58 protein-coding genes and 1 tRNA gene (2 of these 59 only partly in view) are annotated in these 57,671 nt (G+C 45.1%); 44 read left to right on the top strand and 15 right to left on the bottom strand.

All coding sequences use genetic code 11. From position 1 onward, the window contains the following. Both ilvD and ilvB read left to right on the top strand, forming a co-directional pair. A protein-coding gene (gene ilvD / locus ACODJP_RS02080) for a dihydroxy-acid dehydratase (RefSeq protein WP_422477962.1) crosses the window boundary here: on the top strand, positions 1-925 show its 3' portion. The gene continues 746 nt to the left of window position 1, outside the view; 925 of the gene's 1,671 nt are visible here — the last part of the coding sequence; the start codon falls outside the window, past its left edge; it ends in the stop codon at positions 923-925. A 61-nt stretch (positions 926-986) separates the two neighbouring features. Then, positions 987-2,660 carry a biosynthetic-type acetolactate synthase large subunit gene (gene ilvB, locus ACODJP_RS02075; RefSeq protein ID WP_422477960.1) on the top strand — a complete coding sequence of 558 codons (1,674 nt, stop codon included), beginning with the start codon at positions 987-989 and terminating at the stop codon, positions 2,658-2,660. Positions 2,661-2,896: 236 nt separating this feature from the next. Here ilvB and ACODJP_RS02070 read toward each other — a convergent pair whose 3' ends face one another. The 3 genes from ACODJP_RS02070 to ACODJP_RS02060 all read right to left on the bottom strand — a co-directional run bounded on the left by ACODJP_RS02070 (position 2,897) and on the right by ACODJP_RS02060 (position 5,718). Further along, positions 2,897-3,115 carry a helix-turn-helix transcriptional regulator gene (locus ACODJP_RS02070; RefSeq protein ID WP_422477958.1) on the bottom strand — a complete coding sequence of 73 codons (219 nt, stop codon included), beginning with the start codon at positions 3,113-3,115 and terminating at the stop codon, positions 2,897-2,899. Between the two features lie 167 nt (positions 3,116-3,282). Beyond that, entirely contained in the window at positions 3,283-4,554 is a 1,272-nt protein-coding gene (locus ACODJP_RS02065; protein ID WP_422477956.1) for an MFS transporter, read from the bottom strand. Between the two features lie 66 nt (positions 4,555-4,620). Continuing rightward, the gene (locus ACODJP_RS02060; RefSeq protein WP_422477954.1) at positions 4,621-5,718 is read right to left on the bottom strand and encodes a DUF362 domain-containing protein; all 1,098 of its coding nucleotides are present in this window, start codon (positions 5,716-5,718) and stop codon (positions 4,621-4,623) included. Positions 5,719-5,855: 137 nt separating this feature from the next. On the opposite strand from ACODJP_RS02060, the gene dctP reads away from it, so the two are divergent. Both dctP and ACODJP_RS02050 read left to right on the top strand, forming a co-directional pair. Continuing rightward, positions 5,856-6,917 (top strand): TRAP transporter substrate-binding protein DctP, encoded by a 1,062-nt coding sequence (gene dctP / locus ACODJP_RS02055; RefSeq protein WP_422477952.1) that lies wholly within the window; start codon positions 5,856-5,858, stop codon positions 6,915-6,917. Beyond that, entirely contained in the window at positions 6,910-8,433 is a 1,524-nt protein-coding gene (locus ACODJP_RS02050; RefSeq protein ID WP_422477950.1) for a sensor domain-containing diguanylate cyclase, read from the top strand. The genes dctP and ACODJP_RS02050 overlap by 8 nt, the downstream gene beginning before the upstream one ends. Here the strand turns inward: ACODJP_RS02050 and ACODJP_RS02045 are convergent. From ACODJP_RS02045 to ACODJP_RS02035, 3 genes are read right to left on the bottom strand one after another with little or no spacing between them, the layout of a single operon-like run. Further along, positions 8,426-8,998 (bottom strand): chromate transporter, encoded by a 573-nt coding sequence (locus tag ACODJP_RS02045; RefSeq protein ID WP_422477948.1) that lies wholly within the window; start codon positions 8,996-8,998, stop codon positions 8,426-8,428. The genes ACODJP_RS02050 and ACODJP_RS02045 overlap by 8 nt on opposite strands. After that, positions 8,995-9,579, bottom strand: coding sequence for a chromate transporter (locus ACODJP_RS02040; protein ID WP_422477946.1), 585 nt, complete (start codon positions 9,577-9,579; stop codon positions 8,995-8,997). The genes ACODJP_RS02045 and ACODJP_RS02040 overlap by 4 nt, the downstream gene beginning before the upstream one ends. Further along, positions 9,576-10,559 carry an aldo/keto reductase gene (locus tag ACODJP_RS02035; RefSeq protein ID WP_422477944.1) on the bottom strand — a complete coding sequence of 328 codons (984 nt, stop codon included), beginning with the start codon at positions 10,557-10,559 and terminating at the stop codon, positions 9,576-9,578. Before ACODJP_RS02035 ends, ACODJP_RS02040 begins: the two co-directional genes overlap by 4 nt. Before the next feature lie 169 nt (positions 10,560-10,728). Here ACODJP_RS02035 and ACODJP_RS02030 point away from each other — a divergent pair, with 169 nt between their 5' ends. From ACODJP_RS02030 to ACODJP_RS02010, 5 genes are all read left to right on the top strand, one after another. Beyond that, positions 10,729-10,917 carry a hypothetical protein gene (locus tag ACODJP_RS02030; protein ID WP_422477942.1) on the top strand — a complete coding sequence of 63 codons (189 nt, stop codon included), beginning with the start codon at positions 10,729-10,731 and terminating at the stop codon, positions 10,915-10,917. A gap of 14 nt (positions 10,918-10,931) precedes the next feature. Continuing rightward, positions 10,932-11,204, top strand: a complete 273-nt coding sequence (locus ACODJP_RS02025) for an SHOCT domain-containing protein (RefSeq protein ID WP_422477940.1) — start codon at positions 10,932-10,934, stop codon at positions 11,202-11,204. Positions 11,205-11,285: 81 nt separating this feature from the next. Next, positions 11,286-12,203 (top strand): nucleoside hydrolase, encoded by a 918-nt coding sequence (locus tag ACODJP_RS02020; protein ID WP_422477938.1) that lies wholly within the window; start codon positions 11,286-11,288, stop codon positions 12,201-12,203. Positions 12,204-12,359: 156 nt separating this feature from the next. Then, positions 12,360-13,025, top strand: coding sequence for a DUF47 domain-containing protein (locus ACODJP_RS02015; protein ID WP_422477936.1), 666 nt, complete (start codon positions 12,360-12,362; stop codon positions 13,023-13,025). An 8-nt stretch (positions 13,026-13,033) separates the two neighbouring features. Next, positions 13,034-14,077, top strand: coding sequence for an inorganic phosphate transporter (locus tag ACODJP_RS02010; protein ID WP_422477934.1), 1,044 nt, complete (start codon positions 13,034-13,036; stop codon positions 14,075-14,077). A gap of 4 nt (positions 14,078-14,081) precedes the next feature. Here ACODJP_RS02010 and ACODJP_RS02005 read toward each other — a convergent pair whose 3' ends face one another. Genes ACODJP_RS02005 through ACODJP_RS01995 form a run of 3 tightly spaced genes read right to left on the bottom strand, consistent with a single transcriptional unit; the run spans position 14,082 to position 18,565 of the window. Beyond that, the gene (locus tag ACODJP_RS02005; protein ID WP_422477932.1) at positions 14,082-15,494 is read right to left on the bottom strand and encodes an LPP20 family lipoprotein; all 1,413 of its coding nucleotides are present in this window, start codon (positions 15,492-15,494) and stop codon (positions 14,082-14,084) included. Between the two features lie 19 nt (positions 15,495-15,513). Next, a complete protein-coding gene (locus tag ACODJP_RS02000; RefSeq protein WP_422477930.1) occupies positions 15,514-16,839 on the bottom strand; it encodes a DUF6175 family protein in 1,326 nt (441 codons plus the stop codon). 19 nt (positions 16,840-16,858) lie between these two features. After that, entirely contained in the window at positions 16,859-18,565 is a 1,707-nt protein-coding gene (locus ACODJP_RS01995; protein WP_422477928.1) for a hypothetical protein, read from the bottom strand. A gap of 260 nt (positions 18,566-18,825) precedes the next feature. On the opposite strand from ACODJP_RS01995, the gene ACODJP_RS01990 reads away from it, so the two are divergent. The 10 genes from ACODJP_RS01990 to ACODJP_RS01945 all read left to right on the top strand — a co-directional run bounded on the left by ACODJP_RS01990 (position 18,826) and on the right by ACODJP_RS01945 (position 31,733). Next, positions 18,826-19,896, top strand: a complete 1,071-nt coding sequence (locus ACODJP_RS01990) for a DUF1611 domain-containing protein (RefSeq protein ID WP_422477926.1) — start codon at positions 18,826-18,828, stop codon at positions 19,894-19,896. Between the two features lie 5 nt (positions 19,897-19,901). Then, on the top strand, positions 19,902-20,969 hold the full coding sequence (locus ACODJP_RS01985; protein WP_422477924.1) for a mandelate racemase/muconate lactonizing enzyme family protein: 1,068 nt from the start codon (positions 19,902-19,904) through the stop codon (positions 20,967-20,969). Positions 20,970-21,079: 110 nt separating this feature from the next. Beyond that, positions 21,080-22,666 carry a Na+/H+ antiporter NhaC family protein gene (locus ACODJP_RS01980; protein ID WP_422477922.1) on the top strand — a complete coding sequence of 529 codons (1,587 nt, stop codon included), beginning with the start codon at positions 21,080-21,082 and terminating at the stop codon, positions 22,664-22,666. 183 nt (positions 22,667-22,849) lie between these two features. Then, the gene (locus tag ACODJP_RS01975; RefSeq protein ID WP_422477920.1) at positions 22,850-23,854 is read left to right on the top strand and encodes an ABC transporter substrate-binding protein; all 1,005 of its coding nucleotides are present in this window, start codon (positions 22,850-22,852) and stop codon (positions 23,852-23,854) included. Positions 23,855-23,858: 4 nt separating this feature from the next. After that, positions 23,859-25,331: a sensor histidine kinase gene (locus ACODJP_RS01970; protein ID WP_422477918.1), complete on the top strand. Its 1,473-nt coding sequence runs from the start codon at positions 23,859-23,861 to the stop codon at positions 25,329-25,331. Beyond that, positions 25,324-26,616: a response regulator gene (locus ACODJP_RS01965; RefSeq protein WP_422477916.1), complete on the top strand. Its 1,293-nt coding sequence runs from the start codon at positions 25,324-25,326 to the stop codon at positions 26,614-26,616. Before ACODJP_RS01970 ends, ACODJP_RS01965 begins: the two co-directional genes overlap by 8 nt. A gap of 324 nt (positions 26,617-26,940) precedes the next feature. Then, a complete protein-coding gene (locus ACODJP_RS01960; RefSeq protein WP_422477914.1) occupies positions 26,941-27,927 on the top strand; it encodes a substrate-binding domain-containing protein in 987 nt (328 codons plus the stop codon). 117 nt (positions 27,928-28,044) lie between these two features. Next, entirely contained in the window at positions 28,045-29,556 is a 1,512-nt protein-coding gene (locus ACODJP_RS01955; protein WP_422477912.1) for a sugar ABC transporter ATP-binding protein, read from the top strand. Beyond that, positions 29,549-30,634 carry an ABC transporter permease gene (locus ACODJP_RS01950; protein WP_422477910.1) on the top strand — a complete coding sequence of 362 codons (1,086 nt, stop codon included), beginning with the start codon at positions 29,549-29,551 and terminating at the stop codon, positions 30,632-30,634. Before ACODJP_RS01955 ends, ACODJP_RS01950 begins: the two co-directional genes overlap by 8 nt. A 1-nt stretch (position 30,635) precedes the next feature. Beyond that, a complete protein-coding gene (locus tag ACODJP_RS01945) occupies positions 30,636-31,733 on the top strand; it encodes an ABC transporter permease (RefSeq protein ID WP_422477908.1) in 1,098 nt (365 codons plus the stop codon). Between the two features lie 163 nt (positions 31,734-31,896). On the opposite strand, the gene ACODJP_RS01940 is transcribed toward ACODJP_RS01945, so the two are convergent. Next, a tRNA-Val gene (locus ACODJP_RS01940) sits at positions 31,897-31,968 on the bottom strand. A gap of 110 nt (positions 31,969-32,078) precedes the next feature. Between ACODJP_RS01940 and ACODJP_RS01935 the strand changes: the two genes are divergently transcribed. The 18 genes from ACODJP_RS01935 (at position 32,079) to ACODJP_RS01850 (ending at position 48,880) form a co-directional block, all read left to right on the top strand. Next, complete coding sequence (locus ACODJP_RS01935) at positions 32,079-33,560, top strand: carboxylesterase/lipase family protein (protein ID WP_422477906.1); 1,482 nt, start codon at positions 32,079-32,081, stop codon at positions 33,558-33,560. A 93-nt stretch (positions 33,561-33,653) separates the two neighbouring features. Continuing rightward, the gene (locus ACODJP_RS01930; protein ID WP_422477904.1) at positions 33,654-34,958 is read left to right on the top strand and encodes a phospholipase D-like domain-containing protein; all 1,305 of its coding nucleotides are present in this window, start codon (positions 33,654-33,656) and stop codon (positions 34,956-34,958) included. Between the two features lie 2 nt (positions 34,959-34,960). Then, entirely contained in the window at positions 34,961-35,494 is a 534-nt protein-coding gene (locus ACODJP_RS01925) for a hypothetical protein (protein WP_422477902.1), read from the top strand. Between the two features lie 7 nt (positions 35,495-35,501). Continuing rightward, entirely contained in the window at positions 35,502-36,014 is a 513-nt protein-coding gene (locus ACODJP_RS01920) for a hypothetical protein (RefSeq protein ID WP_422477900.1), read from the top strand. 219 nt (positions 36,015-36,233) lie between these two features. Next, the gene (locus tag ACODJP_RS01915) at positions 36,234-37,019 is read left to right on the top strand and encodes an ABC transporter substrate-binding protein (RefSeq protein ID WP_422477898.1); all 786 of its coding nucleotides are present in this window, start codon (positions 36,234-36,236) and stop codon (positions 37,017-37,019) included. Positions 37,020-37,039: 20 nt separating this feature from the next. Further along, positions 37,040-37,708, top strand: a complete 669-nt coding sequence (locus ACODJP_RS01910; protein ID WP_422477896.1) for an amino acid ABC transporter permease — start codon at positions 37,040-37,042, stop codon at positions 37,706-37,708. A 46-nt stretch (positions 37,709-37,754) separates the two neighbouring features. Beyond that, positions 37,755-38,510 carry an amino acid ABC transporter ATP-binding protein gene (locus ACODJP_RS01905; RefSeq protein WP_422478837.1) on the top strand — a complete coding sequence of 252 codons (756 nt, stop codon included), beginning with the start codon at positions 37,755-37,757 and terminating at the stop codon, positions 38,508-38,510. 91 nt (positions 38,511-38,601) lie between these two features. Further along, positions 38,602-39,435 carry an MBL fold metallo-hydrolase gene (locus ACODJP_RS01900; protein ID WP_422477894.1) on the top strand — a complete coding sequence of 278 codons (834 nt, stop codon included), beginning with the start codon at positions 38,602-38,604 and terminating at the stop codon, positions 39,433-39,435. Between the two features lie 67 nt (positions 39,436-39,502). Next, on the top strand, positions 39,503-40,108 hold the full coding sequence (locus ACODJP_RS01895; RefSeq protein ID WP_422477892.1) for a KpsF/GutQ family sugar-phosphate isomerase: 606 nt from the start codon (positions 39,503-39,505) through the stop codon (positions 40,106-40,108). 14 nt (positions 40,109-40,122) lie between these two features. Then, the gene (locus tag ACODJP_RS01890; protein ID WP_422477890.1) at positions 40,123-40,653 is read left to right on the top strand and encodes a VOC family protein; all 531 of its coding nucleotides are present in this window, start codon (positions 40,123-40,125) and stop codon (positions 40,651-40,653) included. Positions 40,654-40,921: 268 nt separating this feature from the next. After that, positions 40,922-41,491, top strand: a complete 570-nt coding sequence (locus ACODJP_RS01885; protein ID WP_422477888.1) for a sugar isomerase — start codon at positions 40,922-40,924, stop codon at positions 41,489-41,491. Positions 41,492-41,506: 15 nt separating this feature from the next. Further along, positions 41,507-41,983, top strand: coding sequence for a VOC family protein (locus tag ACODJP_RS01880; protein WP_422477886.1), 477 nt, complete (start codon positions 41,507-41,509; stop codon positions 41,981-41,983). Positions 41,984-42,045: 62 nt separating this feature from the next. Then, positions 42,046-43,053: an autoinducer 2 ABC transporter substrate-binding protein gene (locus ACODJP_RS01875; protein ID WP_422477884.1), complete on the top strand. Its 1,008-nt coding sequence runs from the start codon at positions 42,046-42,048 to the stop codon at positions 43,051-43,053. Between the two features lie 69 nt (positions 43,054-43,122). Beyond that, a complete protein-coding gene (locus ACODJP_RS01870) occupies positions 43,123-44,637 on the top strand; it encodes a sugar ABC transporter ATP-binding protein (protein ID WP_422477882.1) in 1,515 nt (504 codons plus the stop codon). 11 nt (positions 44,638-44,648) lie between these two features. Next, positions 44,649-45,662, top strand: a complete 1,014-nt coding sequence (locus ACODJP_RS01865) for an ABC transporter permease (RefSeq protein WP_422477880.1) — start codon at positions 44,649-44,651, stop codon at positions 45,660-45,662. 29 nt (positions 45,663-45,691) lie between these two features. Continuing rightward, entirely contained in the window at positions 45,692-46,705 is a 1,014-nt protein-coding gene (locus ACODJP_RS01860; protein WP_422477878.1) for an ABC transporter permease, read from the top strand. Positions 46,706-46,768: 63 nt separating this feature from the next. Continuing rightward, positions 46,769-47,896, top strand: coding sequence for a substrate-binding domain-containing protein (locus ACODJP_RS01855; protein WP_422477876.1), 1,128 nt, complete (start codon positions 46,769-46,771; stop codon positions 47,894-47,896). 120 nt (positions 47,897-48,016) lie between these two features. Beyond that, positions 48,017-48,880, top strand: coding sequence for a sugar phosphate isomerase/epimerase family protein (locus ACODJP_RS01850; RefSeq protein WP_422477874.1), 864 nt, complete (start codon positions 48,017-48,019; stop codon positions 48,878-48,880). 59 nt (positions 48,881-48,939) lie between these two features. On the opposite strand, the gene ACODJP_RS01845 is transcribed toward ACODJP_RS01850, so the two are convergent. Next, positions 48,940-49,350 carry a hypothetical protein gene (locus ACODJP_RS01845; RefSeq protein ID WP_422477872.1) on the bottom strand — a complete coding sequence of 137 codons (411 nt, stop codon included), beginning with the start codon at positions 49,348-49,350 and terminating at the stop codon, positions 48,940-48,942. A gap of 117 nt (positions 49,351-49,467) precedes the next feature. On the opposite strand from ACODJP_RS01845, the gene ACODJP_RS01840 reads away from it, so the two are divergent. Genes ACODJP_RS01840 through ACODJP_RS01830 form a run of 3 tightly spaced genes read left to right on the top strand, consistent with a single transcriptional unit; the run spans position 49,468 to position 51,971 of the window. Beyond that, the gene (locus ACODJP_RS01840; protein ID WP_422477870.1) at positions 49,468-50,436 is read left to right on the top strand and encodes a Gfo/Idh/MocA family protein; all 969 of its coding nucleotides are present in this window, start codon (positions 49,468-49,470) and stop codon (positions 50,434-50,436) included. Between the two features lie 13 nt (positions 50,437-50,449). Then, positions 50,450-50,797 carry a cupin domain-containing protein gene (locus ACODJP_RS01835; protein ID WP_422477868.1) on the top strand — a complete coding sequence of 116 codons (348 nt, stop codon included), beginning with the start codon at positions 50,450-50,452 and terminating at the stop codon, positions 50,795-50,797. A 1-nt stretch (position 50,798) separates the two neighbouring features. Then, positions 50,799-51,971 (top strand): PAS domain-containing protein, encoded by a 1,173-nt coding sequence (locus tag ACODJP_RS01830; RefSeq protein ID WP_422477866.1) that lies wholly within the window; start codon positions 50,799-50,801, stop codon positions 51,969-51,971. Between the two features lie 14 nt (positions 51,972-51,985). Here the strand turns inward: ACODJP_RS01830 and ACODJP_RS01825 are convergent, their stop codons facing one another. Beyond that, positions 51,986-53,155 (bottom strand): Mbeg1-like protein, encoded by a 1,170-nt coding sequence (locus ACODJP_RS01825; protein ID WP_422477864.1) that lies wholly within the window; start codon positions 53,153-53,155, stop codon positions 51,986-51,988. Between the two features lie 72 nt (positions 53,156-53,227). On the opposite strand from ACODJP_RS01825, the gene ACODJP_RS01820 reads away from it, so the two are divergent. Both ACODJP_RS01820 and ACODJP_RS01815 read left to right on the top strand, forming a co-directional pair. Further along, positions 53,228-54,529 carry a TrkH family potassium uptake protein gene (locus ACODJP_RS01820; protein ID WP_422477862.1) on the top strand — a complete coding sequence of 434 codons (1,302 nt, stop codon included), beginning with the start codon at positions 53,228-53,230 and terminating at the stop codon, positions 54,527-54,529. Between the two features lie 51 nt (positions 54,530-54,580). Then, on the top strand, positions 54,581-55,258 hold the full coding sequence (locus tag ACODJP_RS01815) for a potassium channel family protein (protein ID WP_422477860.1): 678 nt from the start codon (positions 54,581-54,583) through the stop codon (positions 55,256-55,258). A gap of 61 nt (positions 55,259-55,319) precedes the next feature. Here the strand turns inward: ACODJP_RS01815 and ACODJP_RS01810 are convergent, their stop codons facing one another. Further along, positions 55,320-55,553, bottom strand: coding sequence for a hypothetical protein (locus ACODJP_RS01810; RefSeq protein WP_422477858.1), 234 nt, complete (start codon positions 55,551-55,553; stop codon positions 55,320-55,322). A 148-nt stretch (positions 55,554-55,701) separates the two neighbouring features. On the opposite strand from ACODJP_RS01810, the gene ACODJP_RS01805 reads away from it, so the two are divergent. After that, positions 55,702-55,926 carry a BrnT family toxin gene (locus ACODJP_RS01805; RefSeq protein ID WP_422478835.1) on the top strand — a complete coding sequence of 75 codons (225 nt, stop codon included), beginning with the start codon at positions 55,702-55,704 and terminating at the stop codon, positions 55,924-55,926. After that, the gene (locus ACODJP_RS01800) at positions 55,898-56,236 is read left to right on the top strand and encodes a BrnA antitoxin family protein (protein WP_422477856.1); all 339 of its coding nucleotides are present in this window, start codon (positions 55,898-55,900) and stop codon (positions 56,234-56,236) included. Before ACODJP_RS01805 ends, ACODJP_RS01800 begins: the two co-directional genes overlap by 29 nt. A gap of 208 nt (positions 56,237-56,444) precedes the next feature. On the opposite strand, the gene ACODJP_RS01795 is transcribed toward ACODJP_RS01800, so the two are convergent. Continuing rightward, complete coding sequence (locus tag ACODJP_RS01795; RefSeq protein WP_422477854.1) at positions 56,445-56,861, bottom strand: secondary thiamine-phosphate synthase enzyme YjbQ; 417 nt, start codon at positions 56,859-56,861, stop codon at positions 56,445-56,447. A gap of 55 nt (positions 56,862-56,916) precedes the next feature. After that, positions 56,917-57,671, bottom strand: the 3' portion of a protein-coding gene (locus ACODJP_RS01790) for an MFS transporter (protein WP_422477852.1). Its footprint extends 427 nt past the window's final position; 755 of the gene's 1,182 nt are visible here — the last part of the coding sequence; its start codon lies beyond the right edge, outside the window; its stop codon occupies positions 56,917-56,919.

Here is a 57,671-nt window from a genome sequence, read left to right as displayed (position 1 = left end):
TATCATGACAGCACAGGCATTTGAAAATGCCCTTGCGGTAGATATGGCATTGGGTTGTAGCACAAATAGCATGTTGCATCTACCTGCGATTGCTCATGAAGCACAAGTTGACCTGGATATTTTCATGGCCAACGATGTAAGCAAGAGAACCCCGAATCTCTGCCACTTAGCTCCCGCGGGGCCTTACCATATTGAGGACCTGTACCGTGCTGGTGGTGTCATGGCGGTGATGTCCGAGTTGCATAAGAAACAGCTAATCCATTCTGAAGCCCTCACGGTATCGGGTAAGACTATGGGTGCCCAGATTGCTGGAGCGATGAATTACGATAAAGAGGTCATACGACCGATCGATAATCCTTACAGTCAGACAGGTGGTATAGCGGTCCTTCGTGGGAATCTCGCTCCTGACGGGGCAGTGGTTAAACGATCTGCGGTTGCTCCCGAGATGCTTAAACACAGTGGACCGGCACGAGTCTTCGAATCGGAAGAAGATGTGAGCCTCGCAATCTATCGCGGTCAAATAAAGAAGGGCGATGTTGTAGTTATCCGCTATGAAGGACCCAAGGGTGGTCCTGGAATGCGCGAAATGCTTGGACCGACATCCGCGATTGCTGGTATGGGTCTGGATAAGGATGTCGCTTTGATTACTGATGGTCGTTTCAGTGGTGCGACCAGAGGAGCTTCTATTGGACATGTATCCCCTGAGGCTGCTGAAGGTGGTCCTATAGCCTTCGTCAAAGAGGGAGATATCATCGAGATAGATATCGATAAGGGGCTTATCTCGTTACTTGTAGATGAAGAGGAACTGAAGCTGAGAAAGCAGGGTTGGGAAGCTCCCCAACCACCGATTACGACCGGGTATCTTGGCAGATATGCTAAACAGGTCACGAGTGCTGCTACAGGAGCGGTATTCGCAGATAGATAGCAGGGATAGGTTCCCTGCATTTGCAGGTGGTCTTTGGTGACCACCTGATGGAGATTGTCGCATGAAGTTGAATGGAGCAGAAATTATTATCGCTTGTCTCAAAGAACAGGGTGTCGATACTGTGTTTGGATTCCCTGGAGGCGCTGTTCTCAACATCTACGATGCTTTATACAAGAATCGGGATTCAATTCGCCATATCCTCACTAGCCATGAACAGGGTGCCTCACATGCAGCGGATGGATATGCAAGATCGACAGGCAAAGTGGGTGTCGTATTCGCTACCAGTGGCCCCGGTGCCACGAACTTGGTCACCGGATTGGCTACAGCTTATATGGATTCTATTCCTGTTGTCGCCTTTACCGGAAATGTCCCTACTCAGTTGTTGGGTAAGGATAGTTTTCAAGAGGTAGATATCAGTGGTATTACCATGCCCATTACCAAGCATAATTATATCGTAAAGGATGTAGCTACACTTGCCGATACGATCAGGAGTGCCTTTAGGATTGCCCGAGAGGGGCGTCCTGGTCCGGTATTGATCGACATCCCTAAGGATATCACAGCAGCAGTCACATCGTATGAAGCCGAAGTCGTGCAACCTGATAAACCTGACTCCGATTCGGTGAGAAAAAGTTCCCTAGAAAAAACTATCAAACTCCTCAAAGATGCAAGTCGTCCGATGTTGTATGTTGGTGGGGGAGTATTACGCTCTCATGCTGAAGCTGAATTGTCAGAGTTCTTAGAAAAGTTCGATTGCCCTATGGGAGTATCGCTCATGGGACATGGATCGATCGATACCGAAGAGCGACGCTTCACAGGGATGATCGGCATGCACGGTACGAGAGTCTCTAATATCGCGGTAAGCAACTGTGATCTGTTGGTCGTGATTGGTGCACGGTTTAGTGATAGGGTGGTCAGTAAGGCTAGTACCTTTGCTAAAAAAGCTAAAGTTGTCCATATCGATGTCGATCCTGCCGAGATTAACAAGAATATCGTTACATACCATCATGTGATTGGAGATATCAAAGTTGTCCTTTCCAAGTTGAATGCTATGTTGGATAAACCTCTTTCTCATACTGCATGGATGGAACAAGTTGCCAAATGGAAAGTTGAGCATCCAGTCAAGGTCGCAGGAGAGACACGCAGGCCAGCTGAGATTCTTAGGGCTTTATCGGTGGTCATGCCTGACGATGCCGTTGTTGTAACCGAAGTTGGGCAACACCAGATGTGGGCTGCACAATTCTATCATCATTCTCCAAAAAGTCGTTTCCTCACCTCTGGTGGATTAGGAACGATGGGGTATGGTACCGGAGCTGCTATCGGAGCCCAAGTAGGAAATCCCGACAAACGGGTAGTGAATGTTGCCGGAGATGGGTCGTTCAAGATGAACTGTAATGAACTTGCGACCATGGCACGTTACCGATTACCGGTTATCATTCTGATCATGAACAATCATACCCTAGGTATGGTACGGCAGTGGCAGACGCTTTTCTATGATGAGAGATATTCTGAGACGACACTGGATACAGAGATCGATTGGGTCTCCCTTGCCCAAGCATATGGCGTGAAAGGGATGAAGATGGGCGCGCAGGATGATCCAAAAGCGATCTTGTCGGCTGCCATCTCCTTGAAGAGTCCTGTAGTTATCGACTGTGAAATACCTTTGGATAACAAAGTCTATCCGATGGTAGCTCCTGGTGCCTCTATCGAAGAGATGATCGAAGAGGTTATCGATTAGATCAGCCAGGCAAAAAAAATTAGAAGCTGTCGCTCGGGGTGTGAAACCTTGGCGGCAGCTTCATTTCGTATGTTGCACCAATTGTGGGCGATGTTTCCACTTCTGCAACAGGGTCCTAGGGAGACACATTTCGGTTTAGCCATGCAGCAGACTCCCAATCCTCCTTTTCCGAGGCCGTTGCCCAAGATCCTGCAAACCTGGCGAATATATCTGTACCGTATCCCAATATAACTGAATTATGTTGAAGGATAATGTGTCTCGGCGAAAATTATGATATCCGAGACACGCATGTTGAGCACAGACGCAATTTTCTCCATGGTTTCGACTCTTGGAACGCAACGTCCAGATTCGATAAAGTATAGCTGGCTACGTGAAATACCTGTTTGCACAACAAGCTTGTCCTGTGAGTATCCAGCCTTGACTCTCAAATCCCGTATCGCTTTTCCTACATCCATGTCATAACAATACGGTTGAATTAAATTTGTGTAAAGTGGTTCAACCCATTTTTGCCTGATTATGGAAGATACTAAACCAGTTAACCCTAATTATTTTTAGAGTTTGAAGTTATCTAAATTTTATACAAAAATGGATTGCGTACCAAAATAGGTCTTGGATAGGAGGATCAAGGGATTTTTCGGAGATTCTTTTTGCGAGATTCGGGATCTTCTGTCCAGTATAGTATGAGAATTCCTAAAGTCCCGAGTGCCGCAGTGATACCTACGATAACCCAAAGGACATCCAAGCCGTATCTTGTACTGACTTGTCCTCCTATTAACGGGGCAATTGCATGTCCTGTGCCCATGATCACAGGAAGGACAGCACTGAATCGAGCCCTATGGCTTATAGGAGTATTGTTAGCAATATAGTAATGTGTGTTTGTTGCATCGATCACTTCACCAAGGGTATACACTGTTGCCAGTACATAGAACCAGATAGGTGTCTGCACAAGACCCAAACACGAGAATCCTATCGCATAGAGTACACCCGCGATGGCAATATTCCTCAGAGGATGATACCGCCGTAATGCCATCACTAGGAATGCGTTGCTTGCAACAACGACAATGGCATTCAAGCTCATGATGGAACCATAGAGTGTAGCCCCTGCTTCACCATAGAGTTGCGTGGTATAGAGCGGAAGGGCAAAAAGGGACTGGCTATAGGAGAAACTGAAGAAGGTTATACATAATGCTAGGATCAGTAGCCTTGGTCTGGACAAAAGAGCACTCAACCAGCCTCCATCATGAGCTTTTTCAGTCGAGTCGGTATGATAGCTTGCTTCAATAGCCTCTTGGTCCGGTTTTGATTCGGGAACCGTAATAGCAACATACATAATTGCCACGGTTGCTGCGATGGCGTTACCGAAGAACAGCCAGCTGGGAGCAGAATAGAAGAACAACCCCGCGACAACCGGTCCCACGGCAAATCCGATATTGAATCCGAGATAATTGAGGGAGAAACTTACTTGCCGGTTCTCTTGGGTCGTGATATCGGTCATGAGTGCACTTCTGGCGGGATCGGTAGCACCATCGAACATGAGATTAAGGAATATGAATAGGGGAACCAGATGGGATTTCCCGAGGAATCCGCAAATCACAAACATGGCACTAGCAAGCAATTGGCTAAAGATCATTACCTTTTTTCGGCCTATTTTATCTGCTAATTTCCCTCCGATAAAGGATCCCGGTAGGTACGCAAGGGCAGAGAGGGACATGAATATGCCTGTCCATGCATCACTATACCCCAAGTGTTGTGTGAGCAAGAGTACCATGAACGGATATACAAAGATACCGAGTCCATTCATGATGGTCGCTATGAAGAGTGCATAAACTGGTTTGGGAAGACCCCTGTAGAGGTGTATCATCCCTTTTATCCCTTGGGATTGTGATTCGTTCATGGTCCTTATAGTAGCGGTAAGCCCCTGCGGGTGCAATCCACAAAATTGAAGGCTTTAATTCTCGATTTAATCTTCTTGTGCCAATTTTTCTAGGAATTTGACCATATCGAGAGCTTTAGGCGGACATCCTGGAAGAGATTGGTTTAAACCATTGGTGCAGATTCCGACACCTATGCCGCACCCCGATTTTCCTTTATAGTCCTGTCCTATATGTACCTTTCTTCCGAGCTTTCCAAGTGTGCCACGTTCCTGAAGACGAGCAAGAGCATGAATGAGATTGCCATAACAGGCACTGCATGCGGATGAGGCAATGGTGTGGGTCGCCAACGATTGTACCCTATGGGAAGGCCTTGGCATGGGAATCGCAACATCGGCATTAAGCTCAATTATCCTTGCTGACTCAATATCGGCACTCCCTACTCCCAATTGCCTGGCAATATCGATATATTCTACCTCTTCGCTCTCGAAGCCCATGAGATTTGCTGCGTATGTATCTACCAATACACTATCTCGACCAACAAACATCCTATTTGTCTGTACAGGATTACCTCCCTCCTCAAAATCCAAATCTCCATTCAAGCTATCGACAAGCACCAAATCGGCACATCTGATCGTGTTGAGCACAGCAATCGGTTCATGAAGGCCCCACGAGTGAAATTTTCGTTTGGATAAGTCACTGATACATCCTTTCATATTCTTAAGTGCACAAGTCATCGTAGTTTGGCAATGACCTTTAAGCACCGGTAGATTTATGAGAATGTCGGCAGCGAGGATCGCGTCAGAGACTTCGATTTCGTAGCCGTGGGCAGAAATTTTTGTGTAGGAATCCCTTTTCACATCAATGAGATCAACCTTGTACTTTTGTACGAATGAGTTGTATCCATGGGCTTTGAATCCATCTTCTGTACTTGCTCCCACCCAGGCACTCTCTACTATGGCAATATTATTACAACCCATTGACTTGAAGTAGCGGATGCAAGCCTCGACAATCTGGGGATGAGTGGTCGCTCCCTCGCTAGCATCGCTAGGTACCACCAAATTAGGTTTTAGTACAATTCTAGTTGAAGGGCTGACCATATTGGCGATATCGCTCTCTTGTAGCAAGCGAAGTGTCATAATCTCCGGATCGGCCCCATATATCATAATGATGTCACGTGTATCCATATATCCCCCTTAGGGCATAGTATCAATTGTTGGATTTTTTTGGAACGACTTGTGGTATGTCATACGTTATGACTTTTCTTCCAGGTCCTGAGATGATATGATGATTCCAATCAATTTATTGGAGTTACCCGGAAGCTATGTACGGCAAAGACGCTAAGAATCGGAAATTCTATGTACGTAATATTGTGCTCATAATAGGTATTTTCCTGTGTATTCCATTGGAGGCTAAAACTTTACCAATCATACGTATTTCGGTGGAGAATACGGCCTCTCATGTTCAAGCTAAGGCTGTACAACTCTTCTCAGATAAACTGGAAGATAAGTTGTCCGGACGATATGAAATTCAATTTTTCCCTGCTGCATCTCTCTTTCGTGATACAGATATTTTTCGAGCTCTGGCACAAGGAAAGGTTGAGATCGCCGTTCCGGGTTCGTGGCAATTCGATCGTTACGTTCCTGAAGTTGGGCTTTTCCTTCTCCCCTCCATGTATGGACGTGATGCATCTTTCACTTACGGGCTCATGGAGAGTCCGATTGGCGATCGTCTGATTTCTACTATTGAGAGGGTCCTGGATGTGAAAGTGCTTGGTCGCTGGATTGATCTTGGCCATACCCATATATTCAGTACAACCAATGCGATCAAACGGCCATCCGATTTTCTTGGAAAACAAATCAGAGTGGCGGGAGGAGTGGGCAATTCTCTCCGTATCGAGGCGTTAGGTGCACAACCGATTACGATTGCTTGGTCAGACTTTCCCAATGCCCTCGATAGGGGTACTGTAGATGGTGTGCTTACCTCTTATGAGACGTTGGCAAGTGCCAGATTATGGGAACGGGGTATCACTTCAGTCTACGAAGATAGGCAATATTTCGCCCAATATATTCCCATCGCTTCAGGACTGTTCTGGGATCGTCTTGATTCTGCTACCCAATCCATCATATTGGATGCTTGGGACGAAGTAGTTGATACAGCAAGAAGGAATGCTACTATTGCACAGAATTCTGCCCGGCTGGCTATGATGCGCAATGGCCTTACTGTTACGGTGGTAGGAGCTGGACAGTTGGAGAAGACTAGACAGACTCTACAACTTCATGAAGATGGCATTGCTCGCCAGATGGGTATAGCCTCAGATTTGTATCGTGATTTCACAACCTATATCCAGCAGAATGATTCAGCTGGTGGTGCGAATTATGAGTAGGAAAGCTACCTCGGCTTCGGGAAACAACCTTTATCTCCGACTCTATCTCTTGCCAATCATTGTTTTCATACTCCTTTTGGTATTGCTTTCGGTGCTTCTCTTCAATCAGCGAAGAGTAGAATTGGAGGGAGTGGATGACCTTCTCCAATTGCAATCAGGTTTGTTGGCAGAGAAAATATCCAGTAAGCTCAATACATTTGAATTGACCTTGCGGATGCTGGAATTGACGGCTTCTACAGTCGATCTCGATGATCCTGTGGATCAGGAATTTGTGGGACAGACCGTACGGCAGCAACTATTTCTTCATGAAGATATCGAGGGAGTGTGTCTACTTTCGGTCGAGGGAGAAAAACTCTACAGTAGTTATCCTTCCGATTTCGAAGCATTGGAACAGGTTAGACAGACGTTAATCGATATCCATTTCCAGCAAGGCCTTCCGTTTGCATTGACCACATTCAGTGACCATGGAGCAAAGCATCTGATCATGAGTCGCAGCTTGTCCGATAGGGATGCTCAGCAGAAAGCTTTGGTTGCCTTAGTCATAGAGACCGAGCAATTTTTCGATCTCCTTGACATTGGATTATCGCCAGGTTTGGTTTCTGCGATATTATACGACCATACGGGACAGCTGTTTGCAATTTGGAACAACCCGCATGAAGCACATCTGATGTCACCGCTATTAGCAACTGTCACCAATGTATCCGATCTTCCAGTATATGGAGAGTTGTACGGAAAAACGACGGGAGATTCGACTCTATTCGGAGGTCTTCGGCTCCAGCGAAAGAACGATGCATTAGTCTCGTTCGCACAGACTGACAATTTTTCTATGACTTTGGGCATATTATCCCATACTCCTACTGCTATGGCGGCATTCGATCGTTCCATAATCATCAGCCTGTCAGTAGTTTTTGTAATCATGGCGATTGCGCTCCTCATTGATCACCAATTGGTCAAGAAAACCAAGATGAACGACCAGATGCATCAACAGATGGTCGATGAACTATCCGTGCAGGTCCAACAGAGGACTGCCCAGCTCCAGCAGATGTTGGGAAAGGATTCCCTTACTGGAATTATGAATCGTCATCTTTGCAGCGAGGAGATTGAAGAAGCAATCGATGCCCATGAGACAAAAGGAAATCCCTTCTGCGTGATTGGTATAGATTTGGATGGGTTTAAAGAGATTAATGATACTTTTGGGCACTTGATAGGTGACCGCGTACTGGTTCATATCACAAAGACGCTCGAAGAGGCTCTTGGGAATAGTGGGATCATTTCCCGTTGGGGAGGGGATGAGTTACTGGTATTGCTCCCTGAGTGTTCGCTTGAAGATGGATATCTCGTTGCCGAACGCTTGAGGCAGGAGGTCGAAAATCGTCGCTTCGATGGGAAGATCCATTGTACGATCAGTCTCGGTGTGGCCGAACATCGTAAGGGGGAATCGGCTACGACACTCATCGATAGGGCTGATACGGCAATGTACGATGCCAAGACAGCTGGTAAGAACTGCGTTAGATAGGAATACCCAATACATGCAGGATTACCACGACTACACCAGCTCCAAGTATTACCATGATAGGATTTGGTCTGAAACGACGAACTATGATGAATCCCAGGACGAAAAGAGTTACAGCCACCCATGAGACGTCTTGTACGGTAGAGGGCATGTGCGTCGTACCGAAGAGCGCGAGGAAGAGAATACTGAGTCCTGCAGACGCGATCAGCGCAACTACGGCGGGTCTTAATCCATATAACATTCCCTGGATAGTACGAAGGTTCCTATAGCGGAAATAGAACCACGCAAGGGTGAGTACAATGACCAGAGAGGGGAGAACGTTTCCCAGTGTCGCTATGATAGCTCCCGGAATGCCCAGTAATTGTGTTCCGACAAAAGAAGCGGCATTCAGTGCTATCGGACCTGGGGTCATCTGAGAGATGGTTACGACATCTGCAAATTCTTGGATGGTAAGCCAACTGTGTTCTACCACAACCTGCTGTTGGATCAAAGGCAATGCCGCATATCCACCACCAAAACTCAAAAGTCCAATTTGGATAAAACTCCAGAAGAGTTGTAGATACATCATCTTTTCTTTCCCTTATGTGAAGCGACCAATGTCGCGATCATACCGGCAATGGCGCAGGAAAGTAAAATATAGACAATGTGCAATTCAAACGTGAGAGTTACGATGAAGGCCAAGATCATCAGGATGATTGGGAGGAATTTTTTTTGTCCCAATACGGTCTTTGTCATGGTTGTCACTGCATCAAAAATTACCACTGCAACACCTATACTCATACCAAAGAAGAGGGTTTGAATTATCAGGTTGTCTTTTATTGCATGGTATATATAGGAAAAGATGGTAAGAATGATGAGAGGTGGGAGTATGGTTCCCAGCAGAGTCACTAGAGCGCCGGCAACTCCACTGAGTTTATACCCAACAAGAATGGAGGTGTTTACTGCAATGGGGCCGGGAGAGGATTGTGCGATAGCGATCAGATCAAGCATCTCTTTCTCTTCAATCCAACCCAATGTATCGACAAAAGTCTTTCTCATTAGAGGAACAATGACATATCCACCCCCAACGGTGAATGCACTGAGGGTGAATGTCTTTATAAAGAGGGTCCAGAAGAGTGTAGCTCTCCTTTGTTTGTCTGCGTGCGTCAATAGGGACCTCGAATATGTTTGGCGACCTTTTCCAGATAGAACTGCTCTAACTTTGCGTGTAATTCGGTAGAAAGGGGAGGGAGTTCCGAAATTGCCGCATTGTCCAAGACTTGGGAGGGTCGGCTCGCCCCAGGAATGACTACCGAGACGGCATCATAGTCGAGTATCCAGCGTAACGCCATCTGGGCAAGGCTCATGCCTTCCGGTTTCCAAGCCGATAGTTCTTCGGTAAGTTCGACTCCCTTTTCAAACGGAAGCCCCGCGAAAGTCTCTCCTACGTTGAATGCAGCTCCATCCCTATTGAAATTCCTATGGTCATCCTGAGCAAAAGTAGTATTTTCCCCCATTTTACCTGAGAGGAGTCCACTAGCAAGCGGAACTCTTGCGATAATGGAGACACCCTGTCGTTTTGCATCATCGAACAATTCTGTGATAAGTTTTTGGCGGTAAATATTAAAGATTACTTGTAACGAAGCCAAACCTTCTTGTTTGAGGCAGATCTGTCCCTCTTGGACACTCTCAACGCTAGCGCCGAAGTCCGCAATCTTCCCCTGTTTTTTCAAGTCCCGCAGTACATCGAATACTGTTCCATCCTCAAGTACCTCCTGAGGAATACAGTGGAGTTGGATCAAATCCAGTTGTTCCACTCCCAATCTGGAGAGAGAGTTCTCGGTATGCCGGATCATCGTTTCTCTGGTGAAGTTTTCGGGCCAACCGGGGTTGCTATTACGGCCGAGTTTGGATGCGATATAAACGCTACTACGGTGTTCTTTAAGGAATTTCCCAATAAACTGTTCGCTTCTACCATCACCATAAACATCTGCAGTATCGAAGAATGTTATTCCTGCTTCTGCTGCGGTATGGAGTATTTCCATCGCGGTAGCATCCTCTACGGTTCCCCAAGAGCCGCCTATTTGCCATGTACCAAGGCCAACTTCGGATACCATAGTATTGTTCGATCCAAAAGCTCTATTGCGCATGTAGTTACCTCCATATTTGGTGATAGGTAATCTTACGAAGCTATGTCGTAAAAAGCAAGGGAGTCGATTCAGATAAAGATTGGGTAAAGAAATCCGGTTTACTCTAGACGTAGTGAGTATAATTTGAGAACCTTTGGTTATACCCCCACAGGGGGGAGGGAGGTAGGATATGATGTTTTTAGGTATCATTGTGATTGCCGTTATTGTGTATATTCTTTTGCGGCCAGATTCTCATGGTGGTAGGCGCGTTTCCGAACAAAAAGAAGACGATCCGATGGCTATCCTCAAGAAACGCTATGCGGAAGGTTCTATTGATCGGGATACGTATATCCGAATGAGAGATGAATTAAAAAGTTGATACGGAGGTAACATATGTATGGTTCATATTTTGGTTATGGAAATGTAGGTAGATTCGGTTCTCGTTGGTGTGGCTTCTTGGGCACTGACTGGTGGAGCCGTGGGCTGATGATTGCTTTGGTATTGATCGGAATTACGTTGATTGTCCTCCTTGCGGTAAGTCTCTCCAAGAGATCATCCCAAGGGAAAAGCACATCGGATGAAGCACTTTCCATAGTGAATAAACGGTATGCCAATGGTGAAATCGACAGCGAAACCTATGAAAAAATGAAACGGGACTTGCGCTAGCCAATTTTTTCGGTTGTGGAGAAGTGGCCTCCTTGGCATACTAGTGACTATGCTTAGTTCTAAGCTGGGGAGGTACTGTATATGGCCAAGAAAATTATTCTCGATGTGGATACCGGTCATGATGATATGGTAGCCATTGTCATGGCATCCGGTCTTCAAGAGATAGAATTGATGGGCCTTGTCGCAGTCTCTGGTAATCAGATACTGGAAAAGGCTCTACTCAATACACTTCACGTGTGTGATTTGATTGGGGAGCCTGCACCCGTTTTTGCGGGAATGGATCGTCCTCTTCTTCGTGACCAATTCTTAGGGGGGGATATCCACGGTAAGACCGGTCTGGACGGACCCGTTTTCCCGCCTCTCTCGAAACAAGCAGAGAAGAGACATGGTGTACAGTTCATAATAGATACCGTACTTGCTAATCCCCATGAGATAACACTGGTCCCTACTGGGCCGCTGACCGATATCGCCATGGCAATTCGGTTGGAACCCCGATTACCGAATCTTGTAGAGAGTATTGTATGTATGGGAGGTTCCATGGGAAAGGGGAACAGGACTCCTTATGCAGAATTCAATATGTTCGCTGATCCCGAAGCTGCTGAGATAGTATTCTCCAGTGGAGCACCTTTGGTCATGATGGGTCTTGATGTCACATTGAAAGTTCGACTGGATGCTACCCAGGAAAAGCGTTTTGCAAGCATGAACACAAAAACCGCTGCAATGTTCAATGCATCCATGGATAACTACCGAAGTGCATATCGACTCCATGGAAGCGAGTATCCAGCTATGCATGATCCCTGTTGCGTTGCATTTGTTGCAGACCCTTCAATATTTACCCTTGAAAAACACGATATCCATGTGGAACTACACGATAGTCAAACTTACGGGAAGACCCATGCCGGTCCGAAGACCGAAAATGGGAGAGTCTCGGTAGGAGTCGATGCCGATACTGACAGATTCTGGAATCTGTTGGATAGAGCATTACATTATCTCCCCTGAAGCTTGATGAATAGGATATAGAAGTTGAACCACAGGTTTGAGTTTTCTCAGTAACCATGGACTAGAGTTTCTGTAAGACATTGTTTGCTTTTCATAAGATCTGTTGGTATCATGACATGCTATACCAAGCATGGGGTATGATACGGAGGATTTCGCATGAAAGGTAAAAATATGCAGATTTTCACCAATAGGAGCAAGGAGCTCATGGATGATATCGAGGGCTATCTTGAGCAGATAACCGCTGCAAGCCTTCATTTTGGTGAAGCTATGAAAGACTATCTGGAAGGACGCTGCGAATCATTCAAGGAGAGGATCCATAAGGTTACTGAAATCGAACGTAATGGTGATAAGGAACTCAAGGATATCAAATACAAGCTTTATGCCTTCATGTTGATTCCCGATACCCGTGGCGATGTGTATATGCTTATGGATGATCTAGACGATATCCTCGACTATATAAAACGTCTATTGCTCGAACTTTCATTGGAGAATCCCGATTTCCCGGAGTCTGTTCGGGATAAAATCTTGTTAATGAGTGAATATTCCACGAAGGCGGTTGAGTCACTTATGTTGGCTGTAAGGGCTTTGTTCAATCAAACAAAACTTGTGGAAGAGCATGTCTATCGAGTCGAATTCTATGAAAAAGAGGTCGATGCCCTTGAAGAGGGTGTAATAAGGCATCTCTTCAATTGTCCAGAAATCACCGACCTCGCGATAAAGATGCAGATTCGTGACTTTTGCAATCGGATTGCTATTCTTTCGGATATCTCTGAGGATATTTCCAAAAACCTCTTGGTCTACGCTGTCAAGCGGATGATATAGGAGGATTTATGGGAGGTCTGGTATTTCTCTCAAGTGCCTTGTTCATGGGATGGTCTTTGGGAGCAAATGATGCAGCAAATATTTTTGGTACAGCTGTTGGTACCAAGATGGTCAGATTCAGGACGGCTGCAATTATCAGCAGCCTTTTTGTGATTATCGGAGCAGTCGTAGGTGGTAGTGGAGCTTCTCATGGACTCGGGGCATTGGGAACCGTCGGGCAATTGCCTGGAGCATTCATACTCTCCTTCTGTGCAGCAATTACAGTTCTGTTGATGACGAAGTCTGGACTTCCCGTATCTACTTCACAAGCTATAGTTGGTGCAATCGTTGGTTGGAATATCTATACAGGAAGTCATACCGAATTGAGCGTTCTCTCAAAAATCGTTGGTACATGGATTTTTGGCCCTATCCTAGCAGGGATCTTCGCTGCACTTCTGTTTCTCCTCGTGAGACGGATTGTGAACAACTCCACTATCCACCTTCTTTTGCTTGATCGTTATACTAGAGGAGGGTTGCTAATTGCGGGAGCTTTTGGAGCCTATGCCCTCGGAGCCAATAATATTGCCAATGTCATGGGGGTGTTCATTCAAGCTATCGATTTGCCGACAAGGCAAATTGCGTTTGTCTCACTCTCCGGAGAACAACAGCTCTATTTGCTTGGTGGCTTGGCAATAGCGGTTGGGGTAGTTACCTATTCGAAGCGGGTTATGATGACTGTAGGTAACAATATTTTCAAACTCTCACCTATCTCCGCGTTCGTTGTTGTGTTGGCAACCGCAATGGTCCTGTTTGTTTTTTCATCCACTGCTCTTTCAGATTTATTCATTTCGATAGGCTTGCCACCGATACCACTCATTCCCGTCTCCCAATCACAAGCCTGCGTAGGCGCTGTATTGGGTATCGGGTTTGTGAAAGGCGGATGGCGAATCATTAACTATCGTCTTTTGGGGAAGATTGCCATCGGCTGGGTCGCGACACCACTTATGTCGGCTGCAAGTAGCTACCTTCTTCTATTTTTCATGCAGAATGTATTCATGCAACCGGTTCTTTAGCGTCTCAGTATACCATCCCTGCGACCAAGGCTGAGATATCTTTCTTGTCTATGCGTATTCTCGCGCACGCCATCTTGGTTGCATCCACGAAGTCTTTTGTGCTCATACCACTACCGTTGATGATCCTGCTGGCACTACTATTCCCACTCTGCTTATGGACCATTTTCAACTCCAACTCAACGGACACGACAAATTGGGTTCCTTGATAGCTGGAAAGTTCCTGTTGGGAGGCTACAAAACATGTTCCTTGGAGAATCCATTCCGACTCACCTGGAGAGACAGAGAAACCTAAATCTCCCAAATCCCGACCTACAGTCCGTTCAAGACTCTCCATCCGCTTACCTTCGGTATCGAGCAGCATGATCTCAAGATGCTGTCTCTGGGGAGGTTCGATGATCGAGTATCGGGCAATTGCCTCCGGTCTTCCGACTGAGGAAGCGAATTCACCCATGATTGCATACATGTCAATGGTTGCTACGACACTGCCTCTTCCGTTTTGTAATGGGACGGCGTGGACCATAAATGAGGCAATACCTCGTGCATCTGTAGCTTTTCTCCCAATAGAGGATTTATCTTCAGCTCTCAGTGTAACGGGGATACGGGATACTGGTATGTGATCGCCTGACTTTGACTGATAGAGCACTTGGAAGTCTATAGGATGTTCCAATGTGGTTCCCAAAGGTGCATTCTGGTTATCGCCTGCTGCAACAATAAGTTGCAGGGAACCTAACATTGAGCGGATTTCAGAGACTAATTCAGAAGCACCGATGGTTCCTCGGGGAACTCTATGAGGAGCAAGCGCTTCCAGATACGATCGTTTTGTGTAGTATTGCACAATCAAGTCATAGGCATTTCGATAATGTTCCATGGATACGAAAACTAAACCCTGTCCGATAGCCCTGTGTGCCTCAGCGAGTTGGTTGGCTGTCTGTTCTCCTAACCCATCAAGATCCAACAGCAGCTGGGATATATAGCTCTGGATATGGAGAGCAGCAAAGACGTAGTAGGTGCCATCGATCATCTCCTGTTCGATGATACGCGAACCTTTGAGGGTCTCGCTTACCGTGATACTTGAGCTCTCAGAAAAGGTTTCGAAGAAATCAAGTTCTCCTCCGCTATTCGTCTCTTTTCTGAAGGATTCGACGGTAGACTCTACTGATACCTTCAGTTGTCCTCCGATCATCGCCTGAGCTTCCGCTATGGCATCGTCAAGGTTCGATGCCTCCCCAATTCCTACAATATACGTTTCAACACCAAACCCGGGAAGACTTCCTGATAGATACCATTCGGGGATTCCCGAGGATGCAGTTACCTGCGAAGATGCTGCCTGCTGAACGGGTGGAGTTGTTGCACATCCGAGGAACGCAAAGGATAGTACCGATATCATTACGATAGCTGGATACAGGATTTTCTTCATGAGAGGAGTCTCCTTGTTCTCAATACTCGATGGTCAGTTGCATCAGCTTTCGATTTATGGAGGACCGACCCATCACAGCTGAGGACCCTCCTTGTTCGAAAGCCTCTTTGAGTGCTTGATAGACTCTCAACGGTCTATCGTAGCGTTTTGGGTCTACCCATATAAGGAAGTCTATAGTCTCATCGGTGAGTATCAATTCCCGGGAATTAACGGCAATTTCATCAACCGCATCCAAGAAGGAGAGGTGAATCGTATCAATATCGAAGGAGTCTAGACCTGGGGTAAGGCTGACGATTACCTTATACTGGATTCCCTTCTCCACATCTTCCTTCCAATAATTCATAACTCGGGTGAGCGCTCTATCGATGGCATCGTTGTAAGCCTCTTCCACAGAGACTCCCACATCCCCTTTCCTGCCTTTGCTATACCCTGTTTCAGAACCGAGTAGTCTAGCTGTCGTTGTTTCATAGATATTGAGTGTCGCAATATAACGGGTAGTGTCCAAGGAGGATTCTTCACTGTAACCGGTGAATGTCAAATAAATATCGCTTCCAATAGTGAGAGCTAGTTGGTAGGAGAAGTCGGGATATCCTCCATTAAGACTCTGTTGCGTCGTTATGAGATTCGCAATTTCCCCGGATTGCTCTGGGGTGACCACCTCGTATCCTTTCGATGTGAGATAGCTCTGGATTATAGTTGATGATTGTCGTGCTATGGGATCAGCTGCAAGGATATCCAGGGGGCTTTGATTCGTTTCGGCATTCGGCATAACCATGATTATAGGATTCCCTATGCTTTCCATGAGAACATCTCTTGCTACTATTATTCGGCGGTATGCCAGATCCTCTAGGAGTCTCTCCTTGTTCACCTTGAAACGTTTAGAGACTCTGATTCCGGTGGAATCTTCGATAAGGAGTCTAGATGTAAAAAGTGTATCTTCATAGGTGATATAGTGTCGCAAGGTGTCAGGACTGTAGAAATACTCTTTATCCCGCTGAAAGGCTGCTTTTTCCTGATCCGAGGCGAGGATGGGATCAGATCCCTCCAGTAAGAGTACATGGATGGCCGTTCTCCGCGCATCCAGCAAAGCCTTCTCGGTACCATGCTCTGCTACGTCTCGTTTTTGCGAAGCTATGGATTTTCCTTCTCCATAGTAGAGTCCATATGCCTCTACCAAGACTTCGTCTGGTGATACTATTTCAAGCACAGAGCCCTGTTTGGAGACTGGCATATCCGCCCGGTCTCCCAAATCCCATAAATCTGATTGTGCTGTACTCTGGCAACCAGCAAATACGAAAAGAAGCGTAACCATTCCAACTATCAAAAATATATGTCTTTTATCCATACTTTTTACTCCTGTCATTTCAATACTGCTTTAGTGGATCGAGAAACCCAAACAGGTTGAAGGGTAACTCTCCAAGAGAGTAGGATACACCTATACCCACAGTTACTCCACCTAGACGCATATCATCAGTATCAGAGTCAACCGTTTGTGATCTTCCATCCACTTCTATGTTCGAATTGTAGGGAGAGAATCCGATCTTATAGCTGCCGAAAACACCGACTCGCCAGTTGGGGTTCAGCATATAGCCGGCTTCAATGATCGCTTTGATTCCAAATGCACGGTGATCGATGGAAACATCGTAATTCGAAGCTTCGTAAGAAATGTTCAACAGATCCAAACCAAGCAGGGCCGAAGCATTCGCATATACTCTGCCACCGAATCCTTTAGTGACTCCGAAATAAGGGGATACGACCGAAAGGCTGGCTGAGTTAGCCCTTTCTCCTTGCGGGAAAGCCAAACCTACATCCATCGTCAGAAACAACTGCGACACATTTGTTATTGGAGCCAGATTGTACATAAACAGAGCATTGAAAGCCAGTTGCGACTCGGAGGTCTCGTCGAGTCCGTATACTGGTGTGATTGGAGTTATGGAAGGAATTTTCGCCTTTGTATGTTCTTTGGTAATTATGCTCCCTGTGGTTAAACCACCGGTAATTCCTAACTCGATTCCAAGCTTGGGATTTTCCATTACCACGTCACCGATGGTGGCACGGGTACCCATGATCTGCTTCGCGTAGGTGAGTGCAGTAGGATCGAATCCATTATTACCGGTTTTTGATACCCGCACATACCCCTTTTCATAGGGTACAATATTCCCATCTTTATCTTCCCGATATTCTATAACATAAAAGCCATCATCCAAATGAATCCCTTCGTTATTACCGAGAGGGAAACCAAATGTTCTTCCACTACTTTCAACTATCTGAGCCTGCAATTTAAATGCATCGATCTGACGAGTTTTGACCGATAGGTTCTTTGCAAACGCCAACATCGCATCATTTACGGCATATTCGAGGGGGCTTGCATACCAGGATTCGTCAGCGAATGTGAAGATATTCTCGATGCGGTCGTAATCCACGAACCCCATAGCCCAGGTGGTGGCAACCAGGAGTTCCTTAACAGAAGAAGTGCCCGACTGATCCACATCGATTTTCCACCAAATGATGCCCCCATCTATATGGATTGTATCATAGCCTTCCTCACTTCGTTGGAGGTAGGCGGAGGAGATAAAGGGGAGGTAGATATAAGCTGAATTGTAGAGATCAATCAACTCTTCTTCGGTCAAGCCCAGAGACTTTGCCTTCGTTGCAGCAAAGCTCTGGAAGCTCGCTTCATCTTTGAAATTCTTTCTTCTGGCTTCCTGGATCTCCGGATCATTCAGGATGTTCATGATATCGTCGACCACCGTTGTCTGTAATAGGTTTGAAAGGGAGTATATAGAGATGTCATAAATACTGTTTGCCCTATTTGTGAAGCGTTGTTTTAAATGATCGGGGATTTCATTGTAGTCGAAGCGGGGCATCTCGATATAGTATGTCAGGAATTTCCCGAATCGATCGAGATCGAAAGCCCAAGAGCGATAGACCATATTTTGTGCTTGGGGGAACACCCATACTGAGTCCAACGCTGTTATGGATTTCCTTTGGTAGGAGCCTTGTTCGATAGCTGCAAAGACACTTGTCAGGATGCCTAAAAACAAGAAGGTGACCAACAGGGTTTTTCTCATCGTAGAATGACTCCTCTGGTGAGTGCTCAGATGAAACCATCATAGCAATCAAATGACGAGTCCACAACAAGTTTAGATCAAAATGAGAGTAACAGCCCAAGGCTTTCGCTGCTCAAAAGAGATTCGAACGTGTTACATTGATAGTTCATCATCTGTTTCTCATGGCAGTAAGATCAAGCATCCATTTCTTTGTCTATCCTCTTGCATAGTTGTATGAACTGGGGTATCCATAGGATATCGAGTCTAACAGGAGGTCTGCGGTGATTGATGGAGTTGCATTGGTATATTGTGATGAGTTTTTCGATACGATTTGGGGTAAAACCGCCCACGGACTCGTTCGTTTCACCAAGAGATATGATGTAGTAGCCCTCGTAGACAGTACCCATGTCGGAGAAGATGCGGGAGAAGTTCTGGATGGCAAACATCGGGATATTCCTATTTTTGCCGATATCGATTCTGCAGTAGCCCACTATCGAGAGACCGATACTCCTATAACCCATTTGGTTTTTGGTGTCGCGACCGATGGAGGGAGATTGACACCGAAAATGCATGCCGATGTGTTGCATGCTCTGGAGTTGGGCCTCAATGTCGATTGCGGTATGCACCATTTCTTATCCGAAGATCCCGAAATGCGCAGTGCAGCGGAAAAAAGTGGATCAAGAATCCGAGATGTCCGTAAAATTCCACCAAGAGATGACCTGCATAGTTATACGGGTAGGATAAAGGAGGTCGGTTCTTTCCGAATAGCAATGCTCGGAACAGACTCTTCGATCGGCAAACGTACCATAGCATGGAAACTGGTTGAAGCTTTCCAAGCCCGTGGTATATCTGCTGAGATGATAGGGACTGGTCAAACCGCATGGTTGCAAGGAGCCCGATATGGGGTTCGAATGGATTCCTTGATTAATGATTTTGTTGCTGGTGAAATTGAAAACGCCATCTTGGAGGCTTGGGATAATGAGAAGCCCCAGGTAATGGTAATCGAAGGGCAGGGCAGTCTACTCAACCCACTTTATCCAGGAGGCTTTGAGATTCTTGCAGCCAGTCAACCTCACGCAGTGGTAATGCAGCATGCGCCTCTGAGAAAAGACTATGATGGAATTCCTGGCACACCGGTACATCCATTGGATCGTCAGATCAAGGCAGTCGAGCTGGTCTCTGAAAAACCGGTTGTCGCCCTTACGTTGAACCATGAGGGGATGCGTCCCGATGAAATCGACGGACAATGCGAGAAATTGGAACGGGAGACGGGATTACCTGTCAGAGATGGATTGGTTCACGACCTTGGACCGATCGTCGATCTTATGATCAACCTTATGGAGAAACGGTGACATCCATGAAAATCATAAATTGTGAAGTATGGCCAGTGACATTGACTCTTGAGGAACCCTTTACGATAGCCTATTCGACTATGGAGACAGCCATCAATTACTTTATCCGTATCGATACCGATGCAGGGATTTCCGGCTTCGGCTGTAGCGCTTTTGACGAAGAGGTTACAGGAGAGAACGAACACACAGTAGATAGAGCCTTACGTGATGTGGCTGTTCCCATGCTGTTAGGTGAAGATCCCTTGTCATATGGTGCCTTGCTCGAGAGACTGCACAGGCAACTCCCAGATCAGCCTACTGCGATGGCATCTGTAGACATGGCACTATTCGATATAGTTGGCAAGAAAGCTGGTATGCCCTTGTATCAGCTACTTGGGGGTGCCCGGAGTTCGATTCTCAGCAGCATCACCATAGGAATACAGCCAGTTGATGACGTAGTCAAAAAAGCTACACAGTGGGTTGGCCGAGGGTATAAGGCGTTGAAGATAAAAGGGGGAGTTTCCGTAGAGGACGATATGGAGAAGCTGCTGAAGGTGCGGGAGGTCGTAGGAAGTGATATCCACCTTTACTTCGATGCTAATCAGGGGTACTCCCGGGAAGAAGCGTTGCAGTGCATACAGGTACTCCATAGAGTACGTGCCAGTTTTATCGAGCAACCTTGTGACAAACGTAATCTCCAATTGTTGGATACCTTACGCCGAGACTCAAACAATAAGGTTCCCGTTATGGCCGATGAAGCAGTCCTTGGACCTGAAGATGTTCTCAAGGTGATTGCCGCTGGTGGGGCAGACCTCTTCAACATAAAGCTGGCAAAGACTGGCGGCATCTGGCGGGCAATGAAGCTGGATGCTGTTGCCTCTGCCTACGGAGCTCGTACGATGGTGGGTTGTATGGATGAGGCGGGATTGGGCATAGCTGCCGGGTTGCATGTAGCACTTTCTTGTCCCAATGTGCGATTCGCCGATTTGGATGGACATGTCGAGTTCATCGATGATCCCTCCTATCATGCGGTGAGGATCGTCGATGGCTATGTATATCCGAATGATGCACCTGGATTGGGATTCTCCTTTTAATAGGACATATGACACTACAGGCTATGAATTTAGCACTGATTTGCTTTGACTTGCCTCATTTCTTGTGTAACAATGATATATAAGTTACGAAGACAATAAGGAGGTTCCGTATGTTTGGTATTTGGTCTATCATCCCTCCCTTGGTGGCGGTCCTGCTAGCCATCCTGACACGTAAAGTTGTTATTTCTTTGTTTGTCAGTATTTGGATTGGCGGACTCATTTTCACTGGAGGGAATCCATTTGGAGCGGTTGCCATGACTTTCACTTGGATGAAGGATGTCATGGTCGACGGGTGGAATGCTCGATTCTTGGTATTGGTAGCCTTTTTGGGAATTGGTGCCGCTTTCATGTACAAGATTGGGGGATCATACGCACTTGTGCGATCTTTGCAACATAAGATCAATACCCGCAGGCGGGCACAGATGTTCGGTTGGATTCTGGGAATTGTCGTTTTCTTCAATGACTATGTCAATTCTGTCATAGCAGGTAATGCATCCAAGGATATCAACGGAAAATATCGTGTTTCGAAAGAAAAATTCGCATACATTCTTGATGCGACGGCAGCTCCAATGGCTACGATCGGACCAGTCTCAGACTGGATTGGTTTCCAAGTATCATTGATTGCAGCTGCATTCGTTTCCATCTCGATGGTCGAAACCCAGCCCTATTTTGCTTTCCTTTCCTCAATACAATGGAACTTCTATAGTATCCTCAGTTTGATCGCAGTTCCTCTATTCATCTTTGGTAAGGATTTCGGTCCCATGGCAAAGGCGGAATTGAGATCCTTGAAGACTGGTAAGCTCATTGAGGATGGAGCAGTTCCGCTCTCTTCCGTAGAGATGGATCTCGGTGATCCTATCAATCAGGAGAAGGCAAATGTATGGTTCTTCATCCTCCCCTTAGTCACGCTTATCGGAGTAGGTATATGGGCTCTTTGGTACACTGGTGGTGGTCCGGAAGGAAAGAACCTGATGGATGCTCTTGCCGATACTGAAGTCGATGTCGCTCTACAGTGGGCAGCTTGCGCCATGACTGTAGTCGGAATTATACTCGCATTGATCCAGAAGTTCAGTTTCAAGGATATTGAAGATACGGTGATGGGTGGAATTAGGACCATGCTGCCGGCTTTGGTAATCATGATTCTGGCATGGTCGATCGGGGCAGTTACTGATGCGCTGGGAACTGCCGACTTTGTCGTGGAATCGACTCAACAGTGGATGAGTCCTGCACTCTTGCCGTTCCTGATATTCGTGATCTGTATGTTCATCTCGTTCTCTACAGGAACCTCCTGGGGAACCATGGCGATCATGACACCAATCGGCGTTCCATTGGCCTATTCGATAGGTGGATTGCCACTTGTTCATATCATCATTGGAGCAATCTTCGCGGGTGCAATTTTTGGAGACCACTGTAGTCCGATCTCCGATACAACGGTGATGGCTTCGATTTTTGCAGGATCGGACCATATCGCTCACGTCAAAACTCAGGTGCCCTATGCACTGTTGGTAGCTGGAATCTCGGGTGTATTGTACCTGTTCTCATCAATCATCCAGATTGGTTGGCTACTGTTGCTTATCGGTATTGTTGCACTGGTGGTTCTTTCCAGGCTCTTGGGCTCCTGGTATCAAAAGAAACACTTCACAGAAGAGGAGATTGCGTTGATAAATACTAATGAGAAAGTCACAGTGAATAGCTGATTTTCCGAGCGAGTGCTAGGAACGAAAGGTACATACCTTTCATCCAAGACTTATTCTAACGACGTTCTTTCTACTAGTGCCAGGACCATTCGGTTCTGGCATTAGTTTTTGTTGGGTCATACAATAGAGGATTCTTTACATTGCATTCTGGAGCTGACCTGTTATAATTTGTCGTGGTCTCCTATGAAAAACAATAACCATATTCGACGCACAACACTTCTGTGTTTCATCCTAGTCCTCCTCTCGTTCACTCTTTTAACGCAATGTAAGCGCGAAAAAGAAGTGTTAGTAGCGGATACTCCGAGAAATGGAATTATACTCGGGTTTTCACAGATTGGAGCGGAGAGTTCTTGGAGAAAGCGCAATACCCAATCTATCGTAGAGGCAGCTGAAGAGAGCCATATTCAACTGCTATTTGATAACGCCGAGCAGAAACAGGAAAACCAAATAAAGGCTATGCGATCATTCATTGCCTATCAGGTCGATGTAATTGCCTTCGTCCCTATCGTAGCCACAGGATGGGACAATATTCTCCAGGAGGCAAAGGATGCCGGTATTCCGGTACTAGTCACGGATCGAAAAATAGAGACAGCGAATGAGAATCTATACGCAGGCTTCATTGGTACCGATAGTGAGAGGGAAGGGCGCGATGCAGCCCAGTTTATACTTGATAAGTTTTCACAAATCGAAAATCGTCCTATACGGATCATAGAAATCAGTGGTACAGAGGGGTCTTCGGTGGCTTTGGGTAGGGCGGCAGGTTTCCGCCAAGGACTCGACGATCACCCCGAATTCGAGATCATCCACAGCGAATCGGGAGATTTCCTTCGATCCAAGGGATATGAGATCATGAGTAGGATCTTGAAAGAATTCGATGATATCGATGCAATCTACTCTCACAACGATGGTATGACGTTAGGCATCATCGATGCGATGTATGAAAGGGATCTACAGCCGGGATCCGATATCGTTATCGTCACGATCGATGCAGAGCAGGCAGCGATAGAGGCCTTGAGAAGAGGTGAGGTTAACTGCGTGATCGAATGTAATCCGAATACTGGACCGGCTATCATGGAATTGACTAAAAAGCTCGCACGGGGTGAGAGCATTCCAAGATTCCAACATGTCGATGAAGAGGTATTCTATGAAACCGATGACCTCTCTTCTCTAGAACCCCGGGGATACTGACCATATGGAATCACATAGAGCGCATGTCGGCTTATTTCGGAGAATTCTCAATAGTACGAGCATACAACAGACTATCCAAAACTCCTATGTGATCATCATTATCCTTATGATTCTCGCTCCTGTAGTCAGCCTTTCTTTCTCTTGGTTTCAGACCGTCAGATACGACCGGATGATCACCAATGTAAATAGGACGAACCGGGTTAACCAGATTGTGCAAATGGATATCACTAATGAACTATGGGATATCGTTGCTGGTAATAAGACTTTCTCTGAAGGTGAGCAATACGAGATTATCGATGATATAAATAATAGACTCCAGCAAATAAAATTGAATACAGGAGTTACCGAGAGTCGCCAGCTCTTGGAGGTTACCGGTCGCGCTATGAACACTCTGAGCCAGTATGTTGATCGGCTGGGATTGCAGATGGAACACCATTTCTTGGTCACGGAAAATGAAAAAATTCTCGATGAGATCCGAGGAGTGACTGAACTGGTCTCCGATATCTTACAAGACTTCATCGTTCTTGAAATTGAACTTGCCGCCGAGACGAATGAACAAATAAAGAGCACTGCTGTATTACTCTCGATTCTCCAGATACTTCTTGTCCTTGTCGTCATGCTATTCGCTATCCATACACAGAAATCGGTTTCTCGAAGGATCAATAATCCAATTAAAGAATTGGAAAAGCTCTCCAATGAGATTGCAGCAGGAAATCTAGATGCGAGAGCTGAAAAACCTCATGTAGAGGAGCTCGATACACTTACTGAGAATTTGAATACGATGGCTCGGAAGATCCACGAATTGATCGATATCAATATCCAGGAGCAGAAGAACCTGCAAAAGTCTGAAATGCGTGCTTTACAAGCCCAGATCTCCCCCCACTTCCTCTATAATACCCTCGATACTATCGTGTGGCTTGCAGAGGGGCATCAGCATGACCAAGTGATCTCTGTTACCAGGAACTTTTCGAATTTTTTCAGGGCATCGCTCAATCGTGGCAAGGAATGGGTAACCGTACGTGATGAATTTGAACATATCAGCAATTATCTCACAATCCAGAAAATCAGATACCGGGATATTCTTGATTACTCGATAGATTACGATACGACCATGGATAACGAACCCATGTTGAAGTTGCTCCTACAACCACTGGTTGAAAACGCCCTATACCATGGTATTAAGAACAAACGGGGACGGGGAACACTTATGGTCAAAGGCTGGCAAGAGGCTCAATTTCTCTGCTTCCAGGTAGAGGACAACGGCATAGGAATGACCGCATCCAAACTTGAGCAGATAAGAAGCCAGATACAGGCGGATCTCGAATCATCCCAAATCAATGATGTCTACGGTCTCTATAATGTCAACAAACGATTGTCCCTTTACTATACAAACTTCACCCAGTTGGAGATAACCAGTACATATGGAGAAGGGACGAAGGTTCTGTTCAAACTGCCCAAGAGGGAAAACCATGTTTAGTGTATTTTTGGTAGAAGATGAAATTGTCGCCAGGGAGGGAATCCGAAATAGTATTCCCTGGGAAAATACTCCCTACACGCTGGTAGGAGAAGCTCCTGATGGGGAAATAGCTCTTCCCATAATCCGGGATATCAAACCAGATATTCTAATTACCGATATAAAAATGCCATTTATGGATGGTCTCGCGCTTGCTCGAATCGTGAGGAAAGACCAACCTTGGATGAAGATAATCATCTTATCTGGTCATGATGAATTCCAATATGCCAAGGAGGCTATCTCGATCGGGGTGGAGGAATATTTGTTGAAGCCGGTTTCGGCAGCTGAGATGATTAGATCGCTCGATAAAGTAGCTAGGCAGATTGTTGAGGAAAAGGAGCGACTTGATCATGTAGAATCATTGGAGATACGGGTACAGTCCTCTGATGAGATCATACGAGAGCGGTTTTTGAATGATATGGTTATCGGCCTTATGGAGAATGAGGATATCATTGGGAAATCACATGAGATGGGACTCGATTTGCTTCCCGGAGGGTATGTTGTCATGGTGGTGGATTTTCCGATCGATTCAGACGATTTCCGCCAGTGTGCTAAGGCCAAATCATTATTGGACTTTCTCGTGAAGGATCGTCATGAGATTATCCATTTTTCCCAGAGTGTGGAGAAGGAGATTCTCTTATTCAAGCATATGAATGAATCTTTGGTTGATGAATCCATTTATCCATTGGCACAATCCTTGAAATTCGAGATCGAGAGAAATACCGATTGCAAGGTTTCGATTGGTATTGGCTCCGTGGTCGACCATTTGCATGAGACCAAACGTTCATATGCCTATGCCTACAATGCTATGCGTTATATGGCCCAATCTAGGGAAAGGACCATAATTAGTGCAGGAGATCTGCAAATGGAGGATAGGTATGCTCCAGAGGATCCGGATGCGAACGCATCGATACATTCACGGCACTTGACCATCATAAACAAGGCCAAGGAGCATATAAAACAATCTTACCATAAGTCCGATATTTCTCTGCAATCCGTAGCAGCCCACGTTTATATGAGTCCAAACCATTTCAGTACTGTATTCAGCCAAGGTAGTGGTACCACATTTATTGAATACCTTACTTCGGTCCGGATCAAGCGAGCCAAACAACTTCTGTTGGAGAGTGATATGCGTTGTTCTGATATTACCTATGAAACCGGCTACAGTGATCCCCACTACTTCAGCTTTATATTCAAGAAACAGACCGGTATGTCTCCACGGGAGTATCGGAGTACCTTCAGAAAGTAGGTTGACTTGGAAAAGATAAAACAAGTCTATAACCATTCATGCCAACGGTAAAAAAAAGAAACTAGCTCATGTCACGTTGTGTAAACTTTTCTTGACTGGTGCGATGTTTCACCAGATATCGTAAGATATTGAAAGTTCTCCATATAATATCAAACCTTTTTACTCCTTTCTCAATATTTATCTTGAAAGCGTAAAATATCTTACCAAACTCCATAGAATACTTCATGTACTTCTGAAATGGCTGACCTTAGGATTTCATGCATAGATGCGGCGTTGCCGCTAAGCAACTATCTATTTCTTATGATTCCTTAAAAGGAGGGACACATGAAAAAAACTCTAGGTATTTTTATGGTTCTTATTGTGCTGGGGGCGGGAGCTCTATTCGCAGCTGGTCAGCAAGAGTCTGGTTTAACCAAGGTTGGTATTGTAAATCTGCCACCAGAAGAATCCGGATATCGACAGGCTAACGTTGAAGACATGAACGCAGTGTTCTCAGAAGCTAATGGTTATGACGCAAAACAGACCAACACTATGGACAACAGTGAGCAGATTGCTGCCGCAAAAGGCTACATCCGAGACGGAGTGGACTATCTCTTGATCTCAGCAGCAAACGCTTCTGGATGGGATGATACTTTGAAGTCAGCGAAGGATGCAGGTATCCAAGTAATTCTCTTTGACCGTGCTATTGATACAGATGAATCCAATTACCAGGCCGCAATCCTCTCGGATATGGCTTATGAAGGTGAGAAGGCTGTCGAATGGGTGTTGGGTCTGGATCTTGATGAGATCAACCTGATCCTTATTCGCGGACAGATGGGTTCTGCTGCAGAAATTGGCCGAAGTGCAGCCGTTCTTGACGCAGCTAAAGCAGGGAAACTCACTATCGTTGCCGATGGAACAGGTGGAGACAGCTGGAGTCTTGAGGAAGCACGTAAAGTTGTCGAAGCAGCAATTGCTGCAGGTAAGGATTTCAACGTCATCTACGCTCAGAATGATGGCATGGCACAAGGAGCTGTACAGGCACTCGAGGCAGCTGGAATCAGTCATGGCAAGGGCGGAAAGGTCAAGGTCATTGGATTCGATTTTAACCGATTTGCACTCAGAAACGTACAGGCTGGTTACTGGGATGCCGATATGCAATGCAACCCACGTCAGGCAGCTCAGATTTCTGAATGGATCAAGAGCGGGAAAATGCCTAGTGGAGTTGTCTACCAGGAAGAGCTGCTCTTGACTACTGACACGATTACCGATGAACTCATCGCGAAATGGGGAATCAATGCAGATCCTGGTAACGGTGTAATCACAAGGTAGGTATTTGTAAGAAATTACAATCACATGAATGTTATAGATGCAGTGCGGTGCGTGGAGATGATTCCACAAACCGCACCGCAGTTGACTTGTACCGTATCATTATAAGGAGATCTTTGATTGTTGTCAGAAACCATACTCGAAATGAAGGATATCAGCAAATCATTTCCTGGGGTCAAAGCTCTGGATAGCGTAGACTTCAAGCTTCGAAAGGGTGAAATCCATGCACTCATGGGAGAAAACGGGGCTGGCAAGTCAACACTGATTAAAGTCATTACCGGAGTCTACGAAAAAGACGCCGGCTTGATTACCCTATATGGGGAGCCTATCAACTTCAAGACGCCGGAAGAGGCGCAAAACAAGGGAATAGGTACAGTCTACCAGGAAATAACGTTGTGTCCAAATTTGACTGTGGCTGAAAATATGTTTATCGGCCGTAGTCACAGCCCGGTCATCAAATGGAGGCAGATGAACGAAAAGGCGGCACAATTGCTTGATTCCCTCGGTATTCCGGCAAGTCCGATCCAGGAACTCGCGAGCTGCTCGCTTGCTGTACAGCAGATGATTGCCATCGCACGAGCGGTGGATATGGATTGCAAGATTCTCATACTGGACGAGCCGACATCCTCTCTTGATGAAGACGAGGTACAGAAACTCTTCACGCTCATGCGTGAGCTGAAAGAGCGGGGCGTAGGAATCATCTTCATCACTCATTTTCTCGAACAAGTATACGAAATCAGCGACAGGATCACTGTTCTTCGCAATGGAAAGCTAGTCGGCGAATATGAAACGATCTCGCTCCCACAAATCGAACTGATCTCGAAGATGCTGGGAAATGTACTTGAGGATATTACAACCCTTAAGAAACATGGACCGATCGTATTCGATACATCCACCCCTGTCTTTGAAGGAAAAGGGCTTTCGAGTACCGCGGGAGTAAGACCCTTCGACTTCGCCATACAGAAAGGCGAAGTGAACGGATTCGCTGGTCTACTCGGCTCCGGACGTAGTGAAAGTGTCCGTGCCATATTCGCCGCTGACAAGACAACTGGTGGTGAAGTAAGGATGAAGGGCAAGAGGGTGAAAATCAAAACACCGCTGCACGCAATGAAACAAGGAATAGGTTACTTACCGGAGGACCGAAAGGGTGATGGCATTATCGAGGACCTGTCGGTACGCGACAATATCATCCTAGCCTTGCAGGTCATGAAAGGCTTTTTCAAGCCTTTTTCAAAGAATCAGGCACAGATATTTGCCGATGAGTACATTGGGAAGTTGAACATCAAGACGCCAACAGCAAACACACCGATCAAATCTCTTTCAGGAGGCAACCAGCAGAAAGTCATCCTTGCTCGCTGGCTCCTTACCAACCCGGAGTACCTGATTCTGGATGAACCAACCCGTGGTATCGATGTCGGGACCAAGGTTGAGATCCAAAAACTGGTGCTCAATCTTGCCGCTAGCGGGATGAGCCTGACATTCATCTCTTCAGAAATCGACGAGATGATTCGAACCTGTACCCGATTGATAGTCATGAAAGACCGTGAAATTGTAGGGGAGCTTAGGGGGTCGGAATTGACGGAGAGTGATGTTATGACCGTAATAGCACAGGGGGGAAGAACACATGAGTAAATTGATAAAGAACATTTCTCACCTGGTCCTTCCCATCTCGGTGATGACGTTGCTCATCATCATCAATCTCATAAAAGGTGCCGATTATTTCCACATCACCATGGTAAACGGAGCATTCTACGGGAACATACCGAATATCCTGTTCGGTGCTTCCGAATTGGTCATCCTCTCCATCGGTATGACGCTGGTGACTGGAGCTTCGCGGGGGCAGGACATCAGTATCGGGGTAAGTGCCACCATTACTTCTGCCGTATTTGTCCAGTATGTCCTGCAGGCCGGTGAAGTCACACTGCCAGTCATCGTGGCAGGGTTCCTCTTGAGTTGTATCGCCGGCATGGTTCTTGGCGCTTTCAACGGTACCCTGGTTTCGGTATTCAAGGTCCAGCCAATGGTAGCCTCGCTTATACTGTTTACGGGAGGAAGGTCCATAGCCTTCATGATAGACGGTAAATTATCACCAATCCTGGCTAACGATATATCGAATCAGATAGGTACGGTAATACCGGGAGTCCCGATACAAACACCGATAATCCTGACAGTGGTCTTCATCGCAATTGTTGCGGTGGTTATCAAAACCACGAATCTCAGACTCTATGTAGAAACTGTCGGCATCAACCCGAATGCTGCACGTCTGAATGGGATCAACCCGAAGAAAATCATATTCCTGACCTTCTTGATCATGGGAGTCTGTACCGCAGTTGCCGGTTTCATTGCAGTTAACAAGGCAGGACGTCACGACAGCGTCAACTTACTCAAGCTTATCATGATGGATGCGATTCTCGCCGTGGCTATCGGCGGTAACTCACTTGTCGGTGGAAAGTTCAGCATCACCGGTTCCATAATCGGTGCCTACACGATAGAGATGCTGAATAGGACTCTTCTCAGGCTGGAGATAGAACCGGCGATGATCAAAGTATTCAAAGCCGTCTTCATTATCATTCTCATGGTAGTCGCATCGCCCGTGGTCAGGGCTTTCATGAGCAAGACTGTGGACAGGATTCGGTCTCGGGGACATGCTTCAAGCCAACACAAGGGAATTGTTTCCACCACAATCATAGCCAAGAAGCAGGGGGAATAGGATGGCATCTGTGGACATGATCAAACCAAAGGCAAGACTATCGAATTCAAATATTCTGTTTCTCATAGCTGCGGTCATATTTGTACTGATGTATCTGTTTGCGATCATCAGCTTCCCGAATAGTTTCATGCAGTTCCAGACATTCTTCGACTTGTTCAATCTAAATGCCCCACTCATTATCATGACCCTTGGGTTGTGTATCGTCATGATCGGGGGCGGTATCGATATCTCGATAGGCTCAGTGTGTGGCTTGGTGACAATGGCCTGTGCGGTCTTCTTGGAATCTGAGATGGGGAGCGTTTGGGGAGCCGTCTTTGTTGCGCTTGGCATAGGTATCGCATTTGGAATCCTGCATGGATATCTTATAGCCTATCTAGAGATCCAGCCGTTCATCATTACGTTGTCGGGCTTGTTCCTGGCACAGGGGCTACTGACGACACTCCATAAGGATCCGATCAATGTAACGATGCCAGCTTTCGTCAGTTTGAGGGATTTTGATATAGTCATTGCATGGCTTGGGACGAAGAACAGACTGGGTGTTTTCATACCATGTGAGATAAAACCTGGTGCTATAGTTGTTGTGATCCTACTTATCATCCTTGCATCTTTGATGAAGTGGTCACGTTTCGGACGCAATGTCTACGCCGTCGGAGGAAATACCCATAGCGCGATGATGCTTGGTATCAATGTAAAGAGAACAATCTTCATTACCTATGTGATTAGTGGTTTGACAGCCGGTATTGCGGGGTTTGTGTATATAATGACAACTGGAGCCGGCAATGTCGGAAATGCGGCAGGAGCCGAAATGAAAGCAATAGCCTCGGCTATCATTGGCGGTACATTGCTCAACGGTGGGGTAGGAAACCTACTCGGAGCTCCAATAGGAACGTTGACTCTTCTGGTAATCAATGAATTGATTCGTGCGGCAGGAGTTCAATCAAATTTCCAAGCAATGGTAAGCGGACTTTTGCTGTATTTCTTCATAGTGTTGCAAAGCGTTATCATGTCGCTACGTGACAGGAGGAGATTCAGTATAGCTCTACCACCTTATTTGAGGCTGTTTGGCAGGCAGCAGATCGGGGATCAAAGGGAGCGGTAAAAGCCGCAGGGACGCTGTGCAATAGTTGGTAACCATTCGCTTTTTCCCACTGGAACGATCCTAGGGGGAATCTGTCAGGTTCCTGATAAGCATGGTGCTCCATGTGGTGTCTTCTGGCTGGATGTTTATGAAAAAGGCGACCGATTTCGTATCGGTCGCCTTTTGGGCGATACAAGGATTGAACTTGTGACTTCTACCACGTCAAGGTAGCACTCTCCCGCTGAGTTAATCGCCCATGCAAGAAGCACCTTAAAACAATTTTTCAATTCTGTCTAGTCTGTTTTTACAGGTTTGTGGTTGTCCTTTGTGCAATTGGATTCTACAATCGGATCCAGGAGGAGCGCGATGCCTGAAACACAAACCATGGTCACCACCTCGCTCGGTAGAATCAAAGGAGCACTCGATAGGGGTGTTCTCAGTTGGAAAGGAATTCCTTATGCCGTTCCTCTGGTGAAGGAGCAACAGTTCTTGCCCCCAGAGCCTGTTCCTGCCTGGAAAGGAATTCTTGATGCATCTAGCTATAGCGGGATATGCCCACAGCGGAGTTTCCTGAGGAAAAAAGTATCCACAGATAGCCTTACTCTCAACATCTGGTCTCCAGCTGCAGATGGGAAAAGACGTCCAGTCCTATTTTATATTCATGGTGGGTCGCTCAATCATGGTGCTGGCAGTGAATCCTACTATCATGGCTCCTACTTAGCCAGCAAGCACGATATTGTTGTAGTGACTTGCAACTATAGACTGGGAGTATATGGATTTTTGGATTTTGGTGTTCTCGATTCCAGCTATGGACCGAACAATGGGGTACAGGATATCGTTTTGGCGCTCAATTGGGTGAGAGACCACATCCTCGATTTTGGGGGGGATCCCGATTGCATAACCATCATCGGTCAGTCAGCTGGAGGCACTATAGTCTCTGCCCTTGCCACATCATCGGCATGTAGGGGGTTGTTCCATCGTGCTGTAATGATGAGTGGAGGTCCGACTCAAGTTCAATCACCATCATTATGCGAACAAGGTACCGAAGCATTTCTTGAGATGGCCAAAATTAAATCAGCGAAAGAGTTGCTTGCCCATGATTTTGATGGGATGATCACTCTCCAGAAGAAGTTTATCCGTAGTTACGGAATGGGTGCAGCTACATTCAGGGTAACCGTAGATGGAACTACTGTTACCGATTATCCCATCCGAGGGGCAACAGAAGGGAAAGTACTCGTTCCCATGCTCATTGGAACAACGAAAGAAGAGATGGGTTTCATGGCCATTCGACCTCTGGCTAGATTTCTCGATGTAGGGGCAATTGTTACAAGGGGATTGGAACTGGAGTCCTCACAACTGCAAGTAGAACTTGAAGAAACCTATAAAACTCTGTTTGGTGAAGATCGAGGGATGTCCATGATGTACACAGATTTGTTGTTCAGGATCTCAAGCACGTGGTTCGCACAGGCAATCGGTACAACGGGGAATGCATGGATGTATCGATTTGATTTCGAGACCCGAGCCCTCCGAATGAATGGTATGCATGCAATTCATTCCAGTGATCTTCCCTATGTGTTTGGGAATTTCAAACCGGTACTTGTCCGTCCGATGTTCCTTCTCATGGGAGATATGCAACCGGTATACAAAATTGCTGATGAGATCCAGCGGGACATAGTCACTTTTATGGTAGAAGGAGCTTTGGACTGGCCAAAAGCGGATAGCAGATCCGTTCTTGGGAAATGCTATAATGATAGGCGTTGTATCGAACCTCTCGTTCATGGCGAGTTGGAAAATCTATACGAAAAGAGCATCTATCGAAAGAGAAGTCACGCGGGAATTCCAATATAAGAGTTTTTTATTACGATATATCAGAAAAAGTTATTCTTTTACTCCCTATAAAGGCTTTTATCTTGATGCACTTGTTTGTTATATTTTTCTATTATGCGTAGGCGTAGTTCTTTACGATATATGTTGTTTGTTCTCCTTTCATGTACGATTGCCGTGGTCCTTACTAGTTGCTCAACCACCAATCGATTGGAGAGTTTGCGCAATGAATACAAGCATGATGTAGTAGATGTCGCCAAATACATGGAGGATCGAAAGATCCCTTCCTACGGATCTACCCTGCCCAAATATTATAATACTGGTGCTGAATGGAATGTACGGTCACTTGAACTGATAGAAAAAGCGACCGATTATATTCTTGTTTCTACATTTCTTGGGGTAGAACATGAGTCTACTGCTCCTGTCTGGCAAGCTCTTGCGAAGAAAGCTGCTGAAGGTGTTCGTGTTTATATTATGATTGACTCGTCATCAAATTTCCAGATGATTCCTATATCGAATGAGCGAATCAAAGCTGCATTCATGTATCTGCGGGATTTGGGACTCGATGTAGTCGAATATAACTCCCTATCTATGAGCAATTTATTCTTCCTTCCCAACCTGCTCGATAGGGATCATCGTAAATATTGGGTATTCGATGGTGAACTGCTTGCGGTTGGAGGTATTAACGTCAATCAGACCTCTATTGATTGGCCGTCAGGGATGGGCAATATTGATACCATGGCTGAGATCATCTCTCCAGGGGCGACAGAGGCAGTATTGGAAACCTTTGTTGATACGTGGAATCGATATAGTCCACAACGCTTGCATACGGATGATTTCGTCGTGAATAACGAATTGCCTACAGGCGAGTCAAATACTGCTCTCTGGTTTTTGGACCACAACTGGCCTTCGCGATCGAGTATTTCTTCGCTGTTCGATCTTTTCAGTATGTATGCAGAGGATGAATTGTGGCTTGTCCAAGGGTATACCTTCCTCACTCCAGCTCTCCTCGATCGTCTCCGTTATGCCGTAGAAAGAGGAGTTTCAGTGAATGTAATCTTATCGGCTAATTCGACACAACCGAAGTATGAAATGGCCTCCCGTTATGGCGTGTTGGATCTCTTGGATATTGGGGTGAATGTATGGATGTTTGAATCACCCATGAAGGCTTTCCTTCACCTTAAGCTTATGATTGCAGATGATACCCTGGTAACCGTTGGAAGTGCGAACTATAATCTTCGATCCCAGACACTGTCACGGGAGATGAATATCCTATTCGAGGATCATCGGGTTGCCGAATATTCAATGGCGTATGTGGATACGCTTTTGGAACATTGCCGCCCCGTCACTCGTAAAGAGGCTCTCTCCTATCGTAATTTCCGTAGTTGGTTCAACTATGTCCTTATGCAGGTATGGGGGTGAGTATGCGTTGTAGGTTGCTATCCATCATTCTCTTCCTCGTATTGCTAATCGGAATTATTGCTCCAGCATGGGCAAATCCATGGTCTGGAGGATATCGTATAGCTTTGGATGGATATGACTCTCATGCGTTCACTCGTAGTGAACATCTGCATCTTTCTATGATCTACGAACCGTTCGGTGCTGTGGCTACCCATCCCCAGTTACAATTAGGGGTAACAGTTTCTACTGATGGTGACCTTTGGTCTGTTCCTCTGGTAACCATGGGAGTTGGAACAGGATTATTCGTCTTTCAAGAGCATCCGTTCTCACGGATGTTCCGTAGGGATAGTGCTCTTATTCCAAAGATTGAGGCAACCTTAACCTATAATCCCATTGGAAGCGGTTTGGTAGCTGGTACTTTTCTTCTTCAACCCATATCTTTCCATTATGGTGATAAGTATATCGGTATAGCAGGAATTGCTGCTGTCAGAGACTTCACTACCGATACTTGGGGGTGGGGAGTCCGGCTCTTCGAGATTTCCCATTATCTGTGGTAAGGCTGATATGAAAAGAATACCCTTGATATTAACACTTCTATTACTCATCACAATTGGGACTCTTCCAGCAATTGATGTCGGCATTTCTGTGGGGACATTCGATGCACGACCTCAAGGTGGTATGGTTGAAGAAGGCATCCACGTGCAGATGGGTTTAGTCACAGGGTTTGCTTCCCGGTGGGAGGTGGAAACGTTCGTTGTGACACAAGCCTCTCCTAAACCGATAGGAAACCTCATGGGGGGAGGTGCGATCTCTTTCGCTCTCATGGGGCCGGTCTATAGTCATTCCGCTGTCGGCGAAATTCCTCCCTATGGAAACGCCTACTTGAGCTTAGGGTTCATGGGCAATCCTGTAGATGGATCCTCCTATGGTCCATTCCTACGGATAAATCCGATTTCAGCCGGTGGGCCACAATTCAAGTTGCGTGAACGCGGTGCTACGACCGGAATTTATTACAATATAGCTACCGATTCAGTGACGATTTTCTGGAACATTTTCCTGCTCGACTTCTACCTTTAACAAATTCCCAAGGTGGGGTTGACAAGCATAAAAAGCAAAAAATTACTCATTAAAAACCATTGTGAAAAACGTCACATTAAGTGGCTATAACTTTACGGTATATAGTGAGTTATACGCTAATTCCATATCAGATATTCTTTTAAAATTTCCGAAGGGGTTGCCGACACACCATCTATAGTGGTATACTTAGGTAAATCCACCAAATAAGGAGTAGATATGATGAATACGAAACGACTGTGGAAAACTATTGCAACTGTAGGAATTTTACTTTTGATTACCATTCCTCTCGCATTCGCACAAGGGCAGCAGGAAGCTGAAGACAATACGATTAGCTTCGCCGGTTCCGGCGGTTACCCTCCATTCAACTATATGAATGAGTCTGGAGAAGTTGAAGGGTTCGATGTCGATGTAGCTCAGGCAATCGCAGATAAGCTTGGCATGGAGATGGAATATGTCACAACCGCATGGGATGGTATCATCGAAGGACTCCGAGCCAGACGGTATGATGGTATCCTCGGTAGTATGGCGATAACTGACGAACGCGAAGAGCGGGTAGATTTCTCCATTCCCTACTATTACAGCGGTGCACAGGTATTCGTTCTGAAGGATAGTGGGATCGAAAGTGTTGAAGAACTTGATAGCTCACATACCATTGGACTGGTTACCGGAACTACCTTCGAGCAGGATGCTGTTGACCTTGGTGTTCAAGCCAAACTGTATGAAGACGACAATCAGACTCTTCTCGAGTTGATCAATGGTCGTAACGACGGAGTCCTGACCGATAGGGTTGTTGGTCTCAATGCTGTCACTAAGATGAAGGGTGGCGAGAATGTCACTGCAATCGGTTCTGTCTTGAGGGCTGAGACCATGGGTATCGCATTCCATGAAGACGATGACGATCTCCGTGAAAGAGTGAATGCTGCATTGCAGGAGATGCATGACGACGGAACACTCAGTGAAATCAGCGCCAAGTGGTTCAATGGCGAAGACATTACCCGTAAGTAAGGTAGATACAACATATGCCAATGAAAATTATACCGTGGGATTTGGGGGCGATTCCCTCACGATTCTTCCTATTCGGAGAAGCGGCATGGTACACGGTACAGATCACAGGGCTCGGCGTACTGCTGGGCCTGGTGATCGGCCTTGTGGTTGCTTTGGGGCGCCTGTCGAGCAACAAGCCCCTATCATCGATAAGCCGGGCTTATATCTTCTTGATTCGCGGAACACCACTTCTGGTGCAGCTGTTCATCGTCTATTATGGATTGACATCGATCGTCACCATAGCTCCCATTCCTTCTGCTGTTATAGCATTGGGTGTCCATAACGGAGCCTATATAGCGGAGATTTTCCGGGGGTCGATCCAATCGATCCACTATGGTCAGATGGAGGCTGCTAGGAGCCTTGGGATGCCCAAAGGTAAGGCAATGCGGAGGATTATTCTCCCTCAGGCCTTCAAACGAGCAGTTCCCTCATTGGGAAATCAGTTGATTATTGCACTCAAGGACAGTTCGCTTGCTTCTACCATTGCTGTTCCCGAACTTATGCTTCGAGGCAGACAGATGGGATCTTCAACATTCATGTACATGGAGATGTTTATCATTGTAGGTATCTGGTACCTATTGATGACAAGCGTATTATCCTACGTAATCCATCGAATCGAAACCAGACTGAAGGTGAGCGACCGTGACTGAAAAAAAAGATAAGACAAAGAATCCGATCAAGAAGAAGAAAGAGCCGATCGATCCGAATGCGCCATTCTTACGTATAGAGAAACTGAATAAATTTTACGGAGAACTTCATGTTCTCAAGAACGTATCCCTCAGCGTGAAGAAAGGTGAAGTGGTCGTTATAATCGGAGCCTCCGGGAGTGGAAAGAGTACTCTCTTGCGTTGTGTGAACTTCCTCGAGAAGTCCAAGGATGGCAAGATTTACATCGAAGGCAAACGAATAAGGCACCAAGAAAAACAGCTTAACAAGGTTCGTCAGGAACTTGGTATGGTATTTCAGCATTTCAATTTGTTCCCCCACATGACGGTTATTCAAAATGTCATGGAAGGAATGATTCAAGTGAAAGGAATGCCGAAAGATGAAGCACGGTCAAAGGCTTTGGATCTGCTCGATCAGGTCGGGCTGAGTGATAAGGCTGAGGTGTATCCTTCAATGCTTTCCGGGGGACAGAAGCAGCGCGTTGCGATTGCTCGTGCATTGGCTATGGATCCGAAAATCATGCTATTCGATGAACCGACAAGTGCATTGGACCCAGAACTCGTTGGAGAAGTGCTTACGGTTATGACCGATCTGGCAAAACGGGGTATGACCATGCTGGTGGTAACCCATGAGATGTGGTTCGCCAAGGAGGTCGCTGACCGTGTTGTCTTCATGGACGATGGGATAATCCTTGAAGAAGCTTCTCCTGAGAAGATGTTCAGTGCTCCTGAGCATGAAAGGACACTTGAGTTCTTGAAGCAAATCCTTCCCCCTCAAGAGGATTGATAGAAAGATTGGTAGTTCGTGTCCAATTATCCTTGCGTGCTGTTAATTCCTTGTGTATCATTTACTAACGAAGGAATAACAGGGGGCCGACATGGTCAGGATTACCACGCTTATAGATAATCATGCAATGCCAAATCTGGATTTAGAATCCGAACATGGGTTTTCCTGCTTTGTGGAAGTAGGCCCGGTTCGGATTCTTTTTGATACAGGAATGGGCGGGGCGTTTCTGAGGAATGCTGAAAAACTTGGTGTGGATTTGTCTCGGTTGGATCACCTTGTGATCAGTCATGCCCACTACGATCATGGAGGAGGTTTGGTTCCTCTGCTCGAGTCATTTTCTTATACAGCCCTCTCCCTTTGGACGGGACGTGGATTCTCAATAGCAAAGTATGCTGATGAGCCTGATGGCTTACGTTATCTCGGGCTTGATTATGATGCAAAATTGACCAGCATGTATAATTTGATGTGGCATACCGTGTGCAATGATACGGTGATGATACATCCTGGCATTTGGCTGGTAAGTGGTTTCGATCGAATACATCCCATTGAGCAGCTAAACCCTCGATTTGTTACAGAGAACGAGGGAAAGAAGAAAATCGATACATTCTCAGATGAGATTGCGATGGTTATCGATTCTCCCCATGGTCTTGTTTTGATCGTAGGTTGTTCCCACCCTGGAATTCTCAATATTGTCGATTCCATCCGTTCTCGGTTCTCGAAACCACTTTATATGTTGATTGGAGGAATCCATCTCTTCGATGCCTCTTCGGAACGCAGGGACACCGTTGTTAAAGATTTGATCGAACGTTCCATTCCCAAATTGGGGGCTTCTCATTGCACAGGGAACGAAGCTTCCCGTATGTTAGCATCGGAGTATAACGGTTACTTCCCAAACATGGCTGGGACTGTGACTGTAATTGAATGATTTTTATCTCTCATTTTATATAAAATCATCTATTGAAAGATATGTTGGAATATGGTTCATTTTACATATGGATAATAGTGAAATTCTTGATAGGGCAGAAAGAGTTTGGGAAATAGCTGCATACGAGATTGAACGTCTACGTAAAATATATGATAAAGAAGCTTTCTGTAATCTCGTAAGGGTTCTGGCTGATCACGAAGGACGTGTATTTACTTGTGGAGTGGGAACAAGTGGTATAGCAGCCCGAAAACTTGCCCATACACTCTCTTGCATTGAAATTCCATCCATGTATCTAAATCCGGCAGATGCAGTACATGGCGCTCTCGGTGCGATCCAGAAGAATGATATTGTATTTCTTCTCTCCAAAGGTGGAGGGACACGTGAAATAGTACAACTGATACCCTCTTTAAAAGAGAAGCATGCAGTTATTGTCGCTGTCACAGAGAGAGTTGACTCTCCTCTAGCGAAAGCAAGTGACCATGTGCTGCTTGTTAGAGTCGAAAAAGAGGCGGATTCGTTCAATATGCTGGCGACTACAAGCACTCTCACAGTTGTTGCAATGTTCGATGCTCTTTGCATTGCTGTCATGGAATTGACAGGATATTCCCAGGAAAAGTTTGCAGTAATCCATCCTGGTGGGGCAGTCGGTGAACGTCTACTGAAGAAAAGCTAAGTTGGGAGGAGACTATGGAACACGAAAAAATAAGGAAGATGCAATCCAAATTACCATTTCTTTCTCGTGGAGTAGCACAAGTAGCCTATGTAGTCGAAGATCTTGAAGAAACCGTTATGTCTTACCATTCTTTGTTTGGGATTGGTCCTTGGCATTTCTATACGTATGGCAAACCATTGCTCAAGACGATGAAGCGATATGGTAAGCCAACCGAATATCGTATGAAAGTTGCTCTATCATATTTTGGAGATACTAGGATAGAAATTATCCAACATTTGGAAGGTGATACGGTATACGCTGATTTCATACATAAGCATGGATATGGAATCCAGCACTTGGGTTTTTTAGTTGACAATATGGAAGAAGCTCTCCAAATAGTTAAAGAGGCGGGATTAGTTGTTTCCATGGAAGGCGGAGGGCATGGTCCGGACGGTGATGGCTATTTCGCTTACTTGGAGACTGAGGATCTACTTGGTACAACGATTGAATTAATCGAGCGTCCAAAACGCAGACAACCTCCAGAGAAGATTTTTCCGAAACAGTAGCTCCAAAACTTGTAATAGTTGCAAAAATTTACATACATCGAAACAACTTGTAAAATGTATTTAGTTAACATTTAGTTAATTACACCTTTTATTATAAAAAAATCATTCTATATATACGTATAATTATTTTAATTAAAAAGAGTTAGTAATACTTGTAATAAACATGTAAAAATATTTAATCAAGTTGGAAAAAAATTATTATTTAATTGTTGACAACTCAAAAATCCGGCGTTTACAATGAAGATAGAACCATCGAATGGAGGTTTTTATGAACTATACGGAATTGGTCGATATCGTAATCAAAGAGAATAGGACCGTGCTTGATAAGGTCGACACAAAAGAGCTGGACGTCCTTATAGAGGAAATTGGAAAGGCAAAGACCATTCAGCTTTATGCTATGGGTAGAATGCAATTGTCTGTCCGTGGATTTGCTATGCGTCTTAAACATATGGGGTTTGATACCTATATCGTATACGACACCACTACTCCGAGGATTGGAGAAGGCGATCTCTTGCTGGGAATTTGTGCAGTGACCAATGTTGAATTGAATGTAATCAAATGTGCGAAGGATGCAGGTGCCAAGATAGGATTGCTCACTGCACACCCTGAAAATGAACATGGTCAACTAGCAGATTTTACTGTTCGTGTTCCAGGACAAATTTTCGGAGGAGAACTGGAAGTGCCATCCGTACAACCGATGGCCTCTTTACTTGAGCAGTCGATGTTCCTCTTTACAGATATCGTCACCATGATGTTGATTGAACGATATAAAGTGGATATCAAGGAAATGCATTATCGCCATACGAATTTAGAGGGTATTCCCCATAAATTCGCTTAATATGGAGGACAGGATATGAAAGATGGGCAATTGGTACAAGTCGCACAAGTGGTAGAAGATATTGATAAGGCAATGAAACATTTCTGGGAAGATTTTGGAATCGGTCCCTGGGATGTGTATGAGTATGGACCAGAGACTGTTCAAGAGAGTATGTATCGGGGAAAACCCAATACTCAGCATTATGCGTTAGCCGTTACCTGGGTTGGTCCAATCCAATATGAATTGATGCAGCCTCTTGACGGTTATAGCATATACAATGAGTTCATTGAAAAACATGGATATGGTCTTCAACATGTGAAATTCTACTATTCCGATTGTGCCAAAGCCGTTGAGGAGTATCGAAAGAAGGGGTATGAAGTAATCCAAAGCGGAAGGATTGGAGAAGATGAATTCTATTATCTTGAATCCGTAGATAAGGTCGGCGCTGTACTGGAGCTGGGTAATGCTGGAGAGATTCCACCCCCGATACGAACATATCCACCACAACAGTAGTGGTTTCGTTAGTGTTTGACTGCCACAGGTGTGGCAGAAAGTACATTTATTTGGAGGTACGTATGAAGAAGGTAGGAAAAATTTTGCTTCTTGGTCTTGTGTTGCTCATAGCGATGCAAGGACTGTATGCCGCTGGCGAACAGGAAGCTGCGGCTGCGGAAGATGGGCAATATACCATGGTAGCAATTCCAAAATTGCGCGCTGCATGGTTCAATGCTCTTGAAAAGGGGATGTTACAGGCTGCGGATGAATATGGCGTAGAGGCTTACATGCAAGCTCCTGCAGCTGCCGATGAAGCCCAGCAAGTCCGTCTTATCGAAGATGCCATCAATCAGGGTGTAAATGCAATCATGGTCGTGCCTAACGATGCTAATTCTGTTGTTCCGGCGTTCAATCGGGCAAAAGAGCAGGGGATAGTAGTAATGACCCATGAATCTCCCAATCAGGAAGCTGGTGACTTCAATGTTGAGATGATCGATAATGTGAAGTTCGGTGAAACTATGATGAAAGAGATTGCAGCTCGAACCGATGGTAAAGGGAAATACGTTGTATTTGTTGGTTCTTTGACTGTTCCCGCCCACAATATCTGGGCAGATGCAGCAATTGCTTATCAAAAAGCCAATTATCCTCAGATGGAATTGGTTACCACAAAACAACCAGTATCCGAAGATAGGAATGCTGCCCGTCAGAAGACATTGGAATTGCTGAGTGTACACCCCGACTTGAAGGCTGTATTGGCTTTCGGTAGCCAGGGTGCTCCTGGAGCTGCTCAGGCTTTACGTGAGCGAAGTCTGATTGGACAAATCGCTGTTGTCGGTACTACAAGCCCCATGGAAATCGCTCCTTTCTTGAAGGATGGTTCGGCTAGTCTCTCTGTTCTCTGGGATCCCGGTGAAGCTGGTTATGCAATGGTCTATCTTTCAAAGTTGATCCTTGACGGAAAACGTGACACAATCAAGCAGGGACTTGAAATTCCAACTCTTGGAGTTCCCCAGATTGATGGAATGAACGTTCTCTTCGATCGTCCTCTTATTGTCGATGCAGACAACGTGGATGATTACGGATTCTAAACTGTCCGTCACATTTTACTCTGTAACCGGACGGAGATATCTCCGTTCGGTTACCATTTGGAGAAGTCTATGGATTTCATAACAATACAACATGCCAGCAAACGATTCAGCGGTGTCCAAGCCCTTAAGGACGTCTCGTTCAGCGTCAAAAAGGGTGAAGTACATGGGCTAATCGGTGAGAATGGTTCTGGTAAATCGACACTAATCAAGATTTTGGCGGGTGTTCTTCCGGCAGATGAGGGAACGATCACCATTGAAGGTAAAAAGATTACATCATATGGTCCCCTCACAGGAATTAGATACGGAATTAGCGTTATTTACCAAGACATTTCTCTTTTCCCTAACTTGACGGTTAAGGAGAATATTCTGTTGGGTAGGGTTCTGGAACAAAACCGTAAGGTATTCTCAAAAAAAGAATTTTCCAATCGTGTGACACGTATTTTGGATGATCTCGGAGTCGTGATACCCCAAGAGGAATTAGTCGGTGAATTGCCTATTGCACAACAACAGCTCGTTGCTATCGCAAGAGCTTTGAACAATGAATCCAAACTTCTTATCCTAGATGAGCCCACGACAGCATTGACGCGACAGGAAATCAACCAGCTATTTCGGTTAGTTAACAATTTGAAGGATCAAGGTATATCGGTTATTTTTATCAGCCATAAATTGGATGAAATCGAAGAACTATGTGATACTGTTACGATATTGCGGGACGGAGAGGTTGTCGCATCGCGTTCGATGGCTGATCTGACTATTGATGAAATTGAGAATCTTATGGTCGGCAAATCGATGATCCATGAGAGGAATGTTGTTGAAAAACTTCGCAATGAGAAAGTTCTTGAAGTAAAAAATCTGACAAAAAGAAATAATTTTGCCGATATCTCATTTACTCTCGATAGAGGAGAGATTTTAGGAGTCATCGGGCTCCTAGGTTCTGGAAGGACCGAATTGGCGTCTGCACTTTTCGGTATTTCACCTGCCGATTCCGGTGAAATTATAGTTGACGGGAATAAAGCCCACATCCGTGAAGTCAGTGATGCTGTAAATCATGGAATCGCCTATGTTCCTGAAGACCGTTTGACGCAGGGACTCGTGATGAATAAGTCCATTAAACTAAATATTGGAATAGTCACTCTTGATAATGCTACCAACAAATTGGGTTTGGTCGATACGGATAAGATAGATTCTTTATCAGATGAATGGATAGCCGGAATGAGAATCAAGACAGATACAAAGGACAAGGTAGCTCGAATGTTGTCAGGGGGAAATCAACAGAAAATAGTCTTGTCAAAATGGTTGGCATTGGGACCAAAAGTCTTGATTTTAGATGGCCCGACAGTTGGTATAGATATTGGTGCGAAAGCTGGAATTTTTACAACCATTAATGAAATGGCGAAAGATAAGGGAATGGGCGTAATCCTTATCTCGGATGAAATCAGGGAAATAACGAGCCACTGCCATCGTGTGATAATCATGCGGAACGGTAGATTTGGAAAAGAATTGAAAGGTGATGAAATTACCGATGCAGCAATTCAACAAGAGCTCGATGAACAGAAGCGCGTCATTGCGCAGAATCTTTCGTAAGGAGCATAGACATGAAGACGCGAATAAATCTACTGAGAAGCCGCGAAATGTTATTGGGAATCACAATCCTTGTGATCTTGGTACTCTTGTCATTGCTCTCTCCTAGTTTTATGACTTATACGAATATTGTAAATCTTCTCAAATCTTTCACAGTATTAGGGATTTTTTCATTAGGCGTGCTATTGGTTATTATAAGTGGTGGAGTAGATGTCTCTTTTACCGCTATCGCACAAGTTGTACAGTATGCTGTTGTCTATCTATTTTTGAACAATATGCAAGGTAATGTTTTCCTTGCTTTTATTTTTGCAATCGTGCTGGGAACTTTTATGGGATTGTTCAACGGTTATCTGATACACCGTTTTAAGATGCCCGCGATCATTATCACGATCGCAACACAAAATTTATTCTACGGACTCATGTATGTTATTACGGAAGGTCAGTTGATATATGTGATTCCCGAATATTTCTGGAAAATTTCCAACACGATGTTATTCAAGCAAATTGCTGCAAATGGTGCGGTCTCAGGGATCAGTATGACTACAGCTATTTGGTTTTTTCTCTCAATTATTGTAGCTCTCCTTCTCAAGTTTACAGTCTTGGGACGTAGCATCTACATGATTGGAGGAAATCCGGTCGCTGCCCAGCGTATAGGGGTAAATAGCCGTAACACAACGCTTTTCATCTATGGGGCGATGGGTGCTGTAGCTGGAATCGGTGGAATCGTCCATGTTTCTATTGTACAAACAGTCATACCAAACTCTATTGTAGGACAGGAACTCCAGGTTATTGCAGCTGTAATTTTGGGCGGTGCTAGTATTACCGGAGGCAAAGGGTCGGTTTTGGGCACATTCCTTGGGGTCTTGTTATTTGCAATTCTGAGTAACAGTCTTACATTGCTGCAGATATCAAGTTATTGGTACAACGTATTTACTGGAATGATCATATTGATCAGTGTGTTGCTGAATGCTATGCAGGAGATTCAGCAGCAGAAACAGAAGATTCGCGTACAAGTAGAGAATGCCTGAGAACAGTTAGATGGTAAGGAGAATATTCCATGGTTGATATATCAAAGATGATGAAAAAGGCGCGCAGAAGTGAACAATTTTCACTAGTAATAACTTTGATTACAGTATTCCTTTTGCTCTGGTTTCTCAATGGTACGAAGTTTGTTACACTGCGGAATTTACGTTCAATGTCGTACCAATTGCCGATAATCGGATTCCTAGCTATAGGAATGATGATCAGTGAGCTCTCTGGTGGTATCAATTTATCTATCATCGCGAATGCGAATCTTAATGGTGTCGTCATTTATCTGGTACTTAATTCAATAACTGGTGGAAGCATGGGAGATGCAAACCTTACCCAGGTTTTTATTGCTATCCTCGCAGGATTCGGTGTCAGCACTTTCATCGGTTTTATAAATGGCATGTTAATCGCCAAATTGAATATACCTGCGATCCTAACTACACTTGGAACCATGACACTTCTTCAAGGAATTAGTCTCGTTCTGACGAAAGGCTATACAATATCAGGGTTTCCCGATTCATTGATTTTCATTGGTAATGGGAGTGTCTTAGGAATTCCTATGCCAATTCTCGTTTTTATTGCTGTCGTAATTCTCGCACATTTTATTCTAAATAAATCGGCTTTCGGAATACGTTTATATATGACTGGTGCGAACAGAATCGCTTGTCGATATTCTAATGTCAATACAACCAAGATAATTGTGTGGGAATACATCCTTTCTGCTTGGTTCGCATCGATCACTAGCTTGATTATGATTGGTCAATTGAACTCGGTGAAAGCCAATTATGCTGAATCATATCTCCTGGTTGCTGTTTTGGCTTCATTCTTGGGGGGGGTGGATCCCAATGGTGGTTTTGGTAGATTGTCGGGTATGATTCTTGCCGCGATCATATTGCAATTGATTTCATCTGGATTGAACCTACTTCGACTTGATCCATTTATGATTACAGCAATGTGGGGAGCTATTATAATCATCCTGTTATTTGGAAGAGAAGTGGCTCAGAAAATCTTTGGCAAACGATCAGTTAAAAAGACTGGATGAAATAATACATAATCTATAGGGTATCTCCCTCTCTAGGGATGATTTCTGGCAGAGGAATGTCATGTGAAAATTTTAAAAAGTGAATCCATCAGCGAGGATTTGCGGAACAGAATCTATTCAGGCGAATTTAACGCAACCCATAGGCTTCCATCAGAGAATGATCTATCTGCATACTATGGATGTTCTCGACCGACGCTGAGAAAAGCATTGGATTCACTTGAATCTAGTCATCTAATTACCAGACGACAAGGTTTAGGCTCTTTCCTAACGGCAGAAGGGTTACAGCCATACTCAAAGAAGATTACATCGGACGGTGCTCCTGCTCTATTTGGACTAGTTTTTCCAGGATTAGGAGCTAACTATGTCTTTGATCTTATATGCAGTGAACTTGCGCGCATTCTAGCTCAACGTGACTGTTCGCTTGTCTGGGGAGGAACTGTCCAACCGAAATCAAAGACACTTATGGATGACGTGAAACAAATATGTTCGAAATATTTGGAATTGAAGGTAGATGGAGTATTCTTCTCTCCAATTGAATATACGCCGCTACGGGATGAGATTAATAATTATATACTTCAGATATTTGAAGATGCACACATTCCCGTAGTGTTGATTGATTCAGATGTAGTCGATTTTCCCCAAAGATCTGCACATGATTTGGTAAGTATAGATCATATCCAATCAAGCTATCAGGTTGTACGTCATATGGTCGAACAACAAAACAACGAAATTCATTTTATCTCACCTCCCATGTCCAGCCGTACGATCAAACTACGTCAGATTGGTTTTCGTGAAGCGTTGTACGACAAGAACATTCACGTAGATAGAGATTTGGTGCATGAAGGGGATCCTGGTGATATAGACTTCGTAAAATCAATATTGGATCGAGGAGCAAAAGGTATCCTGTGCTCGAATGATGGAACAGCGGTCACGCTTCTTCAGACCCTTCATATATTGCATATTAAGGTTCCAAAGGACCTTATCGTAGCTGGATTTGACAACTTGAGTTATCTATCACAGATTAGAACTCCTCTAACCAGTATTGCTCAACCAATTGAAATGATAAGTCAAGAGGCGGTTCAAATTATGTTAGAAAGGATTAAGGATCCCCATCGTCCTTATAAAACAGTCAGATATCCTGGGGTTCTTATATGTCGCAGGTCAACAAACTTTGGAGCCGAGCAGGAATAATTAGAAGAATGCTGAAGGAATTCAGAACTTGCTCAATGTAGAGCTTTGGAAATTTCCTGTACCTTACTTAGTGGTTCGGTACAGATCGTAGATTGAATTTTTAAAGGTGGAGGATCAGCAATGAGGACAGTAGGAATTTATTATGCTTTCTGGACACATGAATGGGATGTCGATTTTGTTCCCTATATCAAGAAAGTAGGTAAGTTGGGGTTTGACCAACTTGAATTGAATGGTGGGACGATCGTTCACATGGACCCGAAAAAGCAGAGAGAACTGAAGGCCATGGCTGATGGTGAGAATCTGAAGCTCTCTTATGGCATTGGTTTGCAGAAACCATATGATGTAGCCTCACTTGATGAGAATGTTCGTCAGAAGGGCTTGGATTTCATGAAGAAAATGATCGATGCTATCGCCAATATGGGCGGAGGTATGATTGGTGGAACTGTACATGGATACTGGCCTTCGACTTTACCCGAAGGGTTGGATTCAAAGAAGCCCTGTTGGGACCAGAGTATCAAGAGTTTGAAGGAATTGTCTCCCTACGCCGGCGATAGAGGAGTACAACTGAATATCGAAGTTATAAATCGATTTGAACAGTTTCTGGTGAATGATAGTCATGAAGCTTTAGCCTATGTAAAAGAGGTGGACCATCCTGCCTGTAAAGTCTTGCTTGATACCTTTCATATGAATATTGAAGAGGACTCATTCGGTGATGCAATTCGGAGAATCGGTCCGTATCTTGCATCGATCCATCTTGGAGAAACAAATCGTAAGACTCCCGGCAAAGGTCGTATGCCATGGAAAGAGATCAAGAAAGCCTTAGATGATATTGGCTATGATGGACCCATGGTGATGGAACCCTTTGTCATGAAGGGTGGACAAGTTGGTCGAGATATCGGGGTTTGGAGAGAGATTGAGGAGAATCCCGACCTAGATGCACTTGCAGCTGAAGCGGCTCAGTTCGTCAGAAAGAATCTCATATAAGAACTTGATAGGAATCAAAGTATGGAGCCCTTTTCCTTTGTCGGGATTGGGCTCTTCCACTAAAGCATGATAAGTGGATCGAAGGAGGCTCCCCGAGCAGCTGGGATATAGGTCTGACTTTCCGGATCATACTCTAGGAAAGCTGAAGTGACCGTTCCCCGTTTCTGGATTGGAATTGCTCTCGGTCCAGCCCAATTTCTTGGATTTTTCGTGTTTGTGTATGTAACCGTAATCCGGTCTCCTGTGCTGAGTCCAGTTGCACTTTCGACGACAGAGACAATTTCCACGTTCAATGTGACCTCGGTATTCCTGCTGAAAAGGAAGCGTCGTGTGGTTGATCTGAGTACAGCTATCTCCAATTGTTCAGGAGCCGATACTTGCATTCGTTGATATTCGACTGGCGCTATCTCAGCCGATACGGTAAAAGTCCCTACTATGAAAAGAAAGAATATCGTAAACAGGTATTTCATGGAGATTCCTCCGTTGGTAATACTATGTGGATAGAGACCGTACTGAGTCAACCTATGTTTGACGATTGGCGGAAGATACCGTATCATGCAGTCAACGAGTCGTTGAAGGAGAAAGCCATGCGTACAATCCGATGGGGAATTATTGGCTGTGGGGATGTTACTGAGGTAAAGAGTGGACCTGCTTTCCAAAAGATTCCGGGATCTTCGCTCGTCGCAGTCATGCGTCGTGACGGCAAGAAAGCCGCCGATTATGCCAAACGGCATCAGGTACCCCGTTGGTATGACGATGCAATAGCTTTGATCAATGATCCCGAAGTTGATGCTATTTACATCGCAACTCCACCCTATGCCCATTTGGAATATACACTTCTAGCTGCTCAAGCCGGAAAGCCCATCTATTGTGAAAAGCCCCTCGGTCTATCTTATGAGCACAGTAAAAAGATGGTGGAAGTATGTCAGAAACACGATGTACCACTTTTTGCAGCTTTCTATAGAAGGGCTCTCCCAAAATTCCTATTGGTAAAGAAGTTGATAGAGGAGAATGCAATCGGCACCGTGAGGTCAGTTTCTGTTCTTATGTGCCAAGCCCCGAAAAAGGAGAACTTGAACGGATCGGCATGGAGGATTAAACCGGAGCTCGCTGGAGGTGGCCTTTTCCATGATGTCGGTTGTCATGTGCTGGACCTTTTGGATTGGTTGTTTGGGCCGATTATCGAAGCCCATGGACGGAGTGGACGACAGGAGACCGACTATGATGCTCCTGATATCGTCAGTGGTAGCTGGATATTCGAAAATGGAGTACATGGTAGTGGTATGTGGAGTTTCAACGCATGGGACGACTTCGATTCAGTTACGGTAGTCGGATCAATAGGGACTCTTACTTTCAGTGTGATGGATCTGGCAGCACCGTTGGATTTACAAACTCTAGACGGTTCGAGGACCATTGGAGTTCCCGAACCTCCCGAACATGTAGCCCAACCACTAATCCAAACAGTAATGGATCAGTTGTTGGGAAAGGGAACTTGTCCCAGTACCGGAGAAAGTGGATTGCGTACCGACTGGGTCATGTCACGCATAGCCAATTGAAGGAGAGTTAATCATGTTTGTCGGACATAGAGACGAGATTGAGAAGATAGTACAGCACCACCCAGCGATGCGGGGGGTGGAAAAACAAATACTTATTGGTCCTGCGCAGGGCTGGGGTGACCATGTGATGCGTCTTTTCACCTTGGAGAGGGGAGGGTATGCGCCTCGACATTCCCATCCTTGGCCACACATCATGTATGCGGTTGAAGGATTGGGAAATCTTTTTATGGACGGAAAAGACCATGAATTGACTCCAGGAGCAGTCGCCTATGTTCCTGCCGATATTGAGCATCAGGTCTCGAACGCGGGAGATGGTAATTTCGTGTTCATTTGTATCGTTCCAAAAATCGGCGAGGCTTGAAATGGAAATTTCCAGTACTACCCACTCTGAACGGTTTGGAATACTACTTCCCTATTGTCTTGGCTTAGCTGATCCAGCATCCAATAAAAAGAATTTGGAGCTGGCAAAACCGTTATTTGACACAGTGACACCAGAAGAGACCATGGTATTGGTGGATACCATAATGGGTACGGTTGATGATATCGAGCTGACAAAGATAATTGTGACCAGAATGTTGCATTCTTTCACCAAGGCTCTTTCTATGGAAGTGCGGTCCTTCGATCGTTCAATTCCATATTTTGAACAATTGTTGGAAAGGAACAACCGTATACAAACACTTCTTGACGAACTTAAGCCAATTGTTACGCGAATGAATGGAGCTCCAATCGCTTCTGGAGATAGGACTCTTGTTACCGGTATCCTGAACGCATTAGATAGATTGACCGACCAATATGTCATGAAGGAGAATATTCTCTTCCCGGTTGTAGAGCGGTTTGTTGATGAAAATAAGTGTGTGCAATTGATGTGGGCAATCCATGACGATATACGCTTGACCTTGTCTCTGCTGAAGAGCTCTATTCAAGACGAGTCGGTTTCAATAGGTGAATTGAACCGTCTTTTCGGCCGGTTGTTTTTCGATATGCGTTCTATGGTTTTCAGGGAAGAGAAGGTTTTGCTTCCCGCAATATTGCCTAAAATTCCTCGCAATGCGTTACTTGCACTTTCTGAAGAACAAGCTGATAAGGGGCAAGTCAATCCTAATTCTGCCTCGTTAGCCGATGGTAGGATTGACCTTGTTACAGGCAATCCAACAGCCAAGCAACTCCTGCAGATATTCAACAATCTTCCCGTCGACATTACCTTGGTTGATGATCAAGACAGGGTTGTCTATTTCAATACGCCAGAGCACCGGATTTTCCCACGTGCTAAGTCGGTAGTAGGGCGTACTGTCCAAAATTGCCATCCACCGAAAAGTGTTCATATCGTTCAGCAGATTCTCGATGCATTCAAATCAAAAAAGAGGGATAGTGCTGAGTTCAGGATTACCGTTGGAGGCAAGTATATAAGAATTTCCTACCAGGCGATCTATGATGAAGATGGAACCTATGCTGGTACGCTAGAAGTATCCCAGGATATCACCGGATTGAAGGACCTTGAGGGTGATGTTCGACTACTTCAATGGGGTCTAGACTGATTCTTGAAGTGGGGCTATGCTCTATCCGATTCAATTGTCTTTTGATTGTGTTTCTTTGGGAGAAGGTGGTCTATCCCCTCTAGAATAGTCTCTGCAAATGACTTCCTACTCTCCTTGAATAGGATATCCATCGTTTTCTTGAGATTTGCCCTCGACTGCCTACCCATATGCGTGTAGGCTCTTAGAATTGCATACGCAGATTGGAGTTTATCGTTGGTAAGATCCTCCAACGTTTGGGCTCCTGTTGCTTCAATGAGTTCACAAAACCCTTTTACGAATTGTTCCCGTTCCTCCTTAGAAACGGTTGCCAGCCATGATCGAATTGCGCTTTTCATTGCTAGAGTACCCTTTGCTAACCCCTCTTCCTTCCGGAAGTGAGGTCCCTCGATCTCCCATGAGAAAGGATCGTGTTGAAGAATACTGATCTGCTTACTCCCAATAACCGAATAATCTCCTCCATGTTCGAGGAGGATGCCTACTATGGAAGATTTTGGGATGAATACATATATTCTTGAAAACATTTCTTTGTAAGGTGCGCTCTCGATGAATTCCGGATGGAAACCAGGCCCATCGTTGTTGTATACGGCCTGGATTCGAGTCCGCTCTTCAGTTGATGCCTTGACTGATGCAAATACAGCTACATTGCCTCCCTTCGAGTGTCCTCCGACAGCGAATACACCAGGTAGTTCCGATACGACTTGGTGGAGATACGATGCACCTGAATTTTGTGCTGGTATCTCCTCCCTGAAACTCATTTGGAGATCTTCTTTCCATCCGACCAGATTGGTATCAGTACCTCTGAATGCAATATAATGATTGTTTTTTCCCATTGAGAAAACCATAGCAGCGAATTGTATTGTCCGATTCTGGTCCAACTCGTCTACGAATCGACTTAGCCGAACCTTTGCAAACCGTCTAGTCGCTGCGGCTTTTTCCAAGAGGAGCGGAACTTCAGCGAAAAAGCCAAGGTTCTTCTCCTTTTCTTTCTGCGCTTCCTCTCTTCTTCCATATTCCTTCGCAACTTCTACGAGGGGTAAGCTCTCTTGGTCGGGAAGGTTTTGGAATATCTTGCCGTACTTTCCATATGCGAGGATAGAGAATATCAAGTTGTCTATTTCGTTAAGAGGACTCCGACCGAAGGTAATATCCCCACGCCAAGTGAGATAATCATACAGATCAGCCATCTTTGCTCTCCTTGATGTAGATTATAGATATTATTGATTCGATTGGAAAGCAGTGATAGACTCTAGCGCAGAATGAAAACTACTTTGAAGCGTTCTGTATCACCTAGCCAGTATCTGCTTTCTGGATTCCTAGTCATCATCTTCACAGGATCTCTTCTTCTCTCTCTTCCCTTTGCCCATAGGGAGGGAGTTTCAATCTCCTATATTGATGCACTTTTCACCTCATTCAGCGCTGTTTGTGTGACCGGTTTAGTGACAGTGGATGTAGCGGCGACATTCAATCTATTCGGTAGGGCAATCGTTGCCTTGTTGATTCTTTTGGGAGGAATGGGATTTGCTGCAGTAATCATGTCCATTGTTCTCATACTGGGGTGGGATGTTGGCATATCCCAGAGAAATATGCTCAGTGAAGCCTATAATCTCGGCACGCTGAGGGGAACGTTGGTTATTGTCAAGACCGTCGTTTTCGCTTCCTTCCTTTTTCAAGTGATTGGTACCGTCCTCGGATTTTTAGTGTTTCGTCATGATTTCTCTCCATGGGATGCCCTTGGTCATAGTCTGTTCCATGCAATATCAGCCTTCAATAATGCAGGTTTCGATCTTATGGGTAATTTCGACAGTATGACAAACTATCGGCATAATATTCTGCTCAATGCCGTAACCATGTTTTTGATCATCACCGGGGGACTTGGTTTCTTCGTTCTCAGCGATGTGTTCCGTAAACGTTGGCATTTTCGAAAATTCGCTATGCACACGAAGATTGTCCTTTCAATGACCCTATTCCTTATTACATTTGGAACTATCGTAGTGATAGTAGGTGAACGAGTGGATATTCTATCGGCTCTCTTCCAAAGTGTTACTGCAAGGACTGCGGGATTCAATACACTTGATACAGGAGCTCTTTCCCAGTTTACCCTGTTCTTTATTGTTCTCTTGATGTTCATTGGAGCCTCTCCTGGGTCGACTGGAGGCGGTATCAAGACTACAACGACTTTTGCAATCTGGTTGAGTCTGAAGAGTCTTGTAGTAGGAGTACAACCTGCTGCTTTTCGAAGGCGCATTCCGGAAGATAGTATCCTCAAGGCATTCCAAGTATTGCTTCTGGCCTTACTTACCGTAACTCTGGGTATTCTGGGTGTTGCTCTGGCTGAGAGGGGATCTTTCGGGTTTGACCAGATAGTCTTCGAGGTAGTGTCTGCTTTTGCTACAGTCGGACTTTCAACTGGAATTACTACTGAGATTGGTGCAGCTTCCAAATTCATCCTTATAGCTATGATGTTTGTAGGAAGACTTGGCCCCATTACAGTTGCAACAAGTATGAAGAGACGGGAGACCCGACTCAAGCATGTGGAAGAACGGATCTTCATTGGTTGATTGTCAAACGAAGTAAGTAAAAAGGAACCAGCCATTTGAGAGAGGTATAGTATGAAACATTCTGGACATGATATTAATTCATTCGGCATTATAGGTTTGGGAAAATTTGGAACAGCCTTGGCACTGGAGTTGGTAAAATCAGGGAAAGAAGTAGTTGTTCTTGAGAAGGATGAGTGGAAACTCGATGCTATCAAGGATGTAGTGGAACACGTATACCCTGTAGAACAGATTAGCGAAGATATCTTGATTGATACAGGCATTTCCCATTGTGGGACTGTAATAGTCTGTATCGGCAAGGATATCGAAAGCAATATCCTCACAACATTGAATGTGTTGGAATTGGGTATTCCCAGAGTTATTGCCAAAGCCAATAGTGATGATCATGGTAGGGTGTTGAAGAAGATCGGTGCTGAAGTCGTGTACCCCGAGACTGAGATGGGAGTGAGACTTGCTAAATCATTGGTAACTTTAAGGACTCTCGATTTCTTGGAATTGGATGAGGATATCTCCATTTCAGAAATTTTACTTTCCAAGCATTTCGATCAAAAAACGATTGAACAAATGAATTTCAGAAAGCGATTCAAACTGAATATCATTGCCATAACTCATGAAGAAAAGACTGAGGTAGATATCTCTCCGGATACAATTTTGTATAGGAACGACGAAATTGTCGTTATAGGAAGGAATGAGCATCTTAAAGAGTTCCAGGATTATAATAGCCGTCCATAGAGTCTATCCTACGTATAGACAACAACTACTGGAGTTCCTCTTTACGTATTGAGCCTGATCATTACTCACTAATACCGATTTCCATTGAATGTAAAGTAAAAATCTGTTCCCATGTGCCGGAATCTAGATCTCCTTTTGTGATTGCAACCATGGTCTCACGACCCATGATGGTCCATTTTAGGTAGGCATCGGCGTTAATGAACAAACCGGAAATAATCTTATGGCATTCAATACTGGGTTTAGGTGCATATGGTTGCCAACTGTCGAAGGAATTATCGATGCTGTCTAGATACAAGTCTAGAACCTAGAAAATACTATACGATATAGATTCAATAGTATATACTAAGGTGAGAAGAAGCAGCATGGGACGGACAATAATCAGCGATGATGGGTGTTTCGAGTGAGATGAGGATAAAGCAAGGGCGAATGAAAAGAAGCATGGAATTGCTTTTGAAAGTGCTCGTCCAGTGTTTCTCGATCCTAGGCGGATTGAATTTTGTGATGTTCTGCACTCCGATACTGAGGTTCGGTACATCACAGTTGGAAATGTATCCAGAAGAACAGTATTGGTGTTGATTGTCTGCTCGACCGAACGAAACGGTAGAATACGATTGATATCTACTCGTCGAGCAACGAGACATGAAGAAGGATTATATTATGGTGGGTAAAGAAGATTGGACAGACAAGGAGCTTAAAGAATTGAGAAGTCGGAATATAGATTTTTCGGATATTCCGGAACTTACTCCACAATTTCTAGAGATGTTTAAAAGAGTAGTCCCAAGAGAACACTACAAGGTAGTTCCCGTTAAAAAAGCTATCAGCATCAAACTTGATGCCGATGTACTTGAGTATTATAGATCGAAAGGGAAAGGTTACCAAACTAGAATAAATAAAATCCTTCGGAAAGAAATGCTCAGGGAAACCGCCCCTTCTTATGGTAAAGAGAGGGACACACCCGAAATTAATGAAGATCCTTGAAGTTCATTTCCAAACGAAGCGAGGGCAGCGGGACCACGAAGTGGCACATTTCCCAACAAAGTGAGAGTAGCGGAGCCACGTAGTGGATCCATTACCGAACGAGTGCAGGAAACAAAAGCTCGCTTGTATTGCCGAACGAGTGCAGGAAACGAAAGACATCTTGCATTTCCGAACGAGAGCCGGGAACGAAAGCTTGCTTGCATACCATTCATTCCCCGATGATCTTGATCAGCACCCGTTTGTCCCGTTTCCCATCGAACTCGAAGTAAAAGATCTGTTCCCATGTACCGAAATCCAAGTCTCCGTTGGTGATGGCAACTACAGTCTCGCGACCCATGATGGTTCTTTTGAGGTGAGCATCGGCATTATCTTCGAAGCCGTTGTGTTGATATTGGGAGTAGGGCTTCTCTGGAGCGAGTTTTTCGAGCCACTTCTCATAATCGTTATGGAGTCCGCGTTCATCATCGTTGATGAACACACTGGCGGTTATATTCATGGCATTTACCAACACCAGACCTTGGGATACACCACTTTCACCTATTGCATCCCTTACATCCTGGGTGATATTGACAAGAGCTCGTCGGGAGGGAAGATGGAAATGCAGTTCCTTACGATACGATTTCATACACAATCCTCCTGTATTTTGTATGTTACCATGGATCTCTCGCTTGACGCAAATATCAAAAAGACGGTCTATCCGCAACCAGTCGCTTAACCAAAAGTATAAGAACTGCAGAAATGAAGAATAGACCGCTGCTGATTAGGAGTGCGAAACCTAGCGATGTGAATGAACCGATGACTGTTACCAACCAAGGGAAAATCATTCTTCCTATCGTTCCCGCAAGAATATAGGAGAGGGAGATGAATGCTGTATTCCTCGGATACCATGTAGAGGTGATCACAATATACATGGGAATGGTCGCTCCAGCAAAAAAACCACAGAGCATAACGAAAAACAAGACTGCATAGATATGAGAAGATAGCGTGGCCATTACTAGCGATAATCCAGCAAGCACCATACCATATATTGAGAGATTGAATGGTTTTTCGCCCTTGTTCATCAAAGGTCCTGCAATAAGCCTCGATATCGCGGTACCTACCCAGAACACAGTCAGCGAAGTTGCGGTTATTGCTGCAGGTTGTACCAGTTCGATCTCTACATATACAGGAATCCATGCAGCGCACACTACTTGGCTCCCCATATAGAGCATAATGACAGCAGTATAGATGATAAAGGGTTTATCTTTCAGGATAGGAAGGATTGGCCCGGCTTGGATCATTTCTGGGGAAGATTCCTCCAAGTTCATCTTTGTTTCAGCATCCCTTTTTCGCCGAAGCTTTTGTTCAACCGTTCCTACCAATAGGATGGCCAAGAGAATAATTCCTATCATTGCATATGCCCATGGCCAATCAGAGCCCTTAAAGGGAAGAATGA

Origin of the sequence: Pleomorphochaeta sp. DL1XJH-081 (genome assembly GCF_049310885.1) — a bacterium.
Lineage (GTDB): Bacteria > Spirochaetota > Spirochaetia > Sphaerochaetales > Sphaerochaetaceae > CAYZJV01.
The sequence above is the reverse complement of the archived record's forward strand: the minus strand, read 5'-3'. Positions and strand labels throughout refer to the sequence as shown.

Coding starts and splice junctions, on each gene's coding strand:
- ACODJP_RS01965 (WP_422477916.1), top strand. CDS start 25,324: ATGTTTAGTGTATTTTTGGTAGAAGATGAAATTGTCGCCAGGGAGGGA.
- ACODJP_RS01885 (WP_422477888.1), top strand. CDS start 40,922: ATGAACTATACGGAATTGGTCGATATCGTAATCAAAGAGAATAGGACC.
- ACODJP_RS01860 (WP_422477878.1), top strand. CDS start 45,692: ATGGTTGATATATCAAAGATGATGAAAAAGGCGCGCAGAAGTGAACAA.
- ACODJP_RS02010 (WP_422477934.1), top strand. CDS start 13,034: ATGGGAGGTCTGGTATTTCTCTCAAGTGCCTTGTTCATGGGATGGTCT.
- ACODJP_RS01840 (WP_422477870.1), top strand. CDS start 49,468: ATGCGTACAATCCGATGGGGAATTATTGGCTGTGGGGATGTTACTGAG.
- ACODJP_RS02065 (WP_422477956.1), bottom strand. CDS start 4,554: ATGAACGAATCACAATCCCAAGGGATAAAAGGGATGATACACCTCTAC.
- ACODJP_RS02045 (WP_422477948.1), bottom strand. CDS start 8,998: ATGATGTATCTACAACTCTTCTGGAGTTTTATCCAAATTGGACTTTTG.
- ACODJP_RS01865 (WP_422477880.1), top strand. CDS start 44,649: ATGAAGACGCGAATAAATCTACTGAGAAGCCGCGAAATGTTATTGGGA.
- ACODJP_RS01995 (WP_422477928.1), bottom strand. CDS start 18,565: ATGAGAAAAACCCTGTTGGTCACCTTCTTGTTTTTAGGCATCCTGACA.
- ACODJP_RS01960 (WP_422477914.1), top strand. CDS start 26,941: ATGAAAAAAACTCTAGGTATTTTTATGGTTCTTATTGTGCTGGGGGCG.
- dctP (WP_422477952.1), top strand. CDS start 5,856: ATGTACGGCAAAGACGCTAAGAATCGGAAATTCTATGTACGTAATATT.
- ACODJP_RS01985 (WP_422477924.1), top strand. CDS start 19,902: ATGAAAATCATAAATTGTGAAGTATGGCCAGTGACATTGACTCTTGAG.
- ACODJP_RS01820 (WP_422477862.1), top strand. CDS start 53,228: ATGAAAACTACTTTGAAGCGTTCTGTATCACCTAGCCAGTATCTGCTT.
- ACODJP_RS01800 (WP_422477856.1), top strand. CDS start 55,898: ATGAAGAAGGATTATATTATGGTGGGTAAAGAAGATTGGACAGACAAG.
- ACODJP_RS02015 (WP_422477936.1), top strand. CDS start 12,360: ATGAAAGGTAAAAATATGCAGATTTTCACCAATAGGAGCAAGGAGCTC.
- ACODJP_RS01890 (WP_422477890.1), top strand. CDS start 40,123: ATGGAACACGAAAAAATAAGGAAGATGCAATCCAAATTACCATTTCTT.
- ACODJP_RS01880 (WP_422477886.1), top strand. CDS start 41,507: ATGAAAGATGGGCAATTGGTACAAGTCGCACAAGTGGTAGAAGATATT.
- ACODJP_RS02070 (WP_422477958.1), bottom strand. CDS start 3,115: ATGGATGTAGGAAAAGCGATACGGGATTTGAGAGTCAAGGCTGGATAC.
- ACODJP_RS02025 (WP_422477940.1), top strand. CDS start 10,932: ATGTATGGTTCATATTTTGGTTATGGAAATGTAGGTAGATTCGGTTCT.
- ACODJP_RS01980 (WP_422477922.1), top strand. CDS start 21,080: ATGTTTGGTATTTGGTCTATCATCCCTCCCTTGGTGGCGGTCCTGCTA.
- ACODJP_RS01930 (WP_422477904.1), top strand. CDS start 33,654: ATGCGTAGGCGTAGTTCTTTACGATATATGTTGTTTGTTCTCCTTTCA.
- ilvB (WP_422477960.1), top strand. CDS start 987: ATGAAGTTGAATGGAGCAGAAATTATTATCGCTTGTCTCAAAGAACAG.
- ACODJP_RS01795 (WP_422477854.1), bottom strand. CDS start 56,861: ATGAAATCGTATCGTAAGGAACTGCATTTCCATCTTCCCTCCCGACGA.
- ACODJP_RS02060 (WP_422477954.1), bottom strand. CDS start 5,718: ATGGATACACGTGACATCATTATGATATATGGGGCCGATCCGGAGATT.
- ACODJP_RS01830 (WP_422477866.1), top strand. CDS start 50,799: ATGGAAATTTCCAGTACTACCCACTCTGAACGGTTTGGAATACTACTT.
- ACODJP_RS02005 (WP_422477932.1), bottom strand. CDS start 15,494: ATGAAGAAAATCCTGTATCCAGCTATCGTAATGATATCGGTACTATCC.
- ACODJP_RS01915 (WP_422477898.1), top strand. CDS start 36,234: ATGAATACGAAACGACTGTGGAAAACTATTGCAACTGTAGGAATTTTA.
- ACODJP_RS01850 (WP_422477874.1), top strand. CDS start 48,017: ATGAGGACAGTAGGAATTTATTATGCTTTCTGGACACATGAATGGGAT.
- ACODJP_RS01900 (WP_422477894.1), top strand. CDS start 38,602: ATGGTCAGGATTACCACGCTTATAGATAATCATGCAATGCCAAATCTG.
- ACODJP_RS01845 (WP_422477872.1), bottom strand. CDS start 49,350: ATGAAATACCTGTTTACGATATTCTTTCTTTTCATAGTAGGGACTTTT.
- ACODJP_RS01870 (WP_422477882.1), top strand. CDS start 43,123: ATGGATTTCATAACAATACAACATGCCAGCAAACGATTCAGCGGTGTC.
- ACODJP_RS01950 (WP_422477910.1), top strand. CDS start 29,549: ATGAGTAAATTGATAAAGAACATTTCTCACCTGGTCCTTCCCATCTCG.
- ACODJP_RS02030 (WP_422477942.1), top strand. CDS start 10,729: ATGATGTTTTTAGGTATCATTGTGATTGCCGTTATTGTGTATATTCTT.
- ACODJP_RS01895 (WP_422477892.1), top strand. CDS start 39,503: ATGGATAATAGTGAAATTCTTGATAGGGCAGAAAGAGTTTGGGAAATA.
- ACODJP_RS01920 (WP_422477900.1), top strand. CDS start 35,502: ATGAAAAGAATACCCTTGATATTAACACTTCTATTACTCATCACAATT.
- ACODJP_RS02020 (WP_422477938.1), top strand. CDS start 11,286: ATGGCCAAGAAAATTATTCTCGATGTGGATACCGGTCATGATGATATG.
- ACODJP_RS01945 (WP_422477908.1), top strand. CDS start 30,636: ATGGCATCTGTGGACATGATCAAACCAAAGGCAAGACTATCGAATTCA.
- ACODJP_RS01970 (WP_422477918.1), top strand. CDS start 23,859: ATGGAATCACATAGAGCGCATGTCGGCTTATTTCGGAGAATTCTCAAT.
- ACODJP_RS02000 (WP_422477930.1), bottom strand. CDS start 16,839: ATGGATAAAAGACATATATTTTTGATAGTTGGAATGGTTACGCTTCTT.
- ACODJP_RS01910 (WP_422477896.1), top strand. CDS start 37,040: ATGAAAATTATACCGTGGGATTTGGGGGCGATTCCCTCACGATTCTTC.
- ACODJP_RS01935 (WP_422477906.1), top strand. CDS start 32,079: ATGCCTGAAACACAAACCATGGTCACCACCTCGCTCGGTAGAATCAAA.
- ACODJP_RS01875 (WP_422477884.1), top strand. CDS start 42,046: ATGAAGAAGGTAGGAAAAATTTTGCTTCTTGGTCTTGTGTTGCTCATA.
- ACODJP_RS01975 (WP_422477920.1), top strand. CDS start 22,850: ATGAAAAACAATAACCATATTCGACGCACAACACTTCTGTGTTTCATC.
- ACODJP_RS01825 (WP_422477864.1), bottom strand. CDS start 53,155: ATGGCTGATCTGTATGATTATCTCACTTGGCGTGGGGATATTACCTTC.
- ACODJP_RS01815 (WP_422477860.1), top strand. CDS start 54,581: ATGAAACATTCTGGACATGATATTAATTCATTCGGCATTATAGGTTTG.
- ACODJP_RS02050 (WP_422477950.1), top strand. CDS start 6,910: ATGAGTAGGAAAGCTACCTCGGCTTCGGGAAACAACCTTTATCTCCGA.
- ACODJP_RS01925 (WP_422477902.1), top strand. CDS start 34,961: ATGCGTTGTAGGTTGCTATCCATCATTCTCTTCCTCGTATTGCTAATC.
- ACODJP_RS02035 (WP_422477944.1), bottom strand. CDS start 10,559: ATGCGCAATAGAGCTTTTGGATCGAACAATACTATGGTATCCGAAGTT.
- ACODJP_RS01835 (WP_422477868.1), top strand. CDS start 50,450: ATGTTTGTCGGACATAGAGACGAGATTGAGAAGATAGTACAGCACCAC.